Raw genomic sequence first — 57,671 nt, 5'->3', positions numbered from 1 at the left:
GTCGCGGCCGAAATATTTCTGCAGAAGGTACACCATCGCCCAGAGATGGCGGCCTTCCTCGACATTGACCTGGAACAGATTGCGCATGTCGTAGAGTGACGGCGCGGTCTTGCCGAGATGGCGCTGCTGCTCGACCGAGGCCGGTTCAGTGTCGCCCTGGATCACGATCAGGCGGCGCAGCATCGCACGATGCTCGCCGGGGACTTCCTGCCAGGCCGGCTTGCCGTAATCCTCGCCGAACGGAATGACGCGGTTCTCTTCCTGCGGCGCAAGCAGGATGCCCCAGCGATATTCGGGCATGCGGACGTAATCGAACTTGGCCCAGCCGCGCGGATCGACCGAATAGGCGGTGCGCAGATAGACCAGCGATTCCTGGAAGCCATCCGGCCCCATGTCGCTCCACCAGTCCATGTAGCCGGGGTGCCAGCCTTCCAGCGCCTTGAGCACCTGGCGGTCCTCGGCGAGGTTGACGTTGTTCGGAATCTTGGTCGAGTAATCGACGTTCATGATGTTGACGTTCATGGGAGCACTCCCGTGTTGGACCTGATCGTTTTCCGCGAATGGCGAATGGCGAGTAGCGAATGGAATTCCCTGTTCGTCCTCAGACTCTCGTCATGTCGAATTGCGCCTTCTGGCCGGTGCCGTAGCGTCGCAGCGCGCCCTCCTCACCGACCGCATTGGGCCGCTGGAAGATCCAGTTCTGCCACGCGGTGAGGCGCGAGAAGATCTTCGATTCCATGGTCTCCGGACCGACGAAGCGCAGGTTCGCTTCCATGCCGGTGAGGCCGTCGGGCGAGAACGAGGTGCGTTCCTCGAAGAACACCCGCACCTCGTCGTCCCAGTCGATGTCGTCGAGGGCGAAGGTGACGAGGCCGAGCTCCTCGGCCTCCTCCGCGTCGAGCGCCTTGCCGATCGACCCGTGCGCGCGCTCGAGATCCGACGGATCGGCCTGGAAGCGCGACTGCAGCCGGGTCAGGCCGTGGCTCATCGGATAGGGACCGAAATTCATCGCGGTGAGTTCGATCGCCGGCGGCGGGCGGTTGTCGCCCTGCTTCTGGCCGATCAGCATGTACGAGCGGTCGGCGGCGAACACGAGCTCGGCGAGCGTGCCGACGAAGCAGGAGCCGGGCTCGACCAGGGTGACCAGCGTGCGCGAGGTGACATCGATGCGCTTGAGCACGCGTTTCCAGTAATGCCTGACCTCGTTGACCAGCCAGTGCGCCTTGTTGGCCTCGAGGAACGCGTCATGTGCGACCAGGTTGGCGCGGTCGCCATGACTCTTGAACACCAGCATGGCGATCTCGAGCTCGTTGATGCGCAGATGCAGGATCGCATCATCGAGCTCGCGTGCGACCTGGAGCGGCCAGAACGCGGCGCCTTGCGCGATCATGCCGTCGATGTCGGCCGGCGGGGCCGCTTCCGGCGCCTTGACCGTGATCGTTGCGATCCGCGCGTTGCGGTCGATATCGACACTGACGAAATCGTAGCGGATCGCGCTGTCGTCGACGGTGCGGTTGAGCTTTGTCAGCGCGACGCCCTTGCCCGCGCCGTTGCGCTTCGACTTTGCGGCAAATTCCCTGACGCGCTCGGCGAGCTTGCCCTCGAGCTTGGAGTTCGGCGCGATCTCGTCGACCAGCCGCCAGCTCACGGCGCGCTTGCCCTTGATGCCTTCCTCGATGGTGCAGAAGAAATCGGCATGGTCGCGGCGCACCTTGCGCTTGTCGACGACGCGGGTGAGACCACCGGTGCCCGGCAGCACGGCGAGCAGCGGCACCTCCGGCAGCGCGACGGCGGCCGCGCCGTCGTCCGCCATCATGATGTGATCGGTGGCGAGCGCGAGCTCGTAGCCGCCGCCCGCCGCGGTCCCGTTGACCACGGTGATGAAGGACTGGCCGGAATTCTCGCTGGAGTCTTCGAGGCCGTTGCGGGTCTCGTTGGTGAACTTGCAGAAGTTGACCTTGTGGGCGTGGGTCGAGCCCGCGAGCATGCGGATGTTGGCACCGGCGCAGAAAACGCGGTTCTTTCCCGAGCGCATCACCACGACCTTCACCTCGGGGTGCTCGAAGCGCAGCCGCTGCACGGCGTCCGCCAACTCGATGTCGACACCGAGGTCATAGGAATTGAGCTTGAGCTGATAGCCTTCGAACAGGCCGGCGTTCTCGTCGACGTCCATGGTCAGCGTCGCGACGTCGCCCTGCACGTCCAGCTTCCAGTGCCGGTAACGCGACGGCTCGGTCTGGAAATCGATGTATTTCGCCCCGCCTGCAAGCACGCGATCGTCGCCAGCCATTGGGCCACCCTTCAATGTTGTTGGTTAGTGATATGCACAATAATGCATGTTTTCGATCCCGTCTAGCTCAAAACGTAAAAACATGCATTTTGGTTCATGTTCGCGAATTCAGCCGTTCGGCCAATGACCTAGGGCGGAGATAAACCTCACGCCGCCAATGTCCGGTCGTCGCGGAGCGCTGCGCCGGCGAATTCGGTGACCGCTTCCAGCGTCGCGGCCTGGGCTTCGCGATGCGGCGAATGTCCGGCGCCCGCGATCACCGTGACGTCGACCGGGCAGTAACACTCCTCCTGCGCGATCTCGACCTGGCGCATCGTACCGTACTGGTCGTCGACGCCCTGCACGATCAGCACGGGGACACGGACATAGGCGAGATAGTCGGAGATATCCCAGTCGCGGAACGCCGGATCGAGCCAGGCGGCGCTCCAGCCGTAGAAGGCGTTGTCGACGTCCTTGTGCCAGCGCGCCAGCTTCTCCTTGAGGTTGGTGGTCTCGTACACCGTCTTGATCCCGGCGATCGACGTCACCGAGATATCCTCGACGATGAAATGCGGCGCGATCAGCGCCATGCCCTGCAGCCGATGGTCCTGGCGCGAGCCGGCATAGATCGCCGCGATCGACGCCCCATCGGAATGGCCGACGAGCAGGCCGCGGCGGAAGCCGATCCGGTCGAGCAGCTTCGGCAAAACGTCGAGCCCCTCGCGATGCATGTAGTCGACCGGGCGCGGCAATTTCACCGGTGATGATGCGCCATAACCGGCGCGCGAGTAGACGAACACGCCGGCAGCGGTCGCGGCCTGCAGCCTCTCCGGGAAATCGCCCCAGAGGCCGACCGAGCCGAGGCCTTCATGCAGCATCACGATGGTCGGCGCGGTGTCGGGCGATGGACCGATCATGCGGTATTCGAGATCGGCGCCGTCGATGCTGAGGAAACCGTTGGATGCGAGTCCAGTCATGCCGTGCACTCTCCTCAGTCATTCCGCGGCTCGCGAAGCGAGAACCGCGGATGCGCGATTGCGCACCGGGGAATCTCGAGATTCCAGAACGCATGCCCCGGAATGACCGTGTTCAATTCTAGTGCCGCAACTTGTATCGCTGGATCTTGCCGTTGGCGGTCTTCGGCAGGTCGTCGACCACGTCGATCCAGCGTGGATATTTCCACGGTCCGATCTTTTGTTTGACGTGCTCCTTGAGCGCTTCGTACAGATTGTCGGTCTCGCAACCAGTTCGCAACACCACGAAAGCCTTCGGCTTCAACAATCCTTCCGGATCGGCCTCCGGCACCACCGCCGCTTCAAGCACCGCCGGGTGCGTGATCAGCGCGCTCTCGACCTCGAACGGCGAGACCCAGATGCCCGAAACCTTGAACATGTCATCAGCCCGGCCGCAGAAGGTGTATCGGCCATCGGCATTGCGAACATATTTGTCGCCGGTGCGGGTCCAGTTCCCCTGAAACGTGTTTCTGCTCTTGCTGCGCTGATTCCAGTAACCTTCGCCGGCTGATGGGGCTTCGACCAGCAATTCTCCGATTTCGCCGTCCGGCACTTCACCACCGGCGTCATTGACCAGCCGAACCTTGTAGCCGGGAACCGGACGGCCGGACGTACCGTATTTGATGTCGTCAGGTGCGTTCGACAGGAAGATGTGTAACAGCTCAGTCGAGCCGATGCCGTCGAGGATATCGACGCCGAAACGTGACTTCCAGTTGTTGCCGACCGATTCCGGCAGCGCCTCGCCGGCAGAGGCGCAGATGCGCAGGCCGGTCCCCGCCCGCGCGCCCCTCATTGCCTCGTCGTTCAGCATCGCCGCAAACAAGGTCGGCGCACCGTAGAAGATCGTCGGATTGTACTTGTTCAACAGCGCGAACATCAGTTCCGGCGTCGGCCTGCTGGAGTTGAGCACCGTAGTGGCACCGACAGACATCGGGAAGGTGAGCGAGTTGCCGAGCCCATAGGCGAAGAACAGTTTCGCCGCCGAGAGACAGACGTCGTTCTCCCTGACATCGAGCACCTGCTTGCCATAGGTTTCCGCAGTGGCCTGCAGGCTGGCTTGCAAGTGCCTGACGCCCTTGGGCATCCCGGTCGATCCCGACGAATACAGCCAGAACGCCGGCTCTTCCGCGTGCGTCGGCGCAGTCGTGAACGCATCGCTTTCACGCGCCAATTCGTCCGACAGCTTGCGATGGCCATGTGCATCCTGGCCTGCGACCACGACATGTTCGAGATCCGGCAGGCGTCCGATCACGTCGTTCAACACAGGCAGCAGCGCTTCCGAAACGAACAGCACGCGGGCGCGGCAATCGCCGAGAATGTAGGAAAACTGCTCGGATGTCAGCAGCGTGTTGAGCGGCACCGGCACCACGCCGGCGCGGATCGCGCCGAGAAACGCAACCGGGAAATCGACGGTATCCAGCATGATCAAGGCGACCCGCTCTTCGCGGCGGACGCCGAGCCGGCGCAGCATGTTGCCGACGCGCCGGGTCTGCTGCTGCAATTCGCCATAGGTGAGCTTCGACACCGTATCGTCGAAGACCACCTTGCCGCCTCGGCCTTCGTCGACGTTGCGGTCGAGCAGCCAGGTCACCGCGTTGTAAGTCATGCCCCGCTCCTCCGGCTTAAGAACGCCACGACGCCTCTCCCACGGCTTTAAGAATTATAATTCATACAAAGCCACCACACTGGCTTGCTGTCAATCCTTATCGGCATTATGTTGCCTAAACGCCTCAATTCTTGTGATGGCGCGTCTTCTTCGCGCGACCCGGCGTCCACTTTGCGCGAAAACGCTTCCGAACCTCGCGAGTCGCACAGGGATTATGACCCAGGACAACGATCCCGAAACCGGCTTCCTCGAGCAACTCGGCCAGCGCGTGCGGACGATGCGCGCCTTGCGCGGCATGTCGCGCAAGGTGCTCGCCAAGGTTTCGGGCATCTCCGAGCGCTACATCGCGCAGCTCGAGAGCGGCAAGGGCAATGTCTCGATCGTGCTGCTGCGCCGCGTCTCCAATGCCATGGGCGCCCATCTCGAGGATCTCATTCCATCGGGCGAGCCCGCGCCCGACTGGGCCGTGATCCGCGATCTCCTGCGCAAGGCGTCGCCGGGCCAGATCGCGCAGGCCAAGGACGTGCTCGCCGGGGGCAGCGCTGCCGCGCCACGCCGCGCGTCGTTCTCGGGCATCGCGCTGATCGGCCTGCGCGGCGCAGGCAAGACCACGCTCGGCCGGATGCTGGCGAAGAAGATCGGATGGAGCTTTGTCGAGCTCAACAAGGAGATCGAGGAACAGAACGGCCTTTCGGTCGCCGAGATCATCGCGCTCTACGGCCAGGAAGGTTTCCGCCGCATGGAGCAGGCGGCGCTGACGCAATTGCTGGCGCGTAAGGAGCCGATGGTGCTCGCAACCGGCGGCGGCATCGTCTCCGAGCCGCTGACCTTCGACCTGATCCTGTCGTCGTTCTACACGATCTGGCTGAAGGCCGAGCCCGAGGAGCACATGGCCCGCGTCCGCCGCCAGGGCGATCTCCGCCCGATGGCCGACGACCGCTCGGCCATGGCGGAGTTGCGCAACATCCTGGTCAGCCGCGAACCGCTCTATGCCCGCGCCTCGGCCGTGGTCGATACCGCAGGTCTCTCGGTCGATGCTGCGGCGGCGCGGCTGATCGATTCTGTGCGGCCGGTGCTGCAAAACGAGGCGCGGAGTTTTGGCCTGCGCAGTGTGGCCGTTTAGCCCACCTCACAACAACCTGCTCCTCACGTCCTCCGCCCCATCCCGCAACAGCGGCAGGAAGCGGTCGATCAGCTCCTGCTTCGGCACGCGATCGACATGCGCGCCCATGTTGATGGCGGCGACGATGGTGCCGTCGTAGCGACGCACCGGCACCGAGATCGAACGGAAGTGCGGCTCGGCCTCGCGGTCGACCAGCGAGTAGCCCTGCTTGCGATCGGTGATGATGGTGGCGAGCAGCCGCTTCGGATCGGTCACCGTCTGCGGCGTCACCGCCTCGCGCCGCATCGCCTGCAGCCGCGCCGCAAGCTCGTCATCATCGAGCCGGCCGAGCATGGCGCGGCCGACCGAGGTGCAGAACGCCGGCAGCCGATAGCCGATGTCGAGACCGGCAGAAAACACCCGCGTCGGGCTCGAGCGCGCGACGAATACGACGTCGTCGCCGTCGAGCAGCGCCAATGAGCTGATCTCCTGGGCCGACGTAGCGATGCGATCGAGCACCGGCTGCAGCACCGTGACCACCTGGTTCGATTGCAGGAAGGAGCCGGCAAGCGTCAGCACGTGCGGCGTCAGCGTGAACAGCTTGCCGTCGGTCGCAACGAAGCCGCCATGCGCGAGCGTGAACAGGATGCGCCGCGCCGTGGCCCGCGGCAGATCCGCGGCGCGCGCCAGATCACTCAGGGTCGCTGGGCCCGAGACGGTGCCGAAAACCTGGAGCAGGCGCAGACCGCGATCCAGGCTCTCGACGAAGTCGGTGGCACGCTCGTCCTGATCGGTCCGCTTCAGCTTCGGCATGGTCCCGCCCTGAACGTTTCAAAAATTGCTCTTGCCGTCCTGTCAGAACATGGCATAATTCGAACATTCGTTCAATAGGCGAACAAACAACAAATCCACATCAGGAGACGCCGCCATGATGAGCCAGGAACAGAACGATCTGATCACCCGCACCGGCCGCAAGGACCCCTGCGGGAAGCTGATGCGGATGTACTGGCAGCCGGCAGCGCTGGTGGACGAACTCACGGGCGAACGACCGGTGCGGCCGGTGCGATTGCTCGGCGAGAACCTCGTGCTGTTCCGCGGCGAGGACGGCCGCTACGGATTGATCGACCGCCACTGCGCCCACCGCGGTGCCGACCTCGCCTTCGGCCGGCTCGAGAGTGGCGGGTTGCGCTGCGCCTTCCATGGCTGGCTGTTCGACGCAAGCGGCCAGTGCATCGAGACGCCGGCCGAGCCTGTTGGGTCGCAGCTCTGCAAGGGCATCCGGCAGCGCGCCTATCCCGTGGTCGAGAAGAACGGCATCCTCTGGGCCTGGCTCGGCGAAGGCGCGCCTCCGGCATTCCCGGAGCTCGACTGCTTCGTCGCGCCCGACAGCCACACCTTCGCGTTCAAGGGCCACATGAACTGCAACTGGCTGCAGGCGCTCGAGGTCGGCATCGATCCGGCGCACGCCTCCTTTCTGCATCGCTTCTTCGAGGACGAGGATACGTCGGCCGCCTATGGCAAGCAGTTCCGCGGCGCCTCCGCCGGCAGCGACATGCCGATGACCAGGATCCTGCGCGAATATGATCGCCCCATCATCAATGTCGAGCACACCGAATACGGCCTGCGCCTGATCGCGCTGCGCGAGCTCGACGAGGCGAGCACCCATGTGCGCGTGACGAATCAGCTGTTCCCGCACGGCTTTGTCATCCCGATGTCGACCGAGATGACGATCACGCAGTGGCACGTGCCGGTCGATGACGAGAACTGCTACTGGTACGCGATCTTCACCAGCTACACGGCGCCGGTCGACAAGCAGAAGATGCGCGACCAGCGGCTCGAGCTCTACGAGCTGCCGGACTACAAGTCGCGCAAGAACAGGGGCAACGATTACGGCTTCGATCCGCACGAGCAGGCGACCGCGACCTATACCGGCATGGGCACCGACATCAACGTCCACGACCAGTGGGCGGTGGAATCGATGGGGCCGATCCAGGATCGCACCAACGAGCATCTCGGCCAAAGCGACAAGGCGATCGTGCAGTATCGCCGCCTGCTGCGGCAGGAGATCGAGAAGGTCGCCGGCGGCGAGAAGCCGATGCTGTTCCTCGACGAGGCCACCGCGCGCAGCATCCAGGGCCCCGCGACCATGGACGGCATCGGCCCGACGCAGGGCTGGGAGCTCTACTGGATGGAGGTCGACGTCGGGCGCCGCCGCGGCGCGCCCTGGGCCGCCCCTGTTCCGCGCGAGATCGAAGGCAAGGTGCACCGTTTGACGGCGGCTGAGTGATGATGATCCCAGTGGGGCAGCATCACATGCTTCACCTCGCCCCGCTTGCGGGAAGAGGGAGAAGTGAAGGAGCAACGCCATGAGTTTCGTCGCACGTCATGGCCTGTGGTCGGACGAGCAGAAGGAGGCCGCGCACCGCCTTCGCCGCATCGTCGAGGAGAAGAACCTCGAAGTTGTCAGGCTTTCGTTTCCGGACCAGCACGGCATCCTGCGCGGCAAGACGCTGATCGCAGCCGAAGCTGTACGGTCGCTCGAGAGCGGCTGCTCAATCACCACGACGATGCTGGCCAAGGACACCTCGCACAAGACGGTGTTCCCGGTGTTCACATCAGGCGGCGGCTTCGGCATGAAGGAAATGGAGGGCGCCGCCGACGTGCTGATGGTCGCGGACCCAACCACGTTCCGCGTGCTGCCCTGGGCGCCGACCACCGGCTGGCTGCTCTGCGATCTCTATTTCAACGACGGCCGGCCGGTGCCGTTCGCCACCCGCAATCTCTATCGCGAGGTGCTCGATCAGCTCGGCAGCCGGGGCTACGATTTCGTCGCCGGCCTCGAGGTCGAATTCCACCTGTTCAGGCTCGACGACGCCCATATGGCGCCCGAGGACGCCGGCCAGCCGGGGCGGTCGCCGTCGGTCAGCCTGCTCTCGCACGGCTACCAGTACCTCACCGAGCAGCGCTACGACCTGATGGAGCCGGCACTCGAGGTCATTCGCCGCGACGTCCTCGCGCTCGGCCTGCCGCTCCGCTCGGTCGAGGTCGAGTTCGGCCCGAGCCAGTGCGAGTTCACCTTCCAGCCAACCGTGGGCCTCGCGCCCGCCGACACCATGGTGCTGTTCCGATCAGCGGTGAAGCAGATCGCGCGCCGTCACGGCTATCACGCCACCTTCATGTGCCGGCCGAAGCTTCCGAACGTGTTTGCCTCTGGCTGGCATCTGCACCAGTCGGTGGTGTCGCGCACCGGCGGCGAGAACGTCTTCATGGCCAGGGAGACCGGCGAGCCCTTGAGCCCGCTCGGTCGCGCCTGGCTCGCCGGCCTGATCGAGCACGCGCGGGCGTCAGCCGTGTTCACGACACCGACCATCAACGGCTACAAGCGCTACCGCTCCTATTCGCTGGCGCCCGATCGCGCGATCTGGGGCCGCGACAACAGAGGCGTGATGATTCGCGTGCTCGGCGGCGCCGATGATCCGGCGACGCGGCTGGAGAACCGGATCGGCGAGCCGGCGGCCAACCCGTATCTCTACATGGCGAGCCAGATCCTGTCCGGCCTCGACGGTGTCGACCGCAAGCTCGATCCCGGCCCGTCGGCCGACACACCTTACGAGACCAAGGCGGCGTTATTGCCGAAATCGCTGCGCGAGGCTGTGTTTGCGCTCAACGAGGATCCATTCTTCCGAGGGGCACTGGGGCCTGAGTTCGTGGACTACTACGTCCACATCAAGAACGCCGAGATCGAGCGCTTCCAGGCCGAGGTGTCGGACTGGGAGCACCGCGAATATTTCGAGATGTTTTGAAACTTATCTGCCTCGTCGTCCCGGCGCGAGCCGGGACGACATCGAGTATGGTGCGGGTGCGCTGACCTGAATCAAATCCCCAGATACCGGTGCTGTAAATCAGGCTCCGCCATCAGCTGCGCGCTGGTGCCGCTCCACACCGTCCTGCCACGCTCGATGATGTAGTGGCGGTCGGCGATGCGGGCGAGATTCCCGACGTTCTTGTCGATCACGAGCACCGATTGCCCCTGCGCCTTCAGCATCGACAGGCAGTTCCAGATCTCGTCGCGGATCAAGGGCGCGAGGCCTTCGGTCGCCTCGTCGAGGATCAGGAGTTTGGGATTGGTCATCAGCGCCCGGCCGATCGCGAGCATCTGCTGCTCGCCGCCGGACAGCGTGACACCCATGTTGCTGCCGCGCTCGGCGAGCCGGGGAAACAGCACGTGGATTTTGTCCAGTGTCCACGGATCGGAGGCGCCCTGGCGGTTGCCCGAGGCCGCGACGAGGTTTTCGCGTACCGTGAGATTGGGAAAGATCTGGCGTCCTTCGGGGACGAGACCGATGCCGAGTTTTGCGATTTTGTACGACGGCAGGCCCCGCACGCCCGCGCCGGCAAAGCGGATCGCGCCGGCGCGGGCCGGCGTCAGGCCCATGATCGAGCGGATAGTCGTGGTCTTGCCCATGCCGTTGCGGCCCATCAGCGCGACCATCTCGCCTGAATTGATCTGCAACGAGAGGCCGAACAGCACCTGGCTCAATCCGTAGCAGGTCTCGATCGCATCGACTTCAAGCAGCGTTTCAGCCATGGCGCGTCACCGCATGCTGTTCGCCGAGATAGGCGCGCTTGACCTCGTCGTGCTTGCGGATCGCGTCCGGCGCGTCGCAGGCGATGACGCGGCCATAGACCAGGACCGTGATGCGGTCGGCGAGCGCGAACACCGCCTCCATGTCGTGCTCGACCAGGACGATGGTGACTTCCTTGCGCAGATCCTTCAGCAGCGCCACCATCCGCGCCGACTCCGTGACCCCGAGCCCCGCCATCGGCTCGTCGAGCAGCAGGAGCTGCGGCCTGGTCGCGAGCGCGACCGCAAGCTCGAGCTCTCGCTGCTCGCCGTGGCTGAGTTGCGACACCACGACGCCGGCGCGCGCGCCGAGCCCGACGCGCTCCAGCGCGGCGCGCGCCGCATCGCGCAAATGCTTCTCCTTGCGCGCGTTGCCCCAGAAGCGGAAGGAGTGGCCGTCATGCGCTTGAGCTGCGAGCGCGACATTGTCGATCGCGGAAAAATCCTTCAGCAGCGAGGTGATCTGGAACGAGCGCGCGAGCCCAAGCCGGCTGCGCTTGTAGGACGGCAGGCGCGTGACGTCGCGGCCACCGAACTGGATGGTGCCGGAATTCGGCATCACCTGGCCCGTCAGCTGGCTGATCAGCGTGGTCTTGCCGGCGCCGTTGGGGCCGATGATGGCATGCAACTCACCGGGCACGACTTCCATCGAGAGGTTGTCGGTCGCAGTGATGCCACCGAAGCGGCGGACCAGATTGTCGACGCGGAGCAAGGGATCAGCCACGGCTCATCCTCCCGAGCAGGCCCATGATGCCGCCGCGCGCGAACACGACAATCAGCAGCAGCACCGGGCCCAGGATCAGCCCCGTATACTCGGTGAACTGCGACAGCAGTTCCTCGAGCAGGAGATACACGATGGCGCCGAGCACCGGGCCGAACAGCGAGCCCATGCCGCCCAGGATCACCATCACCATGAGATCGCCGGAGCGGGTCCAGTACATCACCGCCGGGCTGACGAAATCCGTGTTGTTGGCGAGCAGCGCGCCAGCGAGGCCGCAGATGGCGCCTGCAATGACGAAGCAGACCAGGCGGTAACGGTTGGCGTGGAAGCCGATCGCCTGCATCCGCTGCTCGTTGGAGCGGACGCCCTGCACCACGAGGCCGAAGCGCGAATTGACGATGCGCCAGATCAGATAGAGGCCGCCGAACAGACAGGCGAGGCAGAAATAGTAGAACTGCGTCCGGTCGGACAGGTTGATCAGGCCGGCGAAATCGCTGCGCTTGTAGATCGTGAGACCGTCGTCGCCGCCATAGCGCGACAAGGCGGAGGCGACGTAATAGGCCATCTGCGCAAAGGCGAGCGTGATCATGATGAAATAGACGCCGCGGGTGCGGAGCGAGAGGGCGCCGATCACGAGTGCGAACAGCGCCGAGACCGCAAGCGCCACCGGCCACTGGATGAAGCCGGAACCGACGCCCTCGGTGGCGAGGATGCCGACCGCATATCCGCCGATGCCGAGATAGGCGGCGTGGCCGAAACTCATCATGCCGCCATAGCCCATGATCAGGTTCAGGCTCGCCGCCGCCAGCGCGAAGATCACGATGCGGGTGAACAGCGTGAGGATGAAGATGTTTCCCGAGACGGCCGAATAGACCGGCAGCAGGACGAGGGCTGCGCAGAGCAGCGCCGCGACGGCGTTGGAAGTGTTGCGCTTGGGCATCATCGCTTCGCCGCCGGAAACAGCCCTTCAGGCCGGACCACGAGCACGATCGCCATCAGGAGATAGATCAGCATCGAGGACAGTGCCGGCGCCGCGGTCGAGGCCGCCGCCCCGCTCAAGACCTTGCGCAAGAGGTCCGGCAGGAAGGCGCGGCCGAGCGTGTCGATCATGCCGACGAAGATCGCGGCCAGGAACGCGCCGCGGATCGAGCCGATGCCGCCGATCACGATGATGACGAAGGCGAGGATCAGGATGTTCTCGCCCATGCCGATCTGCACGGTGAGGATCGGCGCCTGCATCAGCCCGGCGAGGCCGGCGAGCGCAGCACCGAGCCCGAACACGAGGGTGAACAGCAGCTTGATGTTGATGCCGAGCGCGCCGATCATCTCGCGGTTGGAGGCGCCGGCGCGGATCAGCATGCCGACACGGGTGCGCATCACGACGATGTAGAGCAGCGCGGCGACCGCCAGCGCCACCGCGATGATCGCGAGGCGATAGGCCGGATAGTAGATGCCGGGGATGATCTGCACCGGCACGGTCAGCCAGGCCGGCAGCGGCAGCGCGAGCCCTGCCGGGCCCCAGATCAGCCTGACGGCATCGTTGAAGAACAGGATCAGGCCGAAGGTCGCGAGCACCTGGTCGAGATGGTCGCGGCCGTAGAGATGTCTCAGCGCGACGTATTCCAGCGCGATGCCGAGCAGCAGCGTGGCGCCGAGCGCCATCACCGAGCCGAGCACGAAGCTGCCGGTCCAGGCCGCGAAGGTCGCGGCAAAGTACGCGCCCATCATATAGAGCGAGCCGTGCGCCAGATTGACGAAATCCATGATGCCGAACACCAGCGTCAGCCCGGCCGCGAGCAGGAACAGCAGCAGGCCGAATTGCAGGCCGTTCAGCAGTTGTTCGACGACGAGATACATCGTGAGGCTGTGTCACCTTGAGTAGGACGGCGGGAGCGGGTTGCCGCATTGCGCACTGCGCGATCTCCCTCGTCCCGCTCTTCGCGGGGAGAGGGTCGGGGTGAGGGTATCTTCCACGAGTCGAATTTGCGGAGAAAGCCCCTCACCCAATCGCTTCGCGATTGACCTCTCCCCGCAAGAGCGGGGCGAGGTGACTTCAAATCACTTCATCGGGCACTTGTCGTGGAACTTGTCCTGGTCGTCCTTGACGATGGTCGCGACCGTCTTCAGCGAGAGCTGGCCGTCCGGATCCTTGACCACGTCCTGCAGATAGAAGTTCTGGATCGGGATGTGGTTGTTGCCGTATTTGAACGGGCCGCGCAGCGACTTGAAGTCGGCTTTCTCCATCGCGGCCTTCATCGCGTCTTTCTTGGTGAGGTCGCCCTTCACCGCGACCACGGCGCTGTTGATGAGCTGGGCGGCGTCATAGGCCTGGGCGCCGTAATAGGTCGGACGCAGCCCGGGGTACTTCTTGCGATAGTCCTCGACGAACTTCTTGTTCTCTGCGTTCGGCAGGTCGTTGACCCACTCCTGAGCGCCTGGAATGCCGATCGCATTGTCCTTCTGCAGCGGCAACGACAATTCGTCGACGGTGAATGCCGTGTAGAGCGGGATCTGCTGCTTGATGCCGGCCTGGGCGTACTGGTTCAGGAACTGAACGCCGGCGGCGCCCGGATAGAACACGAAGATCGACGCTGCGCCCGAATTGCGCGCCTTGGTCAGCTCGGCGGAAAAGTCGAGCTGGCTTGGCCACACCGTGTATTCCTCGCCCACGACCTGGCCTTTGAACGTGCTCTTCACCCCGGCCAGCATGTCCTTGCCAGCCGCGTAGTTCGGGCCGATCAGGAACACCGACTTGACGCCCTTCTGGTTCATGTAGAGGCCCATCGCGGCGGGCGTCTGGTCGTTCTGCCAGGAGGTCGAGAACACGTAGGGCGAGCACAATTCGCCGGCGAGCTGCGATGGGCCGGCATTGGCCGAGATCAGGAACGTCTTGGAATCGACCGCGGTCTTCAGCGACGCCAGCAGCACGTTCGACCAGATGTAGCCGACGATGAAATCGACCTTGTCGGACTGCACCAGCTTCTCTGTCTTCTGCTTGCCGATATCGGGCTTCTGCTGGTCATCCTCGTAGATCACCTCGACCGGCTTGCCGTCGATCTTGCGGCCGAGATGGTCGAGCGCGAGTTCGAAGGAATTGCGCATGTCGTTGCCGATCACGGCGGTCGGGCCGCTGAAGGTCGACACGAAGCCGATCTTGATGCTGTCAGCCGCCGTCGCGGGCTGCGCCAGCGCCAGAGCCATGGCGCCCGCCAGCCAAACTGCCTTTTTCATATTCACTCCCCTCCTCAACCAGACGAACGTCCCCTTGCGCGCGCCGTTCTCGGTGACGTGTTTTGTGCGCGAAATCGCAAGTCTGCAGCAAGCACGAACCTCAGGCCCGCTTTAGAACCTTCGGCGCATACCCCAGCACCTTGCACCATAATTCGCGCAAACCGGCGATGGCAAGAATTATAATTCCGGTTGCGCAGGCAACGATTGTCGCAGGCGCCGGCCCGAAGGCGTGACGCAATGCAGCAGGATTTACACATTCGGTAAAGCGATCGGAAACCACCCGCCAGCAAGGCACGCCGGATTCATGGTCTCGCAAGCACTCCCGGAGGAAGCTGCCCGCAAAGGGGGACGCGTCACATGCTGGGTTACTTGTTCGGCTTCAACGCACGGATCGGCCGGGTGCCCTTCGCGCTCGCGACGTTTGCGCTCGGCGTCGGTTTCGTGATGCTGGTCTATGGCGTCACCGGCACGCCCCCTGGCAACGGCCGGATGGACGTGCTGCTGGCGCAGGCGACCAACAGCGATCTGATCCTCGTCAGCTTCTTTGCGGCGCTCGCCATCAACTTCATGCTGCAATCGATGCGCGTCCGCGACATCGGCTGGGATCCGGCCTCCGTGATGGTGTGCTGGATCGCGCTGGTCGCGGTCGACAAGGTCGCCGCCGGCAAGTTCCCGGATTATGCGCTGACCTATCAGCACACCGGCACGACGATCGGCGCGCTTGCCAACCTTGCATGGATGCTGGCCCTGCTTGCCTGGCCGAGCAGCGGCTCCTCCAAGGAACCGCAGCCCTACGATCAAGGCAGCACCTCCGAGGGCTATTGGCGCAAGGCCCCCGAGCCCACCGGAAACACCAGCCGGATCTCCCGCGTCGCCAACGGCGACTTTGGCGGGCGGAAGTAGCCGAGATCTCTATCGTGTCGTCCCGGCCTGCAGCGAATATGTTTCGCCGCCGCCCCGCTCACCCCCCGTCCACGACGCATTCCGCGCCGTCGATGGCGTAGCCGGCGTGGCGGAAATCCCTGATGGCGGCGACCTTGCCGGCGGACCAGTCCAGCAGCATGAATGACGTCGGCGGCCCATCCGGCTGGTTCGGGTCGAACACCAGGATCGCGGGCCGTCCGTCGACCTGCCCGGTCACCAGGCGCCAGTCGCTGACCTTCGCGTAATTGCCGAAATAGCGCGACACCTCGGCCTTGCCGTTCAGCCTGGTGCGGTTGACGAGCTCGAGCCGGATGTCGTCGGCAATCATGGCGCGGATCGCGTCGAAATCGCGTGCGTTGAAATGGCCGACATAGGCATTGAGCCTGACGCGGTCGGCCTCCGACAGGCCTGGCCACGGCGCGTCCGCCGGCTCGCGCGCGAACTCTCGGAGCTGCGCACGTCCGCGATGCAGCGCGGCCTTCACCGCAGGCAGGCTGAAATCCATGATGTCGCAGACCTCGGCGAGCGAGCAGCCGAGCACGTCCATCAGGATCACGCTGGAGCGTTGCGCCACCGGCAGGCGCATGAAGGTGCGCAGGCTGGTGGCTGCGATCTGGCGGCTTTCCACGTCGTCGAGCTCAGCTGCGATCATCTCCACCTCCCCGGCCGAATGCAAAGCCTCCTGACGGTTGCGACGCCGCAGGAAATCGAGCGCGGTGTTGTGCGCGACGCGGAACAGCCAGGCCTCGGGATCGCGTACCGGCGTGACCGACCTCAGCGCCTCCGTCGCCTTGAGCAGGGCATCCTGCAATACATCCTCGCCGTCGATCACGGAGCCGACCATGCGCGCGCAGTAGCGATGCAGCCTCGGCCGCATCGCTGCCAGCAGCGCATCGATATCGCTCGCGGCCAGCGGGCCAGCAGATAATGTCATCGTCACTCCGCCTGATCGGTTCAGGACTCATCCAGCATACGATAGTTGCCGACGACCCGGGCAGTCTTCACCAGCGGCGGCTCGGCGCAGCGGTCGCGGATGCCGTCCTGGAACGCCTGGAAGGCGGCAAGCTTCGGGATCGGGGTCGAGCCGTCCTCGGCCGCGGCCTCGACGAAATGGATGAAGGTGTCGTCCTCGAGTCGCAGCGTCAGGTAGCGCACGCCCCCGGGGTTCGCCGCCTTCAGTTCCGCGAACACCGCGGCAACAAGCTCCGCATTCCTGTCGGCCAGCTCGGGCTTCGTCTTGTACCTGATCAGGGTCCGTCTCATCGCTCGCTCCTTGGCTCATGGTTCCGGCCCGAAACGGCCGTGTCAGCCCCAAGGACGTTTGCCAGCGGCAGAAGGATGCGGTCCTGCAAAAATAATTTCGGACCGCATCCTTGGCATCCCCTGCGTCGTCTTGCCGACGGAACACGCCGCGACCGGGCGGCGCGACAAACGGAGCACGGGCAAATGCAGACCGCCACCAACCGCGCCGAACAGAACTGGGTGCTCGGCATCACCGCATTGGCATCCTTCATGATGGCGCTGGACGCCATGATCATCACCACCGCGTTTGCGACAATCCGCGCCGAGTTCGGCAGCACAGTCGAGACGCTGCAATGGTCGGTCAACGCCTTCAACCTGACATTCGCGGTGCTGCTGCTGTCCGGCGCCGCGCTCGGCGACCGCTTCGGACGCCGCAGGATGTTCGCGACCGGGATCGCCGTGTTCGTGCTGGCATCGGCGGCCTGTGCGCTGGCCGGCAACGTCGCGGCCCTGATCGCCGCCCGCACCCTGCAAGGCGCCGGCGCGGCACTGGTGATGCCGCTCGCGATGGCGATCCTGAGCGGCGCCTTCGGCCGGGAGCAGCGCGCCCGCGCGCTCGGCATTTTCAGCGGTATCACCGGATGTGCGCTGATCATCGGGCCCGCGATCGGCGGCTTCATCACGGAGCACCTCGGCTGGCGCTGGATATTCTGGATCAACCTTCCGATCGGCCTGATCGCGATCACACTGGTGCTGGTGCGCCTGCGCGAAAGCTTCGGCCCCGCGGCGCCGCTGGATGTTCCGGGGCTGTCGCTGGTCGCCATCGCGGCGCTGGCGCTGGTCTGGGGCCTGCTGCGCGGCAACGCCGTCGGCTGGACCAGCGCCGAGGTGACGGGTTCGCTGATCAGCGGCCTCGTGTTCGCACTGTTGTTCGTGCTGTGGGAATTGCGCGCGGCGGCGCCAATGGTGCCGATGCGGCTGTTCCGATCGCGCGCCTTCGCATCAGGCATCTCCGCGAGTGTGCTGTTCTATGCCGCGATGTATGGCGTGCTGTTCCTGCTGCCGCAATTCCTGCAGATCGCGCTGGAATTCGACGCGTTCGGCGCCGGGCTTCGCCTGCTGCCATGGACCGCGACGCTGTTCGTCACGGCACCGGTGGCGGGCGCGCTCGTCAACCGATTCGGCGAGCGGGCGCTCGTCGTGACCGGCTTGCTGATGCAGGCGTTCGGGCTTGGCTGGATCGCCGAAATCGTCGGACCTTCGATTGCCTACGCCGCGCTGGCCGCGCCGCTGGTGCTCGCAGGCGTCGGCGTCTCGATGGCGATGCCGGCCGCGCAGAACGCCGTCCTGAGCTCGGTCGCGATGACCGAGATGGGCAAGGCGTCCGGCATCTTCAACATGGGACGCTTCCTCGGCGGCATGTTCGGCATCGCGGCGCTGGTGGCGAATTTCTCCGCCAACGGCGCGGCGGATTCTGCAGCTCGTTTCGAGAGCGGATTTGCCGCGGCGATGAGCCTTGCCGCCGTGCTGTCGCTGGCCGGCGCAGTCGCAGGATTTTTCCTGCCCGAGCGGCGCCGCGCCGCCGCCATCGCGCCGCAGGACGCGTGACTGATCGCAACGATAGGGTTTCGCTATCGGGCGATCCGTCAATTCGTCTTGGAACGGACCCGTGAATGATTGCATAATCATGCGACGGAGCCATTCGAACCCGAGGCGAAATCGCAATGACCCAAGCGCCGGCCAAACCCCATCGCGTGGTCATCGTCGGCGCCGGCTTCGGCGGGTTGGAAGCCGCCTTCGGGTTATCAGGGGCGCCGGTCGAGATCACGCTGATCGACCGGCGCAACCACCATCTGTTCCAGCCGCTGCTCTACCAGGTCGCGACCGCCTCACTCTCGACCAGCGAGATCGCCTGGCCGATCCGTTATCTGCTGCGCGACCGGCCCGAGGTCACGACGCTGTTCGCCAATGTCTGCGGTATCGATGCCGCCGACAAGCGCGTGCTGATCGATGACGGCGACAGCATTCCCTACGACACGCTGATCCTCGCCACCGGCGCCCGCCACGCCTATTTCGGCCATGACGAATGGGAGCCGTTCGCGCCTGGACTGAAGACGCTTGAGGACGCCACCACGCTGCGGCGTCGCATCCTGGTCGCCTTCGAGCGCGCCGAACGCGAGGCCGATCCTGAAATCCGCGCCGCACTGCTGACCTTTGTCGTGATCGGCGCCGGTCCGACCGGGGTCGAGATGGCCGGCACCATCGCCGACCTCGCCAATGACACGCTGCCGCGCGACTTCCGCCACATCGACACCCGCAAGGCGCGCGTGGTGCTGATCGAAGCCGGGCTGCGCGTGCTGGCTGGCTTCCCCGACGATCTCTCGGCCTATGCGCAAGCCTCGCTGGAGCGCCTTGGCGTCGAGGTGATGCTGGGCGAGCCGGTCACCGAATGCTCGGCCGACGGCGTGGTCTATGGCGGCAAGCGGCTGGAGGCCCGCACCATCGTCTGGGCGGCGGGCGTGCGCGCCTCGCGCGCCGCCGAATGGCTGAACGCGCCGGCGGATCGCGCCCATCGGCTCCAGGTCGAGCCCGATCTGACCGTGCCCGGCCATCCCGACATTTTCGCGGTCGGCGACACCGTCACGATCAAGGATTCCGAAGGCAATCCGGTGCCGGGCATTGCGCCGGCCGCCAAGCAGGAAGGACGTTACGCCGCGGCGCTGATCAAGGCGCGGCTCAGGGGCGAAACCCTGCCGCCGTTCCACTACAAGCATGCGGGCAGCCTGGCGCAGATCGGCAAGAAGCTCGCGGTGATCGACTTCGGCAAGGTCAAGCTGCGCGGCACGCTGGCGTGGTGGATCTGGGGCATCGCCCATATCTATTTCCTGATCGGCCTGCGCAACCGCCTCACCGTCGCGCTGAGCTGGCTCTGGATCCACGCCCGCAACCAGCGCGCCGCGCGGCTGATCACGCAGGGCAGCAGCAAGGTGGCGCAGTAACGCTTTTCATGATTTGCGCTTAGCGAGCGTCCGGCATGGCGCAGGTGAAATTCGCTGCATTGTCCGCGTCGCCCGACCCCGAATAGGCGGCGTAAGACGGGTAGGGGCAGAGGGGCCGGGTTCGGTCAGGTTTCCACAAGGCTGGCACCTCCTTGTTGGCCGGATTGATCGAGGCAATGATCCGGTCGGGGGCCTTGCCCTCCTCCACCCAACGCATCAGGGCTGACAACGCGTCAAACTTGTCCAGCGCGACGCCGCCGCCGCAGTGGGTGGCGCCTGGCACCGTAAAGAGCCGGACAAAGCTGTCGGCATGTCCCTGTGCGTTCGCGTTCAGCTTCCCATACCAGCGGATTGTGTCGTTGACCGAGAAGACCGGATCCGCCTGGCCGTGGTATATGATCATCTTGTGGCCGGAATCCCGCAGCCTTGCCAGCCTGGGGGCGTCGACTTCGGGCGGCGTCATGAAGTCCATGGCCGACTCGGTGAAGGTGGCATCCTTGGCGTAGATTTTCGCAGCATCCTTGTCGAAGTCGAAGTTCTTGAGCGCCTCGATGAGCTTGTCGCTGCCGCCCTCGACGACGACCGGCGGGGTCGAGAAGATCAAGTTAAGGGACGCCGCGCCCATGGTGGCTATGATCGGATAGTTATTCCAGGGCACGACCGGGCTTTCGACCTTCCATGTGCGCCAGTTGCCGGTGCCAATGCCACCATCAAACGGCCAGTCGGAATAAAGCGCCTCGCCTTTCGAATCTCTCGGCCCCGCAAGACTGGCCTTCAGGGCGTCGACCTTCGCTTCCGAAAGGCAGCCCTGCGTTGTCCCCGGGGCGCATGCGAGGCTGTTGAGGTCGAATGCCTTCTGACAGGCGGCGAGATTCGATGTCAACCCGTCCTTGATGCCGTCAAGGGCATCACAAGCCTGTGTGATGCGCGAAGCAATGAGTTGCCCGTCCTCTCTTGTGATCGTCTTGCGAATGTCCGGATCGACCTTGAGGAACGCCTGTACGTCCCAGGCATGCTGGATCGCCGCGCGCGGCAGGTCAAAGCCGGGATTGCCTACGAGGAATCCATCATAGCTTTCCGGCATTCGCCCGGCTGCCACCATCGCATGGCGCCCGCCGTTCGAGCATCCGGCCATATAGGAATAGTCCGCCTGCCGTCCGTAGTGCAGGGCGACCAGTTTCTTCGCAACCGGAGCCAGCGTCATGTCTGCCGCATAGCCGTAGTCGCGGCGTGCCTGCGGATCCAGCCCGAAGGCTGCGCCTGCAGCAAGCCCGAACGGCTTGTTGGCGGGATCGGCGCCTGCATGGCCGCTGTCGGACGACAGCACCGCGAAGCCGCGCGTCAACGGGACCGTTCCACCCGACACCCAGCCATCCGGCTTGTCGCCAAGCGCGGCGACAACCACGCCATCGTTTCCGCCATTGACCTGGTGCAGGAAGCGGCCGTTCCACGCCACGGGCAACCGAAATTCGAACCGGATGGCATAGGATTTTCCGTCGACGCCCGTGCGTTGATTGGCAAGGCCAGTCACGAGACAATGCCTCGGCAGGCCCTCACCCGCCTCCTGCATTCTGGAGGCAACGATCTCGACACCAGGGAGCGCAAGCGATGCGGTGGTCACCGTGGTGCAGCCCTCGTTATCTGCATGCGCCAGGGTCGACGCACCGAACGACACGGCAAGGGCACCAATCGACACCAGGACGGTCGACCTCATCGACGTCTCCCTATTTGTTATATCTCATAATTATTACTCTATTGTCTCATTTTGACAAGACATGCTGAAGCCGACACCCGTTGCGGCCCGGGCGCGCCGGCCACGGTTGCAAGCACGCCCCGGAAGATCGAGCAGCGGCCTATGATCGCCGGATCACTTGCAGCTTTCATACAGTCCACCAAGCGCCGGGTTTCCAGCCCGGCTCCAGCTGCCAATTCTGCATCCGGGACGAACAGGGCGGCAGCCCGTCTGGTTGTTGCAGATATATTGTCCGGACGCCTGTGGCCTTGATGGCGCCGACTCGTTGCGCTTGCGTTCCGCATCGGCTCGGGGAACGATTTTTTCACGCGACGCGACGGGCCTCTTTTCCAGACTCTTTTCGCATTCATTGCTGTCGTTGACGCGATACCCCGCACGGCAAACGATCCTGGTGCAGCGCTCACCATCAGCCCGGAAACCGTGATCGCAAACGAGCGGGCAGACGCGGGACGATTTGGACTTGATCGTGTCAAGCACATCAGCGTTGGCGGACTTCACGTCGAACCTGGTGCCCGCGTATCGGTTGAACAGCGTCAGTGAGCGTTGCGAGGCAGCATCCCAGTTGCCATCCGAAGTCTCGGCAAGGCAGCCGACACGGTGCAATTCCGACTGCACGGATTTGACCAGATCAACGCCGGAAGGCGCGACTGCGGTGTCTGACGGCGGCGGCAGTGATGCGACCTTCTGCGGCCCCTCCTTTTTCTGCTCATCCTTCTTCTGGTCCACGACGCTTTCAGCGACGCCTTGGTTCGCAGCAGGATCAATGGCGGCTTTTTCGGCCGCCGCTTGTTCGGCAGCTTTGGTTTCGGCACGCGCCTTCTCCAGGGCGGCGCGCGCCTCCTCGCCGGCTTCCGCCTTGGCCTGGGCAATCTGCTTGGCTCTTTCTGCAGCGATCCGAGCCTGGTCCGCCGCTTTGGCAGCTGCCGCGGCCCTTTCCTGCTCGGCGCTCACCGCGCCTTCCAACGCGAGCCGGGCCTTCTCCTGCTCCGCAAGCCGCGCTCTCTCCGCTCCCGCCGCGCGCGCTTCCTCGGCGGCAATCTTGTTGAGCTGGCCTTTTGCCAGATCGGTATAGAATCCATCGGGATATCGGGCGAGGAAGGCATTCCAGCCATCGCGCGTGCCAAGCTGAAGGGCCAGTTCGTAGTCGCGACGAATGGCATCGTCGCGGTTCGTCTGCGGCTCAACTGCGACCGGCTTTGCGGGAACGAGCGGCACATCCTCGCCACCCAGCGAACCATAGACGTATGGCTCTTGCGTGTAGCCGGTGTTCTTCAGGACATCGTCGCGCACGAAGCCGAACGCCTTGCGGAGATCAAGACCGGGTTTCGGCAGGTATTCAACGAGGGCCATTGCAAAAGGACTGTTACTGGAGTCGCCATCGGAGGCGGTAGACCCGGCCTTGGCCGCGAAGGCGATCATCGTGTTGGGGCTGCTGGGTTCGATCTTGGCCAGACCGCCACCGATTGCGCGGACGGCAATGGTCCGCTTCATCGTCTTTGCAAACGGGTTGTCGCGGCAGGCATCGAGAATGACGAGCCGGAGCTTCCTGGCTGGCTCGGCCGCAAACAACAGGCGATCCACGGGCACGGTCTCGTCGAGAACGTCGGCATCGGTCTCGAGCACGGCATCTGTCGGAATCAGGTAGTTGTTGCCATCCATCTCGATCCCGTGTCCTGCATAATAGATCACGACGACATCCGCGCTTCGTGCGCTCGCGCCGAAGTCGCGAAGCGACCTGCGCATGTCGCTTGCATTTAGATTGAGCCTGGTTGTGACGGCGTCGAAGCCGGCTTTCTTCAACATCTCTGCCATGAGGACGGCGTCGTTCACCGGGTTCAGAAGCCGCGGCACGTTCTTGTAGGCGGAGTTGCCGACAACCAGCGCGATGCGCCTCTCGGCAGAAGCAGCCCCACAGCCGAGGCAGGAAATAAACGCCAGCAATACGACCGTGCGAAATATGCCCATGCGAACCTCGGGCCGGCACCGGTCAAGATTAACTGAATGTCACACGATGCGACAGGCCCTCGCAAGAGGTAGCCTGAGCCGCGCAAGCCGCCTGTCGTCGAAACGCGGACCTGGCTGCGGGCGCGCTCGCGGCGTTAGCCGGACAGGCTCACTTCACCAGCGAACAGCCGCCGTCCGCGAGCGGGCGGAATGCCTGCTCGGCCGGGATGGTCGCGATCAGCTTGTAGTAGTCGTAAGCGTATTTCGACTCCTCGGGCTTCTTCACCTCGAACAGATACATCGGGTGGATGACGCGGCCATCCTGGCGGATGGTGACGTCGCCGAACAATTTATCCTTGCCCTTGACGGTCTTCATCTGCGGCACGACGATCTTGGCGTCGTCGCTGCCGGTGGCGGCGACCGCGTTGAGATAGGCGAGCGTCGAGGCATAGACGCCGGCCTGGTTGCCGCTCGGCATCTTGCCGTTCATGCCGGGGCGCGCGGCAAACCGTTTTGCAAACGCGCGGGAGTCGTCGTTCATGTCCCAGTAGAAGGCCTCGAGCAACTGCAGGCCCTGCGCGACCTTCAACCCCATGCCGTGGATGTCGTTCACGAACAGCAGGAACGCCACCATGGTCTGGCCGCCCTGCTGAATCCCGAACTCGGCCGCCTGCTTCACCGCATTGATGGTGTCGCCACCGGCATTGGCCAGCCCGATCACCTGGGCCTTCGAGTTCTGCGCCTGCAACAGGAACGAGGCGAAGTCCGAGGTGCCGAGCGGATGCTTGCTGGAGCCGAGCACCTTGCCGCCATGCTTCTCGATGTAGTTGGTCGCCTCGCCCTCGATACCCTTGCCGAGCGCATAGTCGACCGTGACGAAGTACCAGTCCTTGCCGCCACGCTGCATCATCGCCGCGGCCGTGGTGTTGCCGGTAGCCCAGGTGTCGTTGACCCATTGGATGGTGTTCGGCGAGCAGGCCTTGCCGGTGAGATCGGAGCTTGCGGTCGATGATGCGAGGAACGTCATCCTGGAGTCGCGCAGGATGGTGTTGACGGCGAGGCCGACCGCCGAGTTCGGCACGTCGACGATGGCATCGACGCCGTCGACATCGAGCCATTTACGCGCGATCGCCGAGCCGACGTCGGCCTTGTTCTGGTGGTCGGCATAGACGATCTCGACCTTGATGCCCTTGCCGCCGCCGTTGAAATCCTCGGCCGCCATCCGCGCCGCTTCCACCGAGCCCATGCCGTTGGTGTCCTGGAAGATGCCGGAGATGTCGTTGAGCACGCCGATGCGCACCACGTCGCCGGAGATTTCCGCATGCGCGATCCCGGCGCACGACAACGCCAGCACCAGACCCAGCCCAAGGCCCCTCATCGTGTCACCTCCCCTGCGTCCCTTTTCCCGGCCAGCCTGTCAGGCCGACGTGATCTCGACCGGCAGGCTGTCGAGCCCGCGAAGCGTATTGTTGAAGCGGCGTTTTGGCTCGCCGGTGATTTCAATCTTCGCAACGCGGCGCGCCAGCGCCGCCAGCATCACCTCGCCTTCGAGGCGGGCGACCAGTTGTCCGACACACATGTGGATGCCCGAGCCGTAGCCGACATGGCCCGAGGTGCGACGCGTGATGTCGTAGGTATCGGGCTTGTCCCAGCGCCGCGGATCACGGTTGGCCGCGGCGAGGAACATCAGCACCTTCTCGCCTTCCGGGATTTGGGCACCGCTGAGCTCGACGTCGCGGCTGGTGGTGCGGAAGAAGGTCTGGACCGGGCTTTCGAACCGCACGGCTTCCTCGAAGGCGTTGCGCGCCAGCGTCGGATCGTCGCGCAGCTTTTGAAACTGCTCGGGGAAGCGCGCGAGGCAGTAGACGGCAGCACCGATGCCGTTGACGGTCGTGTCGAGACCGGCCGACAGCAGCGAGCGCACCAGGAGCGGCGCCTCGGCTTCGGTGATGGCGCCGTCGTCGACATGGGCGTGGATGCAGGCCCCGATACCGCCCGGGGTGAGATTGTCGCGCTGACACTGCTCGGCGACATAGGCCTGGTGCGGCGCAGAGCGCTCGATCGCCTCCTTGCGAAGTTCGTTCGGCGGGCCGAAGGCGTTGAACACCAGGCTCGCGTAGGGCAACAGGTGCTCGCGGCCTTCCGGCCGCAGGCCCAGCGCATCCGGGAAGATCGACAGCGGATAGGCTTCCGCAAGGTCCGCGATCGCGTCGAACCTGCGCTTCTCCAGCAACGCGTCGAGGCGGGCCTCCGCGGCGGCAGCAAATCGCCCACGAAGCTGCTTCATCACGGTGGCCGAAAGCACTGCGCTCAGCACTGCGCGGGTGCGGGTATGGGCAGGCGGATCGGCCTCCAGGATCAGGCTCGGCGGCCGCCATGGCTTCTCCCTGGCAAAATCGCTGAGGCCCACGCCGCGGCTGGAGCAGAAGGTCGCAGGGTCGTTCAGGACCGCATGGACCTCGGCGTAGCGCGCCACGCCGTAGACGCTCCATTTGTCGAGATAGACCACCGGAGCGGCCTCGCGCAGCCGCTCATGGGTCGGGAACGGATCGGCGAAGAACTCCAGCGCAAAGGGATCGACGTCGAGATGCGGGATGGACTGACCGGCGCCTGCACTCATCGGGACCTCCCGAGGTTTGATCTTGTCAACACGCGCTGCATGTCTATTGCTCCCGGGCAATTTCGCAGCGATGATTTGAGAGATGAGCAGCCAGCCCCTCCCCCGAAAGCCCCGCCGGCCGAGACCGGCCGATCCCGCAGATGCCGCCGGCGGCCCGCTGCTCGATCTCGATCGCTATGTGCCGGCGCTGATAACCTTCATCGCCAACAAGCTGTCGAACAGCGCCACCGCCTATTACCAGAAGAATTTCGGCATCAACGTCACGGAGTGGCGGATCATATCGCAACTCGCGATCGAGCCCGGCATTCCGGCCTCGAGGATCTGCCACGTCATCGGCTTCGACAAGGGGCCGGTGAGCCGCAATCTCGCGGCGCTGCAAAAGCGCGGCCTGGTGGCGATCCGCAGCGCGCCCGACGATGGCCGCACCCATTCGATCTCGCTGACTGCCCGCGGCCGTGCCGTCCATGACAGGGTGATCGTCGCCGCGCTGGAGCGCGAGCGGCGGCTGCTGTCCTGCCTGAAAAAGGACGAGCGGGAGGTGCTGATCGACCTGTTGCGCCGGCTGCACGAAAATCTCGGCGCCGTAACCGGGCAAAGCCTGACCTGACCCGCGCCGGGACCTCTGCGGTCCCGCGGTACCGCCTGTCGTGCGTGCCGTTCGCACCATCCCGCGCAACGATCATCCTCCCAAGACACGCGACCGCCGACCGGCCTTGCTCAATTGCGGACAAAGCTCGCACAGCTTAGTTGCCTTGGCAACTAAAAATTCTGGACGCGTGCAGCGCGGCAAGGCTGAAGCGTCGTCGGAACCGGCTTGGCCGGACCACCAAGGGCTTGTTTCGACGGACGATCTCAGCTGGCGCAGGCGATCGGTTCGATCGCGGCATCATCCTCCAGCACCGCCACTGCCGCAGCGCGGCAGGTCAGTACCGCGCGCTGGTTGATGTAGCCCTTGTCGGTGATCTCGCCGCCATCGACGGAGGCGGGCTCGGCGAGCAGCAAGGCGCGGGTGGCGTGGCCGGAGGAATGGCCGCCCTGCGCCTTCAGCCGTGCCAGACCCTGCGCGATCGCAGCACGCACTGCCGCATGGCCAATGACCTCCCTCGCATCCGCGCTCTCGGGCAGCCCCGCCGACGTGCGGCAGGCGGCGATGTTCGGAAATACCAGGAAGCGCACCTCGTCGCGGCCGTGGCCCGTGACCACGATGTCCTGCGCCAGCGGCGCCAGCGCCGCGATCCCGGCGACACGCAGCGTGCCGACGCTGACCCAGGTGCCGGAATTGAGCTTGAAATCCTCCGCCACCCGGCCGTCGAAGAACAGGCCGAGTTCGGGCCTGTCCGGATCGGCGAAGGTGACGGCGTCGCCGATCCGGTAGAAACCGTCCTCGTCGAACGCCTGCGCGGTGATTGCGGGCGCCTTCCAGTAACCGGGCGTGACGTTCGGGCCGCGCACGCGGACCTCGAGCTTCTCGCCCGAGGGCACGAGTTTCAGTTCGGTCCCTGATATCGGCACGCCGATATTGCCGGAGCGCCTGGCGAGGAAGTGGCAATCGGTCGCAAGCGGCGAGGTCTCGGTCGAGCCCCAGGCCGACACCATCGGCAGCCGCCGCCCGACGGTTGCCAGCGAAAGCTCTTCCAGCGCGTCCCAGAGATTCTGCGGCAGTGCGGCACCGGCGTAGAAGGCAAATTTGGTGCCCGCGAAGAAGCTGCGGCGCAGCTCCTCGTCGGTGCGCAGCGCCGCGATCAGCATGTCGAAGCCGCGTGGCACGTTGAAATAGACCGTCGGCACCACGCTGCGCAGATTGGCGAGCGAGGTTGCAAACAGACCCGGCGCCGGCTTGCCGCCGTCGATATAGAGCGTGCCGCCATTGCGCAGCACTAGGTTGAAATTGTGGTTGGCGCCAAAGGTGTGGCTCCAGGGCAGCCAGTCCAGGATCACCAGTTTTTCGCGGTCATGCTCGAGGAATGTCCAGGTCTGCGCCTTGGCCTGCTGGCTGGAGGTCAGCATGCGCTGGGTGTTGATCACGGCCTTTGGCGTGCCTGTCGACCCCGAGGTGAACAGGAATTTTGCGATCGTATCCGGCGTCACCGCGGCAAAGGCCTCTGCCACTGCTGATGTTTCCGGCGTCGCTGCAATGGCGCGGAACGGCAGCGCCTCGGCGTCTTCGGGATTGCCGCTGACGATTGTAGCGCGATGCAGCGGATTGATCGCGGCAAGCGCTGCCGCGAACGGCTTCGTTCCCACGACGTAGATCGCACCGGGATCGAGCAACGAGATCATGCCCTTCAGCTTGTCGAAGTCCTTCGACATCAGCGAATAGGCCGGCGAGATCGCGGCCGAGGGCACGCCGACATGCTGGGCGGCCAGCGCGAACAGCGCATGATCGATGCTATTGTCGGAGAGAATCACGAGCGGCCGCTCGGCGCTCAGCCGTTGCGCGAGGATCCAGGACGACGCCGCACGGACAATCCCGAGCGCCTCGCGATAGGTAACGGTGCTCCAGGGCGCCTCGGCGCGGGCGCGTTCGCCCAGGAAGACGCGATCCGGCGCAAGCCGAGCCCATTGCTCGAGCCAGTCGCCGACGCAACGGGCGCTCGCCTTCAGCGGCGTAGTGGAACGGACGAGGATGCTGCCGTCGGCGCGGCGATCGGCGACGATGGCCGGCGTCGCGAAAAGGTCTTGCGGATCGTCACCGCTTCTGGTGGCCATCGTCATGGTTTCCTCCTCGCCCGTCTTTGCGGGGCTCACTTGCCATTATGTTGCGAGCATCAATTGTTGTCGTCAACAACAATCTTCCCATCGCGGCTGCGGCGCGCTAGCATCCGGTCATGGCGACGAAACAACAGGCGCAGCGCAGGGCGGCCGGATCGCGGGCGGCGGTGCACCGCCCCAAGCCGCAATCAGCAAACGGCACGGGACGCGACCACGATGCGGAGCGCGAGATCGGTCTCGATGCGCTGGTCGGCCATGCCGGCTACGCGGTGCGACGATTCCAGCTCTGGATCTTCCAGGACTTCATCAAGACGCTCGCCGCGGTCGATATCCGGCCGACGCAATATTCGGTCATGACCGTGATCGGCGCCAACCCGGGGCTGAGCCAGATGGCGGTCGCAAAGCGGCTCGGGATCGAGCGCGCGCGACTGGTGCACCTGCTCGACAGCCTCGAGGCGCGCGACCTCGTCAACCGCATCCCCTCTGCCACCGACCGCCGCTCCCACGCGCTGCACCTCACCACGTCAGGCAAGGCCGCGCTCGCGCAGTTCAGGCGGCTTGCCGCCGAGCATGAACGGCACGTCGCCGAGAAGATCGGCAAGGAGAACCGCGAGCGGCTGTTGCAGATCCTCGCCGCCTTCACCTGAACCGGTCGGGCCCGATCAGAATTGCTTAAAAAATAGGCATCCATAACGGCCGACCGAATTGCCGCACGCTTGCTTCAGTCGCCACAAGCAACTGACACTATGCGATAATCCGCTAAATCATGCCGGCCGACCAATTGTGCACAATGGCACGTCGCTTGCTTCGATCGGGCTGCAATCGCTTCGCGGCTCCGTACCCTGCCGCTCAATGGACGAGGCCAACCACGTGACCGAGACTGTCGCCGCAATCGTCGCCGCGCACCGCGCCGGCACCATGACGCCGGCGCAAACCGTCGCACGGAGCTATCAACGCATCCGCGACCGCGGCGACCCCGCCATCTTCATCAGCCTGCGCGACGAGAAGGATGCGATCGCCGAGGCCGCGCGGCTTGCGGCGAAAGACCCGGCGCAACTGCCGCTCTGCGGCGTGCCGGTCGCGGTGAAGGACAATATCGACGCGAAGGGCCTGCCGACGACGGCCGCCTGTCCCGCCTTCTCCTACGTGCCGTCACACGACTCGACTGCGATCGCGAAACTGCGCGCGGCCGGCGCCATCATCATCGGCAAGACCAATCTCGACCAGTTCGCGACCGGCCTGGTCGGCGTACGCTCGCCCTACGGCATTCCCAGAAATCCCCTGCGCGACGATCTCGTTCCCGGCGGCTCCAGCTCGGGCTCAGCCATTGCGGTCTCGGCCGGCCTCGTCCCGCTCGCGCTCGGCACCGATACTGCGGGCAGCGGCCGCGTGCCGGCGATGCTCAACAACGTCGTCGGGCTGAAGCCGAGCCTCGGGCTGATCTCGACTGCGGGCCTCGTACCGGCCTGCCGCACACTCGACTGCATCTCGGTGTTCTCGCTCACCGTCGACGATGCCATGACCGCGCTACAGGTCCTGGCCGGGCCCGATGCGGCCGACCCGTTCTCGCGCAACCGGCCGCTCGCTGGCATCACCGCGTTTCCGGCGACGCTCAAGCTCGGCGTTCCCAAGAGCGGACAGCTGATCTTCTTCGGCGACCGCGAATCCGAGAAGGCCTATGGCGAGGCCTGCAGGCGCTGGCAGGCACTCGGCGCCCGGCTTGTCGAGTTCGACCTCGAGCCGTTCTACGAGACGGCGCGGCTGCTCTATGAGGGGCCGTGGGTCGCCGAGCGCTATCTCGTGATCCGTGACCTTCTCGCGTCGGCGCCCGATGCGATCCATCCGGTGACGCGCGAGATCACCGCGGCCGGATCACGGCTGACGGCGGCGGAAACCTTCTCGGCGCTCTATCGCCTGCAGGCGCTGCGCCGCGTGGCCGAGCGCACCTTCGCGGAATGCGATGCGATCGTGCTGCCGACGGCGCCGACGGTCTATTCGACCGCGCAGGTGCTCGCCAATCCGGTCGAGCTCAACTCACGGCTCGGCACCTACACCAACTTCGTCAACCTGCTCGATCTCTGCGGGCTGGCGCTGCCGGCGGCGATGCGGCCGGACGGCGCACCGTTCGGCATCACGCTGCTGGCGCCGGCCGGCCACGACGCGCAGCTCGCGAGCATCGGCCGCGCGTTCCACGCCGACACCCGGTTACCGATCGGCAGCAACGCCTTGCCGCAGCCGCCGCTCGCCGCGCCGCCCGACACGGCGCATGACGAGATCCCGATCGCGGTGGTCGGCGCGCATCTGTCCGGCATGGCACTGAACGGCGAACTGACGGCACTCGACGCACGGCTGCTCGAGGAAACGGTCACGGCGCCGGATTACAAGCTCTACGCACTCGACACGACGCCACCGAAACCCGGCATGCTGCGCGTCGAAGCCGGCGCGGGCCGTGCGATCAGGCTCGAGCTCTGGGCAATGTCGCCGGCCGCGTTCGGAACATTCGTCGCCGCGATCCCGCCGCCGCTGTCGATCGGCACGATCCGGCTCGCCGATGGCCGCGAGGCGAAGGGCTTCATCGTCGAGCCCGTCGCGATCGACCGCGCGCGGGATATTTCGGCCTATGGCGGCTGGCGCGCGTTCATGGCTGAGAAGGCAAAGGCGTAGGCGCGACCTTACGCGCTCCGCATCAACCGCCCGTCATTGCAGCGAAAGAGCGAACATGCTCCGCGATGACGAAAGAAGGAGCGGGCCGCCTACACCGACACCGCGTAGACCTCATACTCGCCGCGCACCAGCTCGATATGGGCGCGCATCGCGAAAGCAGCGCCCGTCTTGTCGCCGCGCATGATGGCGACGACGACGCGGTCGTGCTCGGCGTGTGATTTTGCGAGACGGCCGAGGTTGCGAAACTGGGCGCGACGGAACGGCTGCACCCGCACCCGCGTCGCCAGCGTGATCTCGGCGATATAGGCGTTCTGCGATCCGGCATAGATCGTGTTGTGAAAGCGCTCATTGACCTCGTGGAAGCGCTCGGGATTGCCGGTGTAGCTCAGCATCCGCAGCTCCTCGTGGACCGCCTCCAGGGTGTGGCGCTCCGCCGGCGTCATGCGCTCGGCGGCAAGGCCGGCGCACATCGCCTCCAGCTCCGCCATCGCCTCGAACATGCCTGTGAGCCGCTCCAGCGACGGCCGCGCCACCACCGCACCGCGATGCGCACGGGCATCGATCAGGCCGGAGGCCGCGAGCTGCCGCAGCGCTTCCCGCACCGGCGTGCGCGAGACGTTGAAGCGGCGCGCGATGTCGGTCTCGTCGAGCGCGGCGCCCGGTGCCAGCGTTCCGCGCACGATCTCGTCGGCGAGCTGCAGCCTGAGTTCCTCGGCGCGGGTGGTCTTGTCCTGCGGCGACGGTCGATCGACGCGGCGCACCGCAAGGTCAGGCTCGACGCCCTGCGGCTGCGGGATCGGAAGATCGTCCAGGCTCATGCCTCAAGCGCCTCTAGTTCTGAGCATGATCCTTCGGAAAACCGGGATCCATTCTTTTGGATCATGCTCTGGGTTCGTCGATGATGCTGACATGGGCGGCGACGATTCTCCATCCCTCGGGAAACCGAATCCACGTCTGCATCTGCCGCCCGACCCGCCCCGGCGCGGCCTCCCGGTAGAACAGGGTCGAGGCGATCGCGGTGTCGCGACCATAGGTCGTGATCATCGTCCGGTCGATCTTGCGCATCAAGCCGACCGGCGAACGCGCGGCGCGGAACGCCATGATCTCGTCATAGCCATACAGGTTCTCGGCTATGCCGTAGCGCAGCGTGCGCCCGTCATTGCGGAACAGCTCGTCGAGCACGGCGACGTCGTTGGTTACCAGCGCCTGCTCGTAGCGCTCGAATTGCGCGGTCACCTCGGCGAGCACATCGGGGAGATCGATATCCATCTCTATAATCCTTTCGGCGCCGGCGCGGCGACGACGCCCATCTTCTCGAGCAAATAGGCCGCGCGCAGTGCGATGTCCTCGCGCCAGGGCGCGGCGATCAGTTGCACGCCGATCGGCATCGGCTCGAGCGGCACCGGAACTGCGACGACGGGAAGACCGATGAAGGAGATCGGCTGGGTGTGGATACCGATATTGGGACGCACCGGAAGCTCGACGCCATCGAGCATGAAGCTGGCCTGCCCGAGCCTTGGCGCAGTGCAGGGTGTGGCCGGCGCCAGGATGAGGTCGACCGACTTGAACAACTCCAGCACTCTTGCGCGGTACCAGCGGCGAAATTTCTGCGCCTTGTCGACGTAGGCGGCCGGAACCATCGCACCCGCAATCAAGCGGTCGCGTACGGCAGGATCGAAGTCGTTCGGACGACTGCGCAGGCGATCGAGATGCAGCGACGCGCCCTCGGTCGTGGTGACGATGTACGCTGCGGCGCGGGCGCGCGCGGCCTCGGGGATCTCGACCGTCTGCGTCGTTCGAAGCGCCTTCGCCACACGCGCGACGGCTTCGGCGGCTTCGGGGAAGAGGTTGTGCTGGAAATAGCCGCTGGCGATCGCGATGCGGAGCCCCGCGATACCCGCGGTCAGAGACGGCAATGTCGGCTCGACCGGCCGCGTGGTGCAGGCGGCGTCATCGGCATCGGGGCCTTGCATGACGTCATAGGCGAGCGCCAGATCCCTTGCGCTGCGCGCGAACGGGCCGAGGTGGTCGAAACTCGTGACGAACGGATAGGATCGCGCACGCGACAGCCGGCCATAGGTCGGCTTCAGGCCGAAAATGCCGCAGAACGACGACGGCACGCGGATCGAACCGTTGGTGTCGGAACCGAGCGCGATCGGCACCAACGCGCCGCCGACGGCGCTGCCCGAGCCGCCGGAGGAACCGCCGGCCATCCGTGTCGGATCGTGCGGATTGCACGACGGGCCGTCATGGACGTTCTCCCCGGTGAAGTCGTAGGCGTATTCGCCCATGTTGAGGGCGCCGACCAGCACGGCACCGGCCGCCTCCATCCGCTCGATCAGCGTTGCATCACGCCGCGACGGTGCCCGGTCGCGGTTGATCTTCGAGCCTGCGCGGGTCGCGAGCCCCTGCACGTCGAACAGGTTCTTCACTGCGAAGGGCACGCCGGCGAGCGGCCCAACCGGCTTGCCGGCCGCGATCTCGGCATCGATCGCCTTCGCCCTTGCGCGAGCGCGGTCCGCCGTGACGTCGGTAAAGGAGTTGAGGATCGTGTCGCGTGCGGCGATTCGCCCAAGCGCGGCTTCGGTTGCCTCGAGCGCCATGATCCTGCGGCCGGTCACGGCCTCCGCGGTCTCGGCAGCGGACATCAAGGGGGATATGTCGGGCATCGCGGTCTCAGGCCGAATAGATCGCCGCCGGCTCGGTCTCGTCCGGCAACGGGAATTCGTCGACCAGCCGCGCCAGGCGCAGCGACACTTCGAGATTGGCACGCACGGCAGGACGCCAGGCGTCCTCGACCGGCAACGCCATCACGCGAGCCACGGCGTCGATATAGTCGTCGAGATGATCGGCCATTTCGCTCCCGTTTACGTTTCTCAATGCACCGGCAACGGCGGATGCGGGATCGCCGTCAACAGCTCCCTTGTATAGGCATCGTGCGGATTGCCCAAGACCTGTTCGGACGTGCCCTGCTCGACGATGCGGCCGGAGCGCATCACGATGACGCGGTCGCAGAGCAGGCGCACCACGTTGAGGTCGTGCGACACGAACAGATAGCTCATGCCCATCGACTGCTTGAGGTCCTGCAGCAGATTGAGCACGACCGCCTGCACCGACACGTCGAGCGCGGCGGTCGGTTCGTCGAGGATCACGAGCCTGGGATGCAGCGCGATCGCTCGCGCGATGCCGACGCGGGCCTTCTGGCCACCCGAAAGCTGATGCGGGAAGCGATCCAGCAGATTGGCCGGCAGCCCGACCAGGCGCGCGAGCTCCTCGCAACGGGTCCGGAGCGCGTCGCGGCCCCTGACGTCGCCGAGCTGCATGATCGGGTCGGCGATCGCGCGCGCCGCGGTGAAGCGTGGATTGAGGCTGTCGGTCGGATCCTGGAACACCATCTGGATCCGGCTGCGCTGCGGCAGCCGAGCAAAGGATTGCGGCATGATGCCGCCAATGTCCTCGCCGTCGAAAAGGATGCGGCCGGAGGTCTGGGCGAGCAGCCGCATCACCATCATTGACGTCGTCGATTTGCCGCAGCCGGATTCGCCGACCAGGCCGACGCTCTCGCCATGCCCGATCGAGAAGCTGATGCCGTCGACCGCGCGGAAGGTCTCCTCTTCCACCGGCGGCTTGCGGCCGAACAGTTTTGCCAGCACCGAGCCGGCGCCCTGGCGCGGGTATTCCTTGACGAGCTTTTCGACTGACAGAAGAGGTTGCGTGTTCTCGACCCTCTGCTCCCTCGCGGGATCGAGACGAGCGAAGCTCGCTCTTGGAGGGTCGGAGTGAGGGGCTGCTTCGGCAAGCGCGATGCTTGAAGTGTCACCCTCAGCCGCCGCGCTCTGTCGCGCAAGAGCGCTGCCGAGCGCGTCGGCCTCTCCCCGCGGGCGGGGAAAAGCAATGGAATCCTCCTCAGGCAGCAAATCCCGCAGCGACACGCCGATGCGCGGCGTCGCGCGCATCAGCTTCTTCGTATAGGGGTGCCGGGGCGCGGCGAAGATGTCGGCTGACCTCGCGGTCTCGACCACGCGGCCCTTCTCCATCACCACGACCCGATCGCAATAGGCGGCGGCAAGGCCGAGATCATGGGTGATCAGGATGGTCGACATCGACCGCTGCCTGGTCAGCTCGAGGATCAGGTCCATCACCGCCTTTTGCGTCGTAACGTCGAGGCCGGTGGTCGGCTCGTCGGCGATCAGGAGCTGCGGGTTGCAGGCGAGTGCCAGCGCGATGACGACGCGCTGGCACATGCCGCCTGACAATTCGAACGGATAAGCATGATAGCGCTCGCGTGGGCGGGCAATCTTGACCTGCTCCAGCGCCTCGATCGCCTTCTCGCCGCGATCACCGACTTGCGCCTGCTGCACATGCTGGCGCAGCACGTCCTCGATCTGGTCGCCGACCTTGCGGATCGGATTGAGCGCGGCGCGTGGGTTCTGGAAGATCATCGAGACTTCGCGGCCGCGCAGGTCGCGCATCTGGCTCTCGGTCGCCGCCTTGACGTCGATGCCGGAGAACATCACCGCGCCCTCGGCGATCTTGCCGGCGCGGTCGAGGATGCGCATCACGGCATATGACGTCACGGACTTGCCGGAGCCGGACTCACCGACGATGCCGACGGTTTCGCCCTTGCCGACGGAGATGTTGACGTGCTGGACGGCCTTGACGATGCCGCGCCGGGTGGTGAATTCGACAGTGAGGTCCTTGACGTCGAGCAGCGGCTGGGCGGTCATGCCCGCCTCCCTTCGCACGATGCGTCATCCAAAAATCCGCAAAACAACCCCATGCGAAGCAGCGAAGAGGTGACATGATACTGCATCGAGACAGTCATCACGTCCTCCGCTGCGGGTCGACAATGTCGCGCAGGCCATCCCCGAGCAGATTGAAGCAGAACACGGCGATCATCAGCGCGACACCAGGGAACAGCGCGATCCACCATTCGCCCGACACCATGAAGCCCGCGCCTTCGGCGACCATGATGCCCCACTCGGCGGTCGGCGGCCGCACGCCGAGGCCGATGAACGAGAGGCCTGCAGCGTTGAGGATCGCATAGCCCATGGTCAGCGACATCTGCACGATCATGATCGGCATGATGTTCGGCAGGATGTGCACCAGCAGGATGCGGAACTCGCCATTGCCCGACAGCCGCGCCGCCTGCACGAAGCCGGCATCGCGGCGGACATTGGCCTCGGCGCGCGCGACGCGGGCATAGAGCGGGAAATTCACGATCGCGGTCGCGATGACGATGTTCTGTACCGTGTTGCCGAGCGCCGCGACGATGCCCATCGCCAGCACGAACAGCGGGAACGCCATGATGGTATCGGCGATGCGGCCGACGATGCGGTCGGTCCAGCCGCCGAAATAGCCAGCGGCGATGCCGGCCAGCCCGCCCATCAGGAACACCAGCACGACCGAGGCGACCGCGATGAAGGTGTCGAGCCGGGTTGCGACGATGACGCGGCTGAAGATGTCGCGGCCGAGTTGATCGGTGCCAAACCAGTGCGCCGCCGACGGCGGCTTCAGTGCGGCGGCCGTATCCGACGCGAGCGGGTCGTAGGGCACCACGTAAGGGCCGAACAGCGCGGCGAACAGGATCACGAGCAACAGCGCGAAGGCAAAGCCGGTGACCTTGTTCTCGCTTAGGACGTAGCGGGTCTGATCGAGGATCGCTCCGAAGCCGGAGGTCCGCGCGGGGCCGACGGGCTCGACTGCCGGCGCAACGATGCTCATTGGTTATCCCTCCAGCCGCACGCGTGGATCGATCACGCCATAGAGGATGTCGATCAGGAGATTGAGCAGCACATACATGACCGCCATGGTCAGCACGAAACCCTGCACCGGCGCGAAATCGGAGGCGATCAGCGCCTCAACCGCATAGGAGCCGATGCCGGGCCAGGCGAACACCTTCTCGACCAGCACGTTGGCGCCCAGCAGAAACGAGAACACCATGCTGAGCGTGGTGATGACCGGCAGCATCGCGTTGCGGAACGCGTAGGTAACGATCACCTTGCCGGGCGACAGGCCGCTGGCGCGCGCGGTACGGACGAAATCGGAGGCCAGCACCGCCAGCATCGAGGCGCGCGTCATGCGCGCGATCGGCGCCAGCGAAAAGATCGCGAGCGTCACCGCCGGCAGGATCAGCTGGCTGAGCGCCGAGCGGAACGCTTCGAAGTCGCGTGCGATCAGCGTGTCTATCAAATAGAAGCCGGTCACGGTCGGCGGCGCCGTGTAAAACACGTCGAGACGGCCGAGTGGCGCTGGTGACCAGCCGAGGCGGAAATAGAACACGTAGACCAGCACGAGGCCGGTGAAGAACACCGGCAACGACACGCCGGCTGTCGTCGTCACCCGGCAGAGATGGTCGATCCAGGAGCCCGGCCGCGTTGCCGCCAGCACACCGAGCGGAATCGCGATCACGATCGAGACGACGAGGCCGAGCAACGTCAGTTCGGCAGAGGCCGGCAGGCGGCTCCGCAATTCGACCGCGACCGGCTGGCCCGTCGTCAGCGACGTCCCGAAATCGCCGTGGGCGAGATCGTTTGTGTAGTGGAAGAACTGCTCGATCAGCGGCTTGTCGAAGCCGAGCTTCTTCCTGATCTGCTCGACCGCCTCTTTCGTCGCGGCGGGGCCTGCGAAATACGCGGCCGGATCGCCCGGCAGCGCGCGCGTCAGCAGGAACGTCACGATCACGACGCCGATCAGCGACGGGATCGCAAACAGCAGCCGCTTGCCGATCAACGCAAGCATCGCGCGCTCCCGGTCCATTCATGCAAAGCCGCGACGGCAGGGGTCGGGCTCCCTCCCCCCTTGCGGGGTCCCCGCAAGGGGGGAGGGTGCCTGAGGGGCGTGCTCGCCTCACTTGCACACGCTGATGTATCGCAAGCCGGCATCACGGCCTCATCCCTTCGCCATTGCGCGGTAGTCGAGGCGGCGATGGAACCAGTATTCATAGCCGGTCACGTTCTTCTGCATCGCGACGTTGACGAAGGGCTGGTAGAGCGGAATGCGCGGGATGTCGGCGAAGGCAAGATCGACGAAGCCCTTCACGTCTGCGTCGTAGGCCGCGGTGTCGCCGGTCGCAGCCGCTGTGCGCGCACCGTCGATGAGCTTGTCCATCTCCGGCGACTTGTAGCTCATGGTGTTGAAGACGGAATTGTTGCCGTGATAGCACCAGTAGAAGAAGTATTCGGGGTAATCGAGCCAGCCCGAGAACACATTGGTGAACAGCGGCATCTCCTTCTTGTTCAACTCGGTGCGCCAGTTGGCACCCGGCACCTTGTTGATCGTGGTCTTGATGCCGAGCTGCGCGAGCGACTCCTGCACCAGCACGCAGAGTGGCTCGTTGACGCCGGCGAAATTCAGATCGAACGAGATCGTGGTCTCGAAGCCGTTGGCGTAGCCGGCCTCCGCAAGCAAAGCTTTCGCCTTCTCCATGTCGGTGACATATTTGGTCGGCTGTGGCCAAGCGACGTCGGTCGGCCTGTCCTTCGGCGCGCCGAACATCGGATTGGCGAGCCCGAACAGCACCGCATCCATGATCTTCTGATACGGCATTGCATAGGCCATCGCCTGCCGGACCTTCAGATTGTCGAACGGCGGCTTGGTCACGTTCATGCCGATATACTGGATGCCGTTTGAGAACGGCAGCGAAACGACGTTGAGCTTGCCGTTCGCCTTCATCTCCTGGAAATCCTTGAACGGCAGTTCGTAGGAGATGTCGGCATCGCCCCGTTCGAGCAGCGCGCGGCGGTTACCGGCCTGCGGCACCATGCGCCAGATCACGCGCCTGATCTTCGGCATCGGACCGCAGGCCCAGGCGTCGTTGCGCTCCATGACCACCTCGGTGCCGGCGGTCCATTTCGTCACCTTGTAGGCGCCGGAGCCCGCGGTCTGCTGTTTTGTGAACTCGAGACCCCAGGGGTCCTTCTCGCTCGCGTTCTTCTTCACAAGCTCCGAATTGACGACGCACGGCACGATGACGGCGAGATCGGGGACCGTCAGCCGGTCCTTTTTCAGGAAATCGACCCGCACGGTGGCGTCATCGACGACGACAAACTGCTCGGGCTTGGTCAGCGAGCCCGCGCTCATCTGGAAGGTCGGGAAGCCGCCGACGCTGACGGCGCGATCGAGCGACCATTTGACGTCCTTCGCCGTCACCGGCGTGCCGTCGTGGAATTTGGCGTCCTTCCGCAGCCTGAAGGTGACCGACATGTCACCGACGCTGATGTCTTCGGCGAGCTCCGGCTTGAACTTGTCGCGGTCGTAATAGGGCACACCGCCCGGACCGCTCTTCATCTCATGGCTGATCAAGCGGTCGTAGCAATTCCACGACACCTCATAGCCCGGCACATTGGTGCCGACGCCGTGGATATCGAGATTGTTCGGGCCCCCCTCGGAGACGATGAGCAGCGTCTCGGAGCGGGCATCGGCCTTGGCCGGCGACCAGATAGCGGGGGCAGTCGGCGCTAGTGCGCCGGCGGCTATTCCCGACACCGATTTGAGGAAATCGCGACGCTTCATGTGATGCTCCAACGCCATTGGGGAACGGCCCTGGAACAGGGATCGCAAGGTTTGTGCCAAACCTTAATGACCCCCCGCCGTGGGGTAAGTTACGAGAATAACTGAAGAAAAATTGGATGGTACCGAGATCTTGCCGAGCGCTGAGCCGGGCCATTGCATACAAAGATTGTTGATTGCCCAATTCGCGAGCAGACGAGATACGATGCCCGCTTTTTGGCGCGAGCCTTCGGGCCCCACAGCTAGTCCGGCCAGATCAACTCCTGCAGCTCCACAAGGTCGTTGGCCTGGCCCGGCCAGCCCGGAATGCAGACATGCCTCAGCGGATCGCTGGCGCGATGCAGCAGCAGCAGCGCCATCAGCCGCCGCTTGAAGGCAAATGTCACCTCACTGCGGGCGATGCCAAAGCCGTCGAACAGGCTGCGGACCAGGCGCGGATGGCCGGCGGCCATGAACGCGCTCGGGCCGAGCAGGTCATACTCGCCCCATCCCGTCAGCAGGTCGCCGAAGTCGAACAGTCCGGCGACATGCCAGCCGTCGCCGCGGCGCGCGAGCAGGAAATTCTCCGGGATGTATTCGCCGGTCAGGATCACCGGCGCGGCATGCATCGGGATCAGCTCGGCGGCGTCACGCAGCAGATCGTCGAGGCCGGTGAGGAATTTCTGCGGGAGCCCGAGCCGCTCGTGGCGCGCGCGGCACTGAGCGATCTGCCCCTGCATGTAAACGTCCCAGCGCGGCTCGAGCGCGAGCAGCGCGCCCGGTGGTATCAGCTGCACCTCGGCAATGACGGCCCCGATCTCGAACAGCACACGCTGCTTTTCGACCTCCGGCAGCGACGGCCAGACCTCCGATCCCACCACGCCGGGAAGGCGGGTGATGACGAGATAGGGCCAGCCGTCACGCTCGCCGGCCGCGACGATCTCCGGAATGGTAATGTTCAGCCGCCCATGCAACTCCATGAGCGCAGCGCGTTCGCAGACGAATTGCCGGCGCAGGAACGGTGGAAACAGCTTGAGGATCAGATCATCTCCGAGCCCGACGACGAGATTCGTTCCGGTCGAAAACACATGCGGCGCGTCGCATGGCAGGCCGTGATTGTCGGCGATATCGCGCGCGACCGGCAACCAGCGTGACGTGTCGGTGCGCCAGGCACGGTAGGTGTCGTAGTCGGTCAGAAGCGGAAGGGAAATCATTGCAACGGATTTTGTAGCCCGGATGCAGCGAAGCGTAATCCGGGATTCTGCATTCGACTGAAAGATCGGCCCCGGATTTCGCTTCGCTTCATCCGGGCTACGCGACTCACCGGTCCGGATTGGCGCGCTCGAACTGGCGCAGCAGGCGGTTGCCGCGCTCCACCGCATTGTCCATCGCGGCCTGCGCGGAGCGCTTGCCGGCGAAGACCTGCTCGAGTTCATCATCGATCGCGTCGCGGACCAGCACGAACGAGCCGAGGCGGATGCCCTTCGAATTGTCGGTCGGCGGCTTCAGCGTGACCTCCTCGATCGAGATCGAGGCGCCGGGATTGCGATCGTAGAAGCCCTGCGCGCGAGTGAGATCGAATGCGGCGCGGGTGATCGGCAAATATCCGGTGTTCTGATGCCACGCGGCCTGCACCTCCGGCCGCGACAGATAGGCGAAGAATTTCGCAACGCCGGCATACTCCGCCGCCGGCCGGTCGCGCAGCACCCACAGCGTGGCGCCGCCGATGATCGAGTTCTGCGGCGCGCCCTGGACGTCGGGATCATACGGCATCATGCCGTAGCCGATCTCGAAGTTCGAATTGGCCTTGATGTCGGCGCGCGTGCCCGACGAGCCGATGAATATGCCGCATTCGCCCTTCTGGAAGCGCGGCTCGGCCGCCTGCCCGCGGCCACTGTAGTCGAAGATCTTCGTGCCCTGCCATTCCGCCAGCCGGGCGATGTGACGGACCACCTGCGGGTTGTTGAAGACCAGCTGCGCGTCCAGCCCGCCGAAGCCGTTGGCTCGGGTCGCGAGCGGCAGGTTATGAAAGGCGGAATAGTTCTCGACATTGATCCAGGACGGCCACGACGTCGTCACCCCGCACGGCGCGCCCGCTGATCGCAGCCGCTTCGCCGCCGTACCGACCTCGGGCCAGGTCTTCGGCGCGACGTCAGGGTCGAGCCCGGCCGAGCGGAACATGTCCTTGTTGTAGTAGAGGATCGGCGTCGAGGCGTTGAACGGGAACGATAGCAGGTTGCCGTCGATATCGGCGTAATAGCCGGCGACCGCCGGCAGATAGGCCGACGGCGCGAACGCCTCCGACTGATCGCGCATCAGTTCGAACACTGGATAGATCGCCCCGCGCGCTGCCATCATGGTCGCAGTCGCGATCTCGTTGACCTGCACGATCGCCGGCTGGCTGCGCGAACGGAATGCGAAGATCGCCGCGGTGACGGTCTCGGTGTAGCTGCCCTTGTACGCCGGCACAATCCGGAAGTCGGATTGCGAGGCGTTGAAGGCGGCGGCGAGCTTGTCGACCTGCTTGCCGAGCTGGCCCGACATCGCATGCCACCACATGATGTCAGTCGCGGCCCGCGCCGGCGATACGAGCAGGACAGCCGCCACGGCGGCGAGCTTCAAGACTTTCCAACCGAACTTCACGATGAGTCGTTCCCGGTGGCGACGTGACGTCATAAGGCGCTACAACCGGAGTTTCAATCGTTACCGCAGGTTGCAGCGCGGAATTAACGATTGACCAATGGGCGAACCGACCGGGTTCTGCTAAAAATCGGTTGAACCTTTTTCTCCCGCCCTGGACACAAACCACAAGGGGAATTGTTGGCTGTGAATCGCCGCGCCGTCCTTTCGCGGACCATTACGCTTGTCGTGACGCTGGTGTTTGCGGCGGTTTCGGCGAGCGCTTTTGCGCGGGAATTCCGCGCCGCCGATACCCAGGCCGAGCAATACCCGACCGTCCAGGCGCTGCGCTATATGGGACGTCTGATCGCCGAGCGGACCGGCGGCCGGCTTCATCTGGAGGTCTTCCCTTCGCGCCAGCTCGGCGAGGAAAAGGAGACCCTGGAGCAGACCCGGGCCGGCGCGATCGACCTCAACCGGACCAACGTCGCCCTGATCGGATCCCTGGTGCCCGCCGTGAATGTGCTGGCGATGCCGTTCCTGTTCCGGTCGCTTGATCACCTGCACAAGGTGCTCGACGGGCCGATCGGCACGGAGATCCTCAACGGCTTCGAGCCTTACGGTTTCATCGGGCTGACCTTCTATGATTCCGGCAGCCGCTCGATCTATAACCGCCTTCACCCGGTGCGTTCGCTCGACGATCTCAAGGGGATGCGTTTGCGCGTGCAGCAATCCGAGCAGATGTCCGACATGATCCGCGCGCTCGGCGCGGTGCCGGTCGAGCTTGCCTACGGCCAGGTGCTGGCCGGGCTCGCCAACGGACTGATCGACGGCGCCGAGAACAACTGGCCGTCCTTCGTCACGACGGATCATTACAAATACGCCGGCTACTACTCGTTGACCCGGCACACCGTGAGCCCGGAAGTGCTCGTGATGTCGCTCAAGGCCTGGAACAGCCTGTCGCCGGAGGACCAGGCCATCTTCCGTGAGGCCGCCCATCGCTCCAGCCTCTACATGCGCGAGAAATGGAACGAACTCGAGGAGCGCTCGCGCCAGCAGGCGGAACAGGCCGGCGTCAAGATCGTGACCGATATCGATCGCAAGCCGCTCGAGGCCGCGATGGCAGGCATCTATGCCAGGGCGGAAAGCGATCCCGCGATCGCGGCGCTGATCGAACGCATCCGAAACGTGGAGTAACCGGATCTTGCCAAGCCCGCAACAGGACAGACCAGGGAGGCGGCCGGTGTTCATCGCGCAGGGCCGCTTCCGCATCGTCCAGTTGCTGCGCGCGGTCCCGATCCGCTGGCGCATCCTTTCGATCGCGCTACTCAATTCCGCCGTCGTGATCGTGCTCGCGGTGCTGATCTGGAACGGGGCAAAGGTGCTCGGCTCGGCCTGGGACGACGTCCGCCAGGTGCGGGAGTCCGACAAGATCCTGGCCAAGCTCGAAAGCGAGACCTCCAGGCTGCAAAACCTGATCCACCGCTACATCAACCAGCCGAGCCCCGACCTGTTCGCGGAGATCCTGCTGCTTCGCGAGGCCGTGCTCGGCACGCTGACGACGCGCGCCTCCACCGATCCGATGCTGTCGGGTTCGGTGGAGCAGCTGGAGCGCGTCACCAGCCGCTTCCTCGACGGCTTTGGCGAGTTGCGCGCCGTGCAGGCGACCATTGCCAGGACCTATAACGAACAGGTGCTGGCGCCGACCAAGGACATGGCCGGGCTCTATTCGATCATCGAGGGCGCGACCGGTCATCGCGACGCGCTGATCTGGCCTGCGCTCGGCAAGTCACGCGAGGCATTCACCTCGCTGCTGGTCGCGGCCAACACCTATTATCTGTCGCTGGCGCCGGACTCGGCCGAAGAGGCCCGCCGCAACACCGACACGATCGAGAAGACCATCCCGGTCATGACGGATCTCGCGGAGAACGACCTGCAACGCATGGCGCTGGCGCGGCTCAAGGTCAAGACTGCCGAGCTGCGCGACGGGCTCGCCAAGCTGAGCGAGCAGCTGACCAATCGCACCGACCTGTTGCGCAACAGCATCGACGCCAGCCAGGCGGACGCGATCGGCGCGATCGACGACCTCTCAACCAAGATGCGCCAGCGTGAGCAGAAGGCGCAGGAGACTTTCGACAGGACGCTGGCGGCGATCTCGCGGCGGGTGCTGTCGATCGCCGTGATCTTCCTCGGCATCATCATGTCCGCCGGCGTCATGATCGCGCTGTCGATCCGGCTGCCGCTGGCGCAGATCATGGCCTCGATGCGCGCCATCACCTCCGGTGACTATGACCGCCCGGTGCAGGGCACCACGGCCAAGGACGAGGTCGGCGCCATGGCGCGTGCGGTCGAGGTGTTCCGCGAGAACGCGATCGCAAAACGCAAGACCGAGGACGAGCTGCGCGCCTCCAAGGAGAAGGCCGAGGGCGCGCTGCTCGAGCTCAACGCCGCTCAGCAGAACCTGATCGACGCCGAGCGGCTCGCGGCACTCGGTGGCCTCGTCGCCGGCGTCGCGCACGAGGTCAACAATCCGATCGGCATCAGCCTGACCGTGGCTTCGAGCTTTGCCCGACGCGCCGAAATGTTCGAGAGCGACCTGAAGACCGAGCAGCTGCGCCGCTCCAAGCTCGACGAGTTCGTCCGCACCTCGCGCGACGCGTCGCAGCAGCTCGTCGCCAATCTGCAGCGCGCCGGCGAGCTGATCCAGTCGTTCAAGCAGGTCGCCGTCGACCGCTCGCATGCCGAGCGCCGCCAGTTCAACTTGAGTGAATCCACCGACCAGATCGTGGCCAGCCTGCGTCCGGTGCTGAAAAAAGCCGCCATCACACTGTCGGTCGATGTGCCCGAGGGCCTGCTGATCGACGGCTATCCCGGCGCCTATGGGCAGATTTTAACCAATCTTTTCCTCAACGCAGTCAATCATGCGTTCGCCGACGGCCGTTCCGGCACGATCACGATCACGGCGCGGGCGCGCGGTACCGACGATGTCGAGATCATCTTCGCCGACGACGGTGCCGGCATGACGCCGGACGTGCAGCGGCAGGCGTTCGACCCGTTCTTCACGACGCGCCGCAACGAAGGCGGCACGGGCCTCGGCCTGCATATCGTCTACAACCTCGTCACCCAACAGCTCGGCGGGCGCATGATGCTGGAGTCAAGGGTAGGACAAGGCACCACTTTTCGCATTATCATGCCCAGGATCGCCAAGGGCCAGCCCACGATCACTGACGCAGCAGCCGACGGAACCAGTCAATGGCCGAACAGGACGATGTCCTCCACCTGATCGACGATACCGAGACCCCTCCGGAGGATACGCCGGCGCGCAAGTGGAAGATCGCCGTCATCGACGACGATCACGCGGTGCACGAAGGTACCCGTTTCGCGCTCAGCGACTACAATTTGAATGGCGCCACGCTGGAAATCCTCTCGGCCTATTCCGCGGCAGAGGGCCGCACGCTGATGCGGGACAATCCCGACATCGCCGCCGTGCTGCTCGACGTCATCATGGAAACCGACGTCGCCGGCCTCGATCTCGTCGAATACATCCGCAACGACATCAGGAACGAGACCGTTCGCATCATCCTGCGCACCGGCCAGCCGGGACAGGCGCCGGAACGGCGGGTCATCGTCCAGTACGACATCAACGACTACAAGGCGAAGACCGAGCTCACCGCCGACAAGCTGTTCACCTCGCTGACCGCCGCGCTGCGCAGCTTCCAGCAGCTCGAGCGCATGGTGCAGACGCGGCGCGGGCTCGAGATCATCATCGATGCGGCCTCGACGCTCTACGATTTCAAGTCGATGCAGCGCCTCGCCGAAGGCGTGCTGACCCAGCTCGCCTCACTGCTCAATGTCGACTGCGCCGGCATCCTGGTGCTGCGCGACGACGGCAATGCGGCAGCCGCGGACTTCTCGGTGCTGGCCTGCTCCGGCTGCTACAGCCGATTCATCGGCACCACGTCCTCGAAAGCACTCGATCCCGACCTGCGGGAAATGGTGGAAGCCGCCTTCCAGCGCCGCAAGAACGAATTCGCCGACCACCGCAGCGTGCTCTATTCGCGCACCGGCAGCGGCCGCGAGGTCGTGGTGCTGTTGCAGGCCGAGCGCCAGCTCTCCGACACCGACCGCGCGCTGGTCGAGATCTTCTCGAGCCGGCTGTCGATCGCCTTCGACAATGTGATCCTCTACCAGCAGCTCCACGAGGCCAACACCCAGCTCGAGGACCGCGTCGCGCAGCGCACCAGGGCGCTGATGCAGGCCAACCGGCGGCTGTCGGCGCAGTGGCTGCGCCTGCAGCGCGCCAACGGTTTCAAGAACGAGATCCTCGGCACCGTCGCCCACGACCTGAAGAACCCGCTCGGGGTGATCCTCGGCCGCACCGAAATGCTGACCGAGTTGATCGGTGCCGGCTCGCCGAAGGAAAGCGTCACCGCGCAGGTCGAGCACATCAGGGATGCGACCAAGCGGCTGACCTCGATGGTCGATCATCTGATCTCGGACGCGATGGCCGACGCCTTCGACATCACGATCCGCCGGGAGCCGGTCGACGTCGCCGCCCTCGTCAACGAGGTCACCGACGCCAACCTGCCCTCGGCCATCAACAAGCAGCAGAGCATCTCGTTCTCGGGGCCGCAGCATTTCGTCACGATGTGCGACGCCGACCGGATCCGCGAGGCGATCGACAACCTCGTCAGCAACGCCATCAAATATTCGCCGATCGGCGGCAAGATCACGGTCGCGGTCAGCCATGAGGGCGACAACACCGTGATCCGGATCGCCGACCAGGGCCCGGGCCTCAGTCCCGAGGACCTCGGGCGGCTGTTCGGCCGGTTCCAGCGGCTCTCGGCGAAGCCGACCGCGGGCGAGAGCTCAACCGGGCTCGGGCTTTCGATCGTCAAGCGCATCATCGATATGCATGGCGGCCATGTGACCGCGCAGAGCCCGGGTCCCGGACAGGGATCGACGTTTACGGTTACATTGCCTGCAACAGAGCCATCATGAGCCAGACCCCGCATATCTTCATCGTCGACGACGAGGCCCCGGCCCGCGAGATGGTCGGCGATTACCTCAAGATGCACGGCTTCGGCGTAACGCTGTGCGATGGGGGCAAGAGCCTGCGCAAGGAGATCGAGACCTGCGTGCCCGATCTCGTGGTGCTGGACCTCAACATGCCCGAGGAAGACGGGCTGTCGATCGTCCGCGACCTCAAGAGCCGCATCAACGTCCCCGTCATCATGCTGACAGCCACTGCCAGTCCGATCGACCGCGTGGTCGGGCTCGAGCTCGGCGCCGACGATTATGTGGCAAAGCCCTGCGAGCTGCGCGAGCTGATGGCCCGCATCCGCTCCGTGCTGCGGCGCGCCGGGCCGGCGAAATCAGCGGCACCGGAACCCGCAAGTGCGAAGGCCGCGAAGGAGCAGCTGGTGCGGTTCGGCACCAAATGGCTCGATCTCGAGGCCCAGGCCTTGCGCGATGACGAAGGCAACGAGCACCCACTCACGGCCTCCGAATTTGGCCTGTTGAAGGTATTCGCGGCCAACCCGAAACGTGTGCTGTCGCGCGAACGGCTGCTGGAACTCGCCAATGCGCGCGACGCGGAGGCCTTCGACCGCGCGGTTGACCTGCGCATCATGCGCATCCGACGCAAGATCGAGATCGATCCGACCAAACCGGCCGTGATCCGCACGATCAGGGGCGGCGGCTACCTGTTCTCGCCAACCGGGGACAAGGCGTAGCTCCTAGGCTTCGTCCTGGCGAAAGCCAGGACGACAATTGATGTGCGGCCCGCACAGAATCCACGGTACGAAGGCTGTCAATTCCGGGCAAAAATCCCTAGATTTCGGCCATGCCGAAAACAGCCTCCAAAGCCCCCGCCAAGTCGGATCCGAAGCCCGCGCCAAAGCCCGTTGCCGCCAGGGCGGCAGCGAAAGGCGACCACGTCTTTCTGGTCGACGGCTCATCCTACATTTTCCGCGCCTATCACGCGCTGCCGCCGCTGAACCGCAAGTCCGACGGGCTGCAGGTCAATGCCGTACTCGGCTTCTGCAACATGCTGTGGAAGCTGTTGCGCGACATGCCCGAGAACAACCGGCCGACCCATCTTGCGATCGTATTCGACAAGTCCGAGATCACCTTCCGCAACAAGCTCTATCCCGACTACAAGGCGCACCGGCCGCCGGCGCCTGATGACCTGATTCCGCAATTCGCGCTGATCCGCGAGGCGGTGCGCGCCTTCGACCTGCCCTGCCTCGAACAGGCGGGTTTCGAGGCCGACGACCTGATCGCGACCTATGCGCGGCAGGCAAGCGAACTCGGCGCGACCACGACGATTGTATCGTCGGACAAGGACCTGATGCAGCTCGTCAACGACAAGGTCACGATGTTCGACACCATGAAGGACCGACGCATCGGCCGGGACGAGGTGATCGAGAAATTCGGCGTGCCGCCGGAGAAGGTGGTCGAGGTGCAGGCGCTGGCCGGCGACTCCACCGACAACGTACCCGGCGTGCCCGGGATCGGCATCAAGACCGCGGCACAGCTGATCATCGAATATGGCGACCTCGATCAGCTGCTGTTCCGCGCGACCGAGATCAAGCAGCCGAAGCGGCGCGAGGCGCTGCTCGAGAATGCCGAGAAGGCGCGCATCTCGCGGCAGCTGGTCCTGCTCGACGACAAGGTCGATCTCGACGTGCCGCTCGACGACCTCGCGGTGCACGAGCCCGACGCGCGCAAGCTGATCGCCTTCCTCAAGGCGATGGAGTTCTCCACCCTCACCCGCCGCGTCGCCGAATACGCACAGATCGATCCGGCCGCCATTGATGCAGACCCCGGCAACAAGAGTGGTGCGAGCGTGTTTTCGCCGCTGCCGCCGTCGGACGTCAGGCCGGCGCCCGGAGACGCACCGGCAGCCACGGCACCCGCCTCCTCGGTCGCGAAGGAACGCAGCAGGCCGAGCGGTGCACGCGACGACAAGGGATCCAGCCTGAAAGGTACGCCCACAACGCTGGCGGAAAGCCGCGGCGAGGCGATCAGGAAGATCGGCTTCGACCGCAAGGCTTACCATGCCATCGGCAGCCTCGATCAGTTGCAAGCCTTCCTCGCGCGCGTGCAGGATACCGGCCACCTAGCGATCGAGGCGATGTCCGACTCGATCGACCCGATGCAGGCCGAGCTCTCCGGATTGGCGCTGGCGCTGGCGCCCAACGAGGCCTGCTATGTGCCGCTCGGCCACAAGCAGCCCGGCGGCGGCGCGGGTCTGTTCGACGCGGGCCTCGCGCCCGGCCAGATCAAGGCCGACGAGGCGCTGGACGCGCTCAAGCCGCTGCTCGAATCGGCGGGCATTCAGAAGGTCGGCTTCAACGTCAAGTTCACCGCCGTGTTGCTCGCGCAGCACGGCATCACCTTGCGCAACCATGACGACGCGCTGCTGATGTCTTACGCGCTTGATGCCGGCCGCGGCTCGCAGGCGATGGAGGCGCTCGCCGAACGCTGGTTCGGACATGCCGTCGTCAGTTACGGCGGCCTCGTCGGCAGCGGCAAGGGCAAGCTGACCTTCGACCAGGTCGCGATCGAGAGGGCCGCGGAATATGCGGCTGAGAGCGCCGACGTGACGCTGCGGCTGTGGCGCGTGCTGAAACCACGGCTCGTCGCCGACCGCATGGCCACCGTCTATGAGACGCTGGAGCGGCCGCTGGTGTCGGTGCTCGCGCGGATGGAGCGCCGCGGCATCTCGATCGATCGCCAGGTGCTCTCGCGGCTGTCGGGCGATTTCGCGCAGACCGCGGCGCGGGTCGAGGCCGAGATCCAGGAGATCGCCGGCGAGCCGGTCAATGTCGGCAGCCCCAAGCAGATCGGCGACATCATCTTCGGCAAGATGGGATTGCCCGGCGGCACCAGGACCAAGACCGGCGCGTGGTCGACGACCGCGCAGGTGCTGGATGATCTCGCCGAGCAGGGCCACGAATTCCCGAAGAAGATTCTCGAGTGGCGTCAGGTGTCGAAGCTGAAGTCGACCTACACCGACGCGCTGCCGACCTACGTCAATCCGCAGACCCATCGAGTCCACACCACCTACGCGCTGGCCGCCACCACCACCGGCCGGCTGTCGTCGAACGAGCCGAACCTGCAGAACATTCCGGTGCGCACCGAAGACGGCCGCAAGATCCGCCGCGCCTTCATCGCGACACCCGGCCACAAGCTGGTATCGGCGGACTACTCGCAGATCGAGTTGCGCCTGCTCGCGGAGATCGCCGACGTGCCGGTGCTGCGCCAGGCGTTCCGCGACGGGCTCGACATCCACGCGATGACCGCGTCCGAAATGTTCGGCGTGCCGGTCAAGGACATGCCGAGCGAGGTGCGTCGTCGCGCCAAGGCGATCAATTTCGGCATCATCTACGGCATTTCGGCGTTCGGCCTTGCCAACCAGCTCGGCATCGCGCGCGAGGAGGCCTCGGCCTACATCAAGAAGTATTTCGAGCGTTTCCCGGGCATCCGCGCCTATATGGACGAGACCAAGGACTTCTGCCGGCGCAATGGCTATGTCACCACCCTGTTCGGGCGCAAAATGTACTATCCCGAGATCAAGGCCTCGAACGCCTCGCACCGCGCCTTCAACGAACGCGCTGCGATCAACGCCCGCCTGCAGGGCTCGGCCGCCGACATCATCCGTCGCGCGATGATCCGGATGGAGGACGCGCTCGCGGAGAAGAAGCTCTCGGCGCAGATGCTGCTGCAGGTGCATGACGAGCTGATCTTCGAGGTGCCCGACGACGAGGTCGCGGCAACGCTGCCGGTGGTGCAGAAGGTGATGCAGGATGCGCCGTTCCCGGCCGTCCTGCTGTCACTGCCGCTCCAGGTCGACGCCCGCGCCGCGAACAATTGGGACGAGGCGCATTGACACTTCACCTCTCCCCGCAAGAGCGGGGCGAGGGAGCGCACCGCCTTCGCCGCGATATTGCTCCGAGAGCAATTCCAGCATCGCCCTGCAACGGATCGCACGCTAGAAGCGTGAATCCCTCGCGAGACCAATCATGCCCCACACATCCGCTCTGCTCGGCTTTGCGCTCGTCTCCTTCGGCATGGTGCTGACGCCGGGGCCGAACATGATCTACCTGATTTCCCGCTCGATCACGCAGGGGCCGGCGGCCGGCATCGTCTCGCTCGGTGGCGTGGCGCTCGGCTTCGTGTTCTATCTGGTGTGCGCAGCGTTCGGCATCACCGCACTGTTGTTCGCGATCCCGTATGCCTATGACGCGTTGCGCTTTGCCGGTGCGGCCTATCTGCTCTGGCTCGCATGGCAGGCGCTGAAGCCCGGTGGCCGCTCGCCGTTCCAGGTCAAGCAGCTCAAGGTCGACGGCCCGCGCAAACTGTTCGCGATGGGCTTCGTCACCAACCTGCTGAACCCGAAGATCGCGATGCTCTATCTCGCGCTGCTGCCGCAGTTCATCGATCCCACGGGCAGCGTGTTGACGCAGTCGCTTGCGCTCGGCTCGATCCAGATCGCGATCTCGATCAGCGTCAATGCGACGATCGCGCTCGCCGCGGGCTCGATCGCGGTGTTCCTCGGCACCCGCCCGACCTGGCTTTTGGTGCAGCGCTGGCTGATGGGCACGGTGCTCACCGGGCTCGCGGTGAAGATGGCGTTCGAGGCGAGACGGGCGTGATCTCGCCCCTTATCTCGCCTCGTCCGCGGGGAGAGGGAGAAGAAAGATCAATCCAGCTTCGCCTCCATGCCCCGCTTCGTCGCCGGGCGGGCCATCAACGCGTCGTACCAGTGCTTGACGTTGGGGAAGTCGGCGAGATCGACCTTGTGGCGCGGGTGACGCCAGGCCCAGCCGAGGATGGCGAAGTCGGCTACCGAAAGATCGCCGGCGACGAAGTCACGGCCCGCGAGCCGCCGGTCCAGCACGCCATAGAGCCGGCGCGTCTCCGTCATGTAGCGCTTCAGGCCGTAGGCGCGGTCCTGCTCGTTCTCCAGCGCGATGAAATGATGCACCTGGCCGGGCATCGGTCCGAACCCGCCCATCTGCCACATCAGCCATTCATAGACCGGGATGCAATCCGCGAGCGGCTTGGGCAGGAACTTGCCGGTCTTCTCGCCGAGATAGAGCAGGATCGCGCCGGATTCGAAAATGCTGACGCGTTTTCCCCCGGGACCATCGGGATCGACGATCGCCGGGATCTTGTTGTTCGGGCTGATCTCAAGGAAGCCGGGCGCCATCTGTTCGCCCCTGGTGATGTTGACCGGGATCACCTTGTAGGGCAGCCCCATTTCTTCCAGTGCAACCGAGATCTTGCGGCCATTCGGCGTGTTCCAGGTGTGCAGCTCGATGGTCATTTCCGCTTCCCCGACATATATTTGGCGCCCTGATTAGGCGGAACCAGGCGGCGGCACAACCCGCGCCAGCCGCAAGCGGCCTTACCCAAATCGCGGCGCGGGTGCTGTTGACGGCCCGATATCCGCGCTGGAATGTGCCTGCCGGCGCCGATAGATTGCCGGCCGCCTCAAACCGACAGAGAAACCGCATTGTCCAGATCAGCCTCCCGCGCCCGCCTCGCCGAGATCATCCGCAAGCGCTCGTTCGGCCGCGGCGAGATCACGCTGGCGTCGGGGCGCAAAAGCGACTTCTACTTCAACCTGAAGCCGACGATGCTCGACCCCGAGGGCGCGGCCTTGCTCGCCGAGCTCACCTATGACGCGCTGAAGGACGACAATCTCGATTTCGTCGGCGGCCTCGAGATGGGCGCGGTGCCGCTGGCCGGCGCGATTGCGCAGCTCTCGTGGCTGAAGGGCCATCCGATCGCGGCCTTCTTCGTGCGCAAGAAGCCGAAGGAGCATGGCGCGCGGCTTTCCGTGGAAGGCCTCGCCAAGGGCGAAACGCTCGAGGGCAAGCGCATCGTGATCGTCGAGGACGTCACCACCACTGGTGGCTCGGCGCTGAAGGCAGTGGAAGCGGTCCGCGAAGCCGGCGGCGAGATCGCGCTGGTCTTCACCATGGTCGACCGCGAGGAAGGCGCGACCGAGACGTTTGCAGAGGCCGGGCTGCAGTTCCGGGCGTTGTACAAGGCCGGCGAGTTTTTGAGGGGCTGAAGCTCTCTATGCTCCATCGCCCCGCTCTTGCGGGGGTCGAGACGAGCGAAGCCCCTCTTGGAGGGCGGGGTGAGGGGCTCTATCCGCTATCGGGCCGATTCTTAGGACGTGTACCCCCTCACCCGGATTGCATCTGACGATGCAATCCGGCCTGTTCCCGCAGGCGGGGCGAGGTGAAGGAGAGCCGGAGGCCCGCCGCTTCTTTCCGGCCGTTCACCTGCGATCAATTGCTCATTTACCATCCCGCATTATGGTGAATCGCGCCGGCGGCAAGTTTCGCCGCGGTGTGTTGCGTCGGGTGGAGTTGGCGTTGCGTACAGAGTTCAATGATCGGCGTGTGCGGCGCCGCGCGATGCTTGCGGCCGCAACGCTTGTAGGGGCAATGGCCTGCTACCCCGCCCCCGTCTCGGCCGAAGGGCTGTTCGACTTCTTCTTCGGTGGCGCACAGAAGCAAGCCAATTTTTTCGCCGACCCGTTTGGAAACAACCAGCAGCCGGATCGTCCATCCGCCCCAGCGTCGGCGCCGCGCGTCGCAGGCTCCGGCCCTGCATTCTGCGTGCGCAGCTGCGACGGCAAGTATTTTCCGCTCACCATGCGCGGCAACGCCACGCCGGTGCAGATGTGCCAGGCGTTCTGCCCGGCGAGCGCGACCAAGGTCTATTACGGCAGCAACATCGACAGTGCGTCGTCGAACAGCGGCGAACGCTATGCCGACAGCGACAACGCCTACGCCTATCGCAAGGCGTTGCGCGCCGACTGCACCTGCAACGGCCGCGATCCGGCCGGCCTCGCGCCGATCGATTTGTCGCTCGACACTTCGCTGCGGGCCGGCGACGTCATCGCCACCGCCGACGGCCTGGTTGCCTACACCGGCATCCGCGTCGGCAACGACCAGGCCTTCGACTTCACGCCTGTCGCCTCCTATCCCGGATTGACCGCAGCGCTCCGCGCACAGCTCGGCGAGATGAAGGTCGCGCCGGTCAGCGCCGAGATCGCCGGCGACGCGCCGTTGCCGGAGACCAGAGGCGACGCCGCACCATCAGCCACCGTGACGCCGAAGACGCCGGCGCAGAAGCCCGCCAGGCGGGCGGACGCCAACTGAGCGCTCAGCGCGCCACGATCACGCCGATCACGTTCGGCGCCGCCAGATACTTGTCCTCGATCGCCGCGCGCGCCGCGGCGCGGTTCTCCGGGCTGAGGATGCCGCGCTTCTCGGCGAGGATCATCCAGCAATAGCCCCACCAATCCGTCAGCATGCCGTGATCGTCGACCAGGTCGTAGCCTGCCTCCGCCGCGAAGATGCGCGCATGAGCCTCATCGAGGGAGTCGAGCCAAGCGTGATCCTCGGCCGAGAAGAGCTCGTCGCTGAAATCGTCGGTAGTGTAGCCCCAAATCGACATGCAGACCGCGTTGAACTCGCGGTCGATCTGATCGTCGTCGATCCGTTGGCGTCGCGAGGCCTGATGAAGCCGCGACAGCGAGCGCGCGAAATCCGCAATGCGGGTGAGAGCGAACTGATCGAAGGCGATAGTGGACATGTAGTCCTCGCGGAGGCTGTTAGACCATAGATGTTGTATCGGCGCGTCGCCGAATCACAATGATATATCAAAGACTTACTAAAGTGTTCTTAATTTGTTCCGATGCATGACAGCACCCATGGATGAGAGATGCGAGACTCCGGCCCCTGATAGAGGGGCAGTTTTAGGAGGATCGCGGAATGGAACAGCAAGGCTTGATCCGACGAGCCATTGAACTTGGCCGTCATAGAGGCTTCGTCACCTTCGACCAGCTCAACACACTGCTGCCGTCCGTCACGACCGAGCCGGAAGATATCGAGGCACTCATGCAAGCGCTGAGCGAAGAAGGAATTGACGTCGTCGAGAGCGACCAGTCGTAGCCCGGATGCGGAGAGCCCCCAAAGCAATACGGGCCGCCGAGTGATGTCAGCGACCCGTATCAAAATTGCTTCGGAATGAAAAAATGCCCTGCCCCATGCCTGACAGCTGCTTTTGTAAACACCTGGTCAGGCGCTGAAAATCCGGATCATCACGGTGTTCCCGCGATTGAACTCGGACATCGCACGCGGACGCGCGCATCGCTCCTCTACTCAACCGGATTGCCGCTTCAGCTCGCTGCCGACAGCAGTTTGTCGCCGCACGCGTTCGCGTAGAACTTGCCCCCGCATTGCCGCTTGATCGCGGCGCAGCGGGTCGCGGCGGAGGCGTTTTGCGGGACGGTGAAGCCGCAGCTCAGGCCGTCGGCGCTGCGGCCGGTCTTGCCGGTGGCAAAGGCGGCGCTGCTGGCGGTGATGCAGATCACGAGCAGGGCCGCGGCGGCGATTTCAATCACCAGTCTCACCATGCTTCCTCCGCTAAATTGTCGCAAAGTCTCGGCTTTCGCGGCGGATGATAGCATCCGGCACGGCAGGTCTGAATGCCCGAAATCGGCCCGGTCCTTGCACAAAATCACGGCAGTGCGTTGCCCGGCAAGCTCTCGGCGGTTTCGATTGCAGTGCAACGCGGCTATCATTGCGGTAAGCATGATCCGGGGAGCGGGGACCGGCCTTCCCAAGGGGTCATGTTCACACAATGAATCATGATGCGGGCGCTTGATCGCGTCATGATCTCGACATCTGAACTGCGGGGACGGCGCATTGCAGGAACAAACAAATTACCCGGCACTGGACCAGCCGGTTGACGAGCTGGCACTGACCGAGATCAAGGGCGCGATCCTCGCCAAGCTGCGGCTTGCGATCGGCAAGGACGCAAGCATGGCGACCCGTCGCGACTGGTACAAGGCGGCGGCGCTGGCGCTGCGCGACCGTATCGTGCATCGCTGGCTCACGGCCGAGAAGCAGAGCTACGACGCCGGCGCCAAGCGGGTCTACTATCTCTCGCTCGAATTCCTGATCGGTCGCCTGTTCACCGACGCACTGAACAACATGGGACTGCTGCCGGTGTTCGAGGCCGCCCTCGGCGATCTCGGCGTCGACCTCGCCGACCTGCGCAAGTGCGAGCCGGACGCGGCATTGGGCAATGGCGGTCTCGGGCGGCTTGCCGCGTGCTTCATGGAGAGCATGGCAACGCTCGCGATCCCGGCGATTGGCTACGGCATCCGCTACGATTTCGGCCTGTTCCGCCAGATCGTCAATCAGGGCTGGCAGCAGGAATATCCCGACGAATGGCTCGCCTTCGGCAACCCCTGGGAATTCCAGCGGCCCGAGGTGGTCTACAACGTCCATTTCGGCGGTCATGTCGAGCATGCCGACGACCGCGGCCGCGATCGCGCCACGTGGCATCCGGCGGAAACCGTCGAGGCGATGGCCTACGACACGCCGATCGTCGGCTGGCGCGGCCAGCACGTCAATGCGCTGCGCCTTTGGTCGGCGCATGCGCCCGATCCGCTCAAGCTCGACGTCTTCAATACCGGCGACTACGTCTCAGCCAATGCCGAACAGGCGCGCGCGGAGGCGATCTGCAAATTCCTCTATCCGAACGACGAGAGCGCCGCGGGGCGCGAGCTGCGGCTGCGGCAGGAATATTTCTTCGTCTCCGCCTCGCTGCAGGACCTGATCAACCGGCATCTCTCCGCTGACGGTCAGCTGCGCAGCCTGGCGCAGAAGGCCGCCGTGCAGCTCAACGACACCCATCCGAGTCTCGCGGTCACCGAGCTGATGCGGATCCTGGTCGACCTGCACAATTTCCGCTGGGACGAAGCTTGGAAGCTCACCGTCGCCACGCTGTCCTACACCAACCACACGCTGCTGCCCGAGGCGCTGGAGACATGGCCGGTCGAGCTGTTCGAGCGGCTGCTGCCGCGGCATCTCGAGATCATCTACCGGATCAACGTGCAGCATCTGGCGCTCGCCGAAGAACGCTGCCCCGGCGACATCGAATATCGCGCATCGGTCTCCCTGATCGACGAGAGGAGCGGCCGCCGCGTGCGGATGGGGCAGCTCGCCTTCGTCGGCTCGCACCGCATCAACGGCGTCTCGGCGATGCATTCCGACCTGATGAAGGAGACCGTGTTCAACGACCTCCATCATCTCT

Annotated in this window: 49 protein-coding genes (2 of these 49 cut by a window edge); 19 read left to right on the top strand and 30 right to left on the bottom strand. The window is 64.9% G+C overall.

Features of this window, described 5'->3' with window-relative positions:
- From boxB to JQ586_RS09770, 4 genes are all read right to left on the bottom strand, one after another.
- Positions 1–522, bottom strand: partial view of a benzoyl-CoA 2,3-epoxidase subunit BoxB gene (gene boxB, locus JQ586_RS09785; protein WP_212394315.1) — the beginning only. Its footprint begins 930 nt before the window's first position; only the first 522 of its 1,452 coding nucleotides appear in the window; the start codon lies at positions 520–522; its stop codon lies beyond the left edge, outside the window.
- Positions 523–601: 79 nt separating this feature from the next.
- Positions 602–2,290 (bottom strand): 2,3-epoxybenzoyl-CoA dihydrolase, encoded by a 1,689-nt coding sequence (boxC, locus tag JQ586_RS09780; protein WP_212394314.1) that lies wholly within the window; start codon positions 2,288–2,290, stop codon positions 602–604.
- Between the two features lie 146 nt (positions 2,291–2,436).
- Entirely contained in the window at positions 2,437–3,246 is an 810-nt protein-coding gene (locus JQ586_RS09775) for an alpha/beta fold hydrolase (protein ID WP_212394313.1), read from the bottom strand.
- A 118-nt stretch (positions 3,247–3,364) separates the two neighbouring features.
- Positions 3,365–4,888, bottom strand: coding sequence for a benzoate-CoA ligase family protein (locus tag JQ586_RS09770; protein WP_212394312.1), 1,524 nt, complete (start codon positions 4,886–4,888; stop codon positions 3,365–3,367).
- Positions 4,889–5,102: 214 nt separating this feature from the next.
- Between JQ586_RS09770 and JQ586_RS09765 the strand changes: the two genes are divergently transcribed.
- The gene (locus JQ586_RS09765; RefSeq protein WP_212394311.1) at positions 5,103–6,011 is read left to right on the top strand and encodes a helix-turn-helix transcriptional regulator; all 909 of its coding nucleotides are present in this window, start codon (positions 5,103–5,105) and stop codon (positions 6,009–6,011) included.
- A gap of 6 nt (positions 6,012–6,017) precedes the next feature.
- Here JQ586_RS09765 and JQ586_RS09760 read toward each other — a convergent pair whose 3' ends face one another.
- Complete coding sequence (locus JQ586_RS09760; protein WP_212394310.1) at positions 6,018–6,803, bottom strand: IclR family transcriptional regulator C-terminal domain-containing protein; 786 nt, start codon at positions 6,801–6,803, stop codon at positions 6,018–6,020.
- 115 nt (positions 6,804–6,918) lie between these two features.
- Here JQ586_RS09760 and JQ586_RS09755 point away from each other — a divergent pair, with 115 nt between their 5' ends.
- Entirely contained in the window at positions 6,919–8,277 is a 1,359-nt protein-coding gene (locus JQ586_RS09755) for an aromatic ring-hydroxylating dioxygenase subunit alpha (RefSeq protein WP_212394309.1), read from the top strand.
- A gap of 79 nt (positions 8,278–8,356) precedes the next feature.
- Complete coding sequence (locus tag JQ586_RS09750; protein WP_212394308.1) at positions 8,357–9,793, top strand: glutamine synthetase family protein; 1,437 nt, start codon at positions 8,357–8,359, stop codon at positions 9,791–9,793.
- Between the two features lie 71 nt (positions 9,794–9,864).
- Here the strand turns inward: JQ586_RS09750 and JQ586_RS09745 are convergent, their stop codons facing one another.
- The 5 genes from JQ586_RS09745 to JQ586_RS09725 form a co-directional block, all read right to left on the bottom strand.
- Positions 9,865–10,578 carry an ABC transporter ATP-binding protein gene (locus JQ586_RS09745; RefSeq protein ID WP_212394307.1) on the bottom strand — a complete coding sequence of 238 codons (714 nt, stop codon included), beginning with the start codon at positions 10,576–10,578 and terminating at the stop codon, positions 9,865–9,867.
- Positions 10,571–11,338 (bottom strand): ABC transporter ATP-binding protein, encoded by a 768-nt coding sequence (locus tag JQ586_RS09740; protein WP_212394306.1) that lies wholly within the window; start codon positions 11,336–11,338, stop codon positions 10,571–10,573. Before JQ586_RS09740 ends, JQ586_RS09745 begins: the two co-directional genes overlap by 8 nt.
- Positions 11,331–12,278: a branched-chain amino acid ABC transporter permease gene (locus JQ586_RS09735; protein ID WP_212394305.1), complete on the bottom strand. Its 948-nt coding sequence runs from the start codon at positions 12,276–12,278 to the stop codon at positions 11,331–11,333. Before JQ586_RS09735 ends, JQ586_RS09740 begins: the two co-directional genes overlap by 8 nt.
- Entirely contained in the window at positions 12,275–13,192 is a 918-nt protein-coding gene (locus JQ586_RS09730) for a branched-chain amino acid ABC transporter permease (protein ID WP_212394304.1), read from the bottom strand. Before JQ586_RS09730 ends, JQ586_RS09735 begins: the two co-directional genes overlap by 4 nt.
- Before the next feature lie 201 nt (positions 13,193–13,393).
- Positions 13,394–14,566, bottom strand: coding sequence for an ABC transporter substrate-binding protein (locus JQ586_RS09725; RefSeq protein ID WP_212394303.1), 1,173 nt, complete (start codon positions 14,564–14,566; stop codon positions 13,394–13,396).
- A 357-nt stretch (positions 14,567–14,923) separates the two neighbouring features.
- On the opposite strand from JQ586_RS09725, the gene JQ586_RS09720 reads away from it, so the two are divergent.
- Positions 14,924–15,469, top strand: a complete 546-nt coding sequence (locus JQ586_RS09720) for a hypothetical protein (protein WP_212394302.1) — start codon at positions 14,924–14,926, stop codon at positions 15,467–15,469.
- Positions 15,470–15,527: 58 nt separating this feature from the next.
- Here JQ586_RS09720 and JQ586_RS09715 read toward each other — a convergent pair whose 3' ends face one another.
- Both JQ586_RS09715 and JQ586_RS09710 read right to left on the bottom strand, forming a co-directional pair.
- A complete protein-coding gene (locus JQ586_RS09715; RefSeq protein WP_212394301.1) occupies positions 15,528–16,424 on the bottom strand; it encodes an RNA polymerase sigma factor in 897 nt (298 codons plus the stop codon).
- A 20-nt stretch (positions 16,425–16,444) separates the two neighbouring features.
- Positions 16,445–16,753, bottom strand: a complete 309-nt coding sequence (locus tag JQ586_RS09710; protein WP_212394300.1) for a hypothetical protein — start codon at positions 16,751–16,753, stop codon at positions 16,445–16,447.
- Positions 16,754–16,936: 183 nt separating this feature from the next.
- On the opposite strand from JQ586_RS09710, the gene JQ586_RS09705 reads away from it, so the two are divergent.
- Together JQ586_RS09705 and JQ586_RS09700 are read left to right on the top strand one after the other, a co-directional pair.
- A complete protein-coding gene (locus JQ586_RS09705) occupies positions 16,937–18,340 on the top strand; it encodes a DHA2 family efflux MFS transporter permease subunit (RefSeq protein WP_212394299.1) in 1,404 nt (467 codons plus the stop codon).
- Positions 18,341–18,456: 116 nt separating this feature from the next.
- Complete coding sequence (locus tag JQ586_RS09700) at positions 18,457–19,731, top strand: NAD(P)/FAD-dependent oxidoreductase (protein ID WP_212394298.1); 1,275 nt, start codon at positions 18,457–18,459, stop codon at positions 19,729–19,731.
- 19 nt (positions 19,732–19,750) lie between these two features.
- On the opposite strand, the gene JQ586_RS09695 is transcribed toward JQ586_RS09700, so the two are convergent.
- The 4 genes from JQ586_RS09695 to JQ586_RS09680 form a co-directional block, all read right to left on the bottom strand.
- A complete protein-coding gene (locus JQ586_RS09695) occupies positions 19,751–21,427 on the bottom strand; it encodes a tannase/feruloyl esterase family alpha/beta hydrolase (protein ID WP_312016946.1) in 1,677 nt (558 codons plus the stop codon).
- 171 nt (positions 21,428–21,598) lie between these two features.
- Positions 21,599–23,449 (bottom strand): caspase family protein, encoded by a 1,851-nt coding sequence (locus JQ586_RS09690; RefSeq protein WP_212394296.1) that lies wholly within the window; start codon positions 23,447–23,449, stop codon positions 21,599–21,601.
- 148 nt (positions 23,450–23,597) lie between these two features.
- Positions 23,598–24,806 carry an ABC transporter substrate-binding protein gene (locus tag JQ586_RS09685; RefSeq protein ID WP_212394295.1) on the bottom strand — a complete coding sequence of 403 codons (1,209 nt, stop codon included), beginning with the start codon at positions 24,804–24,806 and terminating at the stop codon, positions 23,598–23,600.
- A 39-nt stretch (positions 24,807–24,845) separates the two neighbouring features.
- The gene (locus JQ586_RS09680; protein WP_212394294.1) at positions 24,846–26,048 is read right to left on the bottom strand and encodes a cytochrome P450; all 1,203 of its coding nucleotides are present in this window, start codon (positions 26,046–26,048) and stop codon (positions 24,846–24,848) included.
- A gap of 82 nt (positions 26,049–26,130) precedes the next feature.
- On the opposite strand from JQ586_RS09680, the gene JQ586_RS09675 reads away from it, so the two are divergent.
- The gene (locus JQ586_RS09675) at positions 26,131–26,655 is read left to right on the top strand and encodes a MarR family winged helix-turn-helix transcriptional regulator (RefSeq protein WP_249147439.1); all 525 of its coding nucleotides are present in this window, start codon (positions 26,131–26,133) and stop codon (positions 26,653–26,655) included.
- Between the two features lie 245 nt (positions 26,656–26,900).
- On the opposite strand, the gene JQ586_RS09670 is transcribed toward JQ586_RS09675, so the two are convergent.
- Positions 26,901–28,763 carry a feruloyl-CoA synthase gene (locus tag JQ586_RS09670; RefSeq protein WP_409410972.1) on the bottom strand — a complete coding sequence of 621 codons (1,863 nt, stop codon included), beginning with the start codon at positions 28,761–28,763 and terminating at the stop codon, positions 26,901–26,903.
- Positions 28,764–28,876: 113 nt separating this feature from the next.
- Here JQ586_RS09670 and JQ586_RS09665 point away from each other — a divergent pair, with 113 nt between their 5' ends.
- Together JQ586_RS09665 and atzF are read left to right on the top strand one after the other, a co-directional pair.
- Positions 28,877–29,407: a MarR family winged helix-turn-helix transcriptional regulator gene (locus tag JQ586_RS09665; protein WP_212394293.1), complete on the top strand. Its 531-nt coding sequence runs from the start codon at positions 28,877–28,879 to the stop codon at positions 29,405–29,407.
- A gap of 205 nt (positions 29,408–29,612) precedes the next feature.
- Complete coding sequence (atzF, locus tag JQ586_RS09660) at positions 29,613–31,424, top strand: allophanate hydrolase (RefSeq protein WP_212394292.1); 1,812 nt, start codon at positions 29,613–29,615, stop codon at positions 31,422–31,424.
- Positions 31,425–31,513: 89 nt separating this feature from the next.
- Here the strand turns inward: atzF and JQ586_RS09655 are convergent, their stop codons facing one another.
- From JQ586_RS09655 to ugpB, 10 genes are all read right to left on the bottom strand, one after another.
- Positions 31,514–32,242 (bottom strand): GntR family transcriptional regulator, encoded by a 729-nt coding sequence (locus JQ586_RS09655; protein WP_212394291.1) that lies wholly within the window; start codon positions 32,240–32,242, stop codon positions 31,514–31,516.
- Positions 32,243–32,303: 61 nt separating this feature from the next.
- Positions 32,304–32,693, bottom strand: a complete 390-nt coding sequence (gene hpxZ, locus JQ586_RS09650; protein WP_212394290.1) for an oxalurate catabolism protein HpxZ — start codon at positions 32,691–32,693, stop codon at positions 32,304–32,306.
- A gap of 2 nt (positions 32,694–32,695) precedes the next feature.
- Positions 32,696–34,093, bottom strand: coding sequence for an AtzE family amidohydrolase (locus JQ586_RS09645; RefSeq protein ID WP_249147438.1), 1,398 nt, complete (start codon positions 34,091–34,093; stop codon positions 32,696–32,698).
- A 7-nt stretch (positions 34,094–34,100) separates the two neighbouring features.
- On the bottom strand, positions 34,101–34,280 hold the full coding sequence (locus JQ586_RS09640) for a DUF4089 domain-containing protein (RefSeq protein ID WP_212394289.1): 180 nt from the start codon (positions 34,278–34,280) through the stop codon (positions 34,101–34,103).
- Between the two features lie 20 nt (positions 34,281–34,300).
- Positions 34,301–36,151 carry an ABC transporter ATP-binding protein gene (locus JQ586_RS09635; RefSeq protein ID WP_212394288.1) on the bottom strand — a complete coding sequence of 617 codons (1,851 nt, stop codon included), beginning with the start codon at positions 36,149–36,151 and terminating at the stop codon, positions 34,301–34,303.
- Between the two features lie 97 nt (positions 36,152–36,248).
- Positions 36,249–37,148 carry an ABC transporter permease gene (locus JQ586_RS09630; RefSeq protein WP_212394287.1) on the bottom strand — a complete coding sequence of 300 codons (900 nt, stop codon included), beginning with the start codon at positions 37,146–37,148 and terminating at the stop codon, positions 36,249–36,251.
- Between the two features lie 3 nt (positions 37,149–37,151).
- Complete coding sequence (locus JQ586_RS09625) at positions 37,152–38,165, bottom strand: ABC transporter permease (RefSeq protein ID WP_212394286.1); 1,014 nt, start codon at positions 38,163–38,165, stop codon at positions 37,152–37,154.
- Positions 38,166–38,315: 150 nt separating this feature from the next.
- Positions 38,316–39,938, bottom strand: coding sequence for an ABC transporter substrate-binding protein (locus tag JQ586_RS09620; protein ID WP_212394285.1), 1,623 nt, complete (start codon positions 39,936–39,938; stop codon positions 38,316–38,318).
- A 239-nt stretch (positions 39,939–40,177) separates the two neighbouring features.
- Positions 40,178–41,128: a phosphotransferase gene (locus JQ586_RS09615; RefSeq protein WP_212394284.1), complete on the bottom strand. Its 951-nt coding sequence runs from the start codon at positions 41,126–41,128 to the stop codon at positions 40,178–40,180.
- Between the two features lie 106 nt (positions 41,129–41,234).
- Positions 41,235–42,590 carry a sn-glycerol-3-phosphate ABC transporter substrate-binding protein UgpB gene (ugpB, locus tag JQ586_RS09610; protein WP_212394283.1) on the bottom strand — a complete coding sequence of 452 codons (1,356 nt, stop codon included), beginning with the start codon at positions 42,588–42,590 and terminating at the stop codon, positions 41,235–41,237.
- A gap of 144 nt (positions 42,591–42,734) precedes the next feature.
- On the opposite strand from ugpB, the gene JQ586_RS09605 reads away from it, so the two are divergent.
- The 6 genes from JQ586_RS09605 to JQ586_RS09580 all read left to right on the top strand — a co-directional run bounded on the left by JQ586_RS09605 (position 42,735) and on the right by JQ586_RS09580 (position 52,195).
- Positions 42,735–43,730: a TRAP transporter substrate-binding protein gene (locus tag JQ586_RS09605; RefSeq protein ID WP_212394282.1), complete on the top strand. Its 996-nt coding sequence runs from the start codon at positions 42,735–42,737 to the stop codon at positions 43,728–43,730.
- A gap of 46 nt (positions 43,731–43,776) precedes the next feature.
- On the top strand, positions 43,777–45,816 hold the full coding sequence (locus JQ586_RS09600; RefSeq protein ID WP_409334463.1) for an ATP-binding protein: 2,040 nt from the start codon (positions 43,777–43,779) through the stop codon (positions 45,814–45,816).
- Positions 45,786–47,534: a DUF3369 domain-containing protein gene (locus JQ586_RS09595; RefSeq protein ID WP_212394281.1), complete on the top strand. Its 1,749-nt coding sequence runs from the start codon at positions 45,786–45,788 to the stop codon at positions 47,532–47,534. Before JQ586_RS09600 ends, JQ586_RS09595 begins: the two co-directional genes overlap by 31 nt.
- On the top strand, positions 47,531–48,268 hold the full coding sequence (locus JQ586_RS09590; protein ID WP_212394280.1) for a response regulator: 738 nt from the start codon (positions 47,531–47,533) through the stop codon (positions 48,266–48,268). Before JQ586_RS09595 ends, JQ586_RS09590 begins: the two co-directional genes overlap by 4 nt.
- 110 nt (positions 48,269–48,378) lie before the next feature.
- Positions 48,379–51,429, top strand: a complete 3,051-nt coding sequence (polA, locus tag JQ586_RS09585; protein WP_212394279.1) for a DNA polymerase I — start codon at positions 48,379–48,381, stop codon at positions 51,427–51,429.
- Positions 51,430–51,562: 133 nt separating this feature from the next.
- A complete protein-coding gene (locus JQ586_RS09580) occupies positions 51,563–52,195 on the top strand; it encodes a LysE family translocator (RefSeq protein ID WP_212394278.1) in 633 nt (210 codons plus the stop codon).
- A gap of 47 nt (positions 52,196–52,242) precedes the next feature.
- Here the strand turns inward: JQ586_RS09580 and JQ586_RS09575 are convergent, their stop codons facing one another.
- On the bottom strand, positions 52,243–52,869 hold the full coding sequence (locus JQ586_RS09575) for a glutathione S-transferase family protein (RefSeq protein WP_212394277.1): 627 nt from the start codon (positions 52,867–52,869) through the stop codon (positions 52,243–52,245).
- Between the two features lie 189 nt (positions 52,870–53,058).
- On the opposite strand from JQ586_RS09575, the gene pyrE reads away from it, so the two are divergent.
- A complete protein-coding gene (gene pyrE, locus JQ586_RS09570) occupies positions 53,059–53,622 on the top strand; it encodes an orotate phosphoribosyltransferase (protein ID WP_212394276.1) in 564 nt (187 codons plus the stop codon).
- Between the two features lie 352 nt (positions 53,623–53,974).
- The gene (locus tag JQ586_RS09565) at positions 53,975–54,724 is read left to right on the top strand and encodes a DUF2865 domain-containing protein (RefSeq protein WP_212394349.1); all 750 of its coding nucleotides are present in this window, start codon (positions 53,975–53,977) and stop codon (positions 54,722–54,724) included.
- A gap of 4 nt (positions 54,725–54,728) precedes the next feature.
- Here JQ586_RS09565 and JQ586_RS09560 read toward each other — a convergent pair whose 3' ends face one another.
- On the bottom strand, positions 54,729–55,160 hold the full coding sequence (locus JQ586_RS09560; RefSeq protein WP_212394275.1) for a hypothetical protein: 432 nt from the start codon (positions 55,158–55,160) through the stop codon (positions 54,729–54,731).
- A 179-nt stretch (positions 55,161–55,339) separates the two neighbouring features.
- Here JQ586_RS09560 and JQ586_RS09555 point away from each other — a divergent pair, with 179 nt between their 5' ends.
- Positions 55,340–55,519 (top strand): RNA polymerase sigma factor region1.1 domain-containing protein, encoded by a 180-nt coding sequence (locus tag JQ586_RS09555; RefSeq protein WP_212394274.1) that lies wholly within the window; start codon positions 55,340–55,342, stop codon positions 55,517–55,519.
- A 227-nt stretch (positions 55,520–55,746) separates the two neighbouring features.
- On the opposite strand, the gene JQ586_RS09550 is transcribed toward JQ586_RS09555, so the two are convergent.
- Positions 55,747–55,983, bottom strand: coding sequence for a hypothetical protein (locus JQ586_RS09550; protein WP_212394273.1), 237 nt, complete (start codon positions 55,981–55,983; stop codon positions 55,747–55,749).
- 292 nt (positions 55,984–56,275) lie between these two features.
- Here JQ586_RS09550 and JQ586_RS09545 point away from each other — a divergent pair, with 292 nt between their 5' ends.
- Positions 56,276–57,671: the 5' portion of a glycogen/starch/alpha-glucan phosphorylase gene (locus tag JQ586_RS09545; protein ID WP_212394272.1), read on the top strand. The gene runs 1,115 nt beyond the window's last position; 1,396 of the gene's 2,511 nt are visible here — the first part of the coding sequence; the start codon lies at positions 56,276–56,278; its stop codon lies off the right edge, out of view.

This window comes from Bradyrhizobium jicamae, from assembly GCF_018130215.1.
GTDB lineage: Bacteria > Pseudomonadota > Alphaproteobacteria > Rhizobiales > Xanthobacteraceae > Bradyrhizobium > Bradyrhizobium jicamae_A.
The sequence above is the reverse complement of the archived record's forward strand: the minus strand, read 5'-3'. Positions and strand labels throughout refer to the sequence as shown.

Coding starts and splice junctions, on each gene's coding strand:
- JQ586_RS09745 (WP_212394307.1), bottom strand. CDS start 10,578: ATGGCTGAAACGCTGCTTGAAGTCGATGCGATCGAGACCTGCTACGGA.
- JQ586_RS09550 (WP_212394273.1), bottom strand. CDS start 55,983: ATGGTGAGACTGGTGATTGAAATCGCCGCCGCGGCCCTGCTCGTGATC.
- JQ586_RS09685 (WP_212394295.1), bottom strand. CDS start 24,806: ATGAGGGGCCTTGGGCTGGGTCTGGTGCTGGCGTTGTCGTGCGCCGGG.
- JQ586_RS09635 (WP_212394288.1), bottom strand. CDS start 36,151: ATGACCGCCCAGCCGCTGCTCGACGTCAAGGACCTCACTGTCGAATTC.
- JQ586_RS09665 (WP_212394293.1), top strand. CDS start 28,877: ATGGCGACGAAACAACAGGCGCAGCGCAGGGCGGCCGGATCGCGGGCG.
- JQ586_RS09580 (WP_212394278.1), top strand. CDS start 51,563: ATGCCCCACACATCCGCTCTGCTCGGCTTTGCGCTCGTCTCCTTCGGC.
- JQ586_RS09770 (WP_212394312.1), bottom strand. CDS start 4,888: ATGACTTACAACGCGGTGACCTGGCTGCTCGACCGCAACGTCGACGAA.
- polA (WP_212394279.1), top strand. CDS start 48,379: ATGCCGAAAACAGCCTCCAAAGCCCCCGCCAAGTCGGATCCGAAGCCC.
- JQ586_RS09675 (WP_249147439.1), top strand. CDS start 26,131: ATGAGCAGCCAGCCCCTCCCCCGAAAGCCCCGCCGGCCGAGACCGGCC.
- JQ586_RS09725 (WP_212394303.1), bottom strand. CDS start 14,566: ATGAAAAAGGCAGTTTGGCTGGCGGGCGCCATGGCTCTGGCGCTGGCG.
- JQ586_RS09720 (WP_212394302.1), top strand. CDS start 14,924: ATGCTGGGTTACTTGTTCGGCTTCAACGCACGGATCGGCCGGGTGCCC.
- JQ586_RS09710 (WP_212394300.1), bottom strand. CDS start 16,753: ATGAGACGGACCCTGATCAGGTACAAGACGAAGCCCGAGCTGGCCGAC.
- hpxZ (WP_212394290.1), bottom strand. CDS start 32,693: ATGGATATCGATCTCCCCGATGTGCTCGCCGAGGTGACCGCGCAATTC.
- JQ586_RS09730 (WP_212394304.1), bottom strand. CDS start 13,192: ATGTATCTCGTCGTCGAACAACTGCTGAACGGCCTGCAATTCGGCCTG.
- JQ586_RS09630 (WP_212394287.1), bottom strand. CDS start 37,148: ATGAGCATCGTTGCGCCGGCAGTCGAGCCCGTCGGCCCCGCGCGGACC.
- JQ586_RS09555 (WP_212394274.1), top strand. CDS start 55,340: ATGGAACAGCAAGGCTTGATCCGACGAGCCATTGAACTTGGCCGTCAT.
- JQ586_RS09595 (WP_212394281.1), top strand. CDS start 45,786: ATGGCCGAACAGGACGATGTCCTCCACCTGATCGACGATACCGAGACC.
- JQ586_RS09620 (WP_212394285.1), bottom strand. CDS start 39,938: ATGAAGCGTCGCGATTTCCTCAAATCGGTGTCGGGAATAGCCGCCGGC.
- JQ586_RS09590 (WP_212394280.1), top strand. CDS start 47,531: ATGAGCCAGACCCCGCATATCTTCATCGTCGACGACGAGGCCCCGGCC.
- JQ586_RS09715 (WP_212394301.1), bottom strand. CDS start 16,424: ATGACATTATCTGCTGGCCCGCTGGCCGCGAGCGATATCGATGCGCTG.
- boxC (WP_212394314.1), bottom strand. CDS start 2,290: ATGGCTGGCGACGATCGCGTGCTTGCAGGCGGGGCGAAATACATCGAT.
- JQ586_RS09700 (WP_212394298.1), top strand. CDS start 18,457: ATGACCCAAGCGCCGGCCAAACCCCATCGCGTGGTCATCGTCGGCGCC.
- ugpB (WP_212394283.1), bottom strand. CDS start 42,590: ATGACGTCACGTCGCCACCGGGAACGACTCATCGTGAAGTTCGGTTGG.
- JQ586_RS09655 (WP_212394291.1), bottom strand. CDS start 32,242: ATGAGCCTGGACGATCTTCCGATCCCGCAGCCGCAGGGCGTCGAGCCT.
- JQ586_RS09645 (WP_249147438.1), bottom strand. CDS start 34,093: ATGCCCGACATATCCCCCTTGATGTCCGCTGCCGAGACCGCGGAGGCC.
- JQ586_RS09705 (WP_212394299.1), top strand. CDS start 16,937: ATGCAGACCGCCACCAACCGCGCCGAACAGAACTGGGTGCTCGGCATC.
- JQ586_RS09775 (WP_212394313.1), bottom strand. CDS start 3,246: ATGACTGGACTCGCATCCAACGGTTTCCTCAGCATCGACGGCGCCGAT.
- JQ586_RS09690 (WP_212394296.1), bottom strand. CDS start 23,449: ATGGGCATATTTCGCACGGTCGTATTGCTGGCGTTTATTTCCTGCCTC.
- JQ586_RS09565 (WP_212394349.1), top strand. CDS start 53,975: ATGCTTGCGGCCGCAACGCTTGTAGGGGCAATGGCCTGCTACCCCGCC.
- JQ586_RS09755 (WP_212394309.1), top strand. CDS start 6,919: ATGATGAGCCAGGAACAGAACGATCTGATCACCCGCACCGGCCGCAAG.
- JQ586_RS09615 (WP_212394284.1), bottom strand. CDS start 41,128: ATGATTTCCCTTCCGCTTCTGACCGACTACGACACCTACCGTGCCTGG.
- JQ586_RS09640 (WP_212394289.1), bottom strand. CDS start 34,280: ATGGCCGATCATCTCGACGACTATATCGACGCCGTGGCTCGCGTGATG.
- JQ586_RS09765 (WP_212394311.1), top strand. CDS start 5,103: ATGACCCAGGACAACGATCCCGAAACCGGCTTCCTCGAGCAACTCGGC.
- atzF (WP_212394292.1), top strand. CDS start 29,613: ATGGACGAGGCCAACCACGTGACCGAGACTGTCGCCGCAATCGTCGCC.
- JQ586_RS09750 (WP_212394308.1), top strand. CDS start 8,357: ATGAGTTTCGTCGCACGTCATGGCCTGTGGTCGGACGAGCAGAAGGAG.
- JQ586_RS09560 (WP_212394275.1), bottom strand. CDS start 55,160: ATGTCCACTATCGCCTTCGATCAGTTCGCTCTCACCCGCATTGCGGAT.
- JQ586_RS09735 (WP_212394305.1), bottom strand. CDS start 12,278: ATGATGCCCAAGCGCAACACTTCCAACGCCGTCGCGGCGCTGCTCTGC.
- JQ586_RS09680 (WP_212394294.1), bottom strand. CDS start 26,048: ATGAGTGCAGGCGCCGGTCAGTCCATCCCGCATCTCGACGTCGATCCC.
- JQ586_RS09625 (WP_212394286.1), bottom strand. CDS start 38,165: ATGCTTGCGTTGATCGGCAAGCGGCTGCTGTTTGCGATCCCGTCGCTG.
- JQ586_RS09760 (WP_212394310.1), bottom strand. CDS start 6,803: ATGCCGAAGCTGAAGCGGACCGATCAGGACGAGCGTGCCACCGACTTC.
- JQ586_RS09575 (WP_212394277.1), bottom strand. CDS start 52,869: ATGACCATCGAGCTGCACACCTGGAACACGCCGAATGGCCGCAAGATC.
- JQ586_RS09670 (WP_409410972.1), bottom strand. CDS start 28,763: ATGACGATGGCCACCAGAAGCGGTGACGATCCGCAAGACCTTTTCGCG.